At 72.9% G+C, this 57,237-nt stretch carries 50 protein-coding genes and 1 pseudogene (1 of these 51 only partly in view); 37 read left to right on the forward strand and 14 right to left on the reverse strand.

What is annotated here, in order from left to right; translation table 11 throughout:
• The 7 genes and pseudogenes from AB0F18_RS13325 to AB0F18_RS13355 all read right to left on the reverse strand — a co-directional run.
• A partial coding sequence (locus tag AB0F18_RS13325) for an Hsp70 family protein (protein WP_362058792.1) occupies positions 1-1,107 on the reverse strand: 1,107 nt, incomplete at its 3' end.
• 37 nt (positions 1,108-1,144) lie between these two features.
• Positions 1,145-1,480, reverse strand: a complete 336-nt coding sequence (locus tag AB0F18_RS13330) for an STAS domain-containing protein (protein ID WP_362058795.1) — start codon at positions 1,478-1,480, stop codon at positions 1,145-1,147.
• Between the two features lie 143 nt (positions 1,481-1,623).
• Positions 1,624-1,761: pseudogene (locus AB0F18_RS13335) on the reverse strand (Hsp20/alpha crystallin family protein); the annotation flags it as partial.
• Between the two features lie 115 nt (positions 1,762-1,876).
• Positions 1,877-2,647, reverse strand: a complete 771-nt coding sequence (locus AB0F18_RS13340; protein ID WP_362058798.1) for a class I SAM-dependent methyltransferase — start codon at positions 2,645-2,647, stop codon at positions 1,877-1,879.
• Positions 2,648-2,704: 57 nt separating this feature from the next.
• Complete coding sequence (locus AB0F18_RS13345) at positions 2,705-3,922, reverse strand: YcaO-like family protein (protein ID WP_362058800.1); 1,218 nt, start codon at positions 3,920-3,922, stop codon at positions 2,705-2,707.
• The gene (locus AB0F18_RS13350) at positions 3,919-4,950 is read right to left on the reverse strand and encodes an HEXXH motif-containing putative peptide modification protein (protein ID WP_362058803.1); all 1,032 of its coding nucleotides are present in this window, start codon (positions 4,948-4,950) and stop codon (positions 3,919-3,921) included. Before AB0F18_RS13350 ends, AB0F18_RS13345 begins: the two co-directional genes overlap by 4 nt.
• A gap of 118 nt (positions 4,951-5,068) precedes the next feature.
• Positions 5,069-5,242, reverse strand: a complete 174-nt coding sequence (locus AB0F18_RS13355) for a hypothetical protein (protein WP_362058806.1) — start codon at positions 5,240-5,242, stop codon at positions 5,069-5,071.
• A 363-nt stretch (positions 5,243-5,605) separates the two neighbouring features.
• Between AB0F18_RS13355 and AB0F18_RS13360 the strand changes: the two genes are divergently transcribed.
• The 3 genes from AB0F18_RS13360 to AB0F18_RS13370 all read left to right on the forward strand — a co-directional run bounded on the left by AB0F18_RS13360 (position 5,606) and on the right by AB0F18_RS13370 (position 12,635).
• On the forward strand, positions 5,606-7,168 hold the full coding sequence (locus AB0F18_RS13360) for a sigma-70 family RNA polymerase sigma factor (RefSeq protein ID WP_362058809.1): 1,563 nt from the start codon (positions 5,606-5,608) through the stop codon (positions 7,166-7,168).
• A gap of 421 nt (positions 7,169-7,589) precedes the next feature.
• Positions 7,590-9,965, forward strand: a complete 2,376-nt coding sequence (locus AB0F18_RS13365; protein ID WP_362058812.1) for a non-reducing end alpha-L-arabinofuranosidase family hydrolase — start codon at positions 7,590-7,592, stop codon at positions 9,963-9,965.
• 42 nt (positions 9,966-10,007) lie between these two features.
• A complete protein-coding gene (locus tag AB0F18_RS13370; protein WP_362058815.1) occupies positions 10,008-12,635 on the forward strand; it encodes an RICIN domain-containing protein in 2,628 nt (875 codons plus the stop codon).
• 180 nt (positions 12,636-12,815) lie between these two features.
• On the opposite strand, the gene AB0F18_RS13375 is transcribed toward AB0F18_RS13370, so the two are convergent.
• Positions 12,816-13,721 (reverse strand): LysR family transcriptional regulator, encoded by a 906-nt coding sequence (locus AB0F18_RS13375; RefSeq protein WP_362058818.1) that lies wholly within the window; start codon positions 13,719-13,721, stop codon positions 12,816-12,818.
• Between the two features lie 105 nt (positions 13,722-13,826).
• Here AB0F18_RS13375 and AB0F18_RS13380 point away from each other — a divergent pair, with 105 nt between their 5' ends.
• Both AB0F18_RS13380 and AB0F18_RS13385 read left to right on the forward strand, forming a co-directional pair.
• Positions 13,827-14,633 (forward strand): 3'(2'),5'-bisphosphate nucleotidase CysQ, encoded by an 807-nt coding sequence (locus AB0F18_RS13380; RefSeq protein ID WP_362058821.1) that lies wholly within the window; start codon positions 13,827-13,829, stop codon positions 14,631-14,633.
• A 41-nt stretch (positions 14,634-14,674) separates the two neighbouring features.
• The gene (locus AB0F18_RS13385) at positions 14,675-15,271 is read left to right on the forward strand and encodes an NAD(P)-binding domain-containing protein (RefSeq protein WP_362058824.1); all 597 of its coding nucleotides are present in this window, start codon (positions 14,675-14,677) and stop codon (positions 15,269-15,271) included.
• A gap of 39 nt (positions 15,272-15,310) precedes the next feature.
• On the opposite strand, the gene AB0F18_RS13390 is transcribed toward AB0F18_RS13385, so the two are convergent.
• On the reverse strand, positions 15,311-16,306 hold the full coding sequence (locus tag AB0F18_RS13390; protein WP_362058827.1) for a helix-turn-helix transcriptional regulator: 996 nt from the start codon (positions 16,304-16,306) through the stop codon (positions 15,311-15,313).
• A gap of 221 nt (positions 16,307-16,527) precedes the next feature.
• Between AB0F18_RS13390 and AB0F18_RS13395 the strand changes: the two genes are divergently transcribed.
• The 18 genes from AB0F18_RS13395 to AB0F18_RS13480 all read left to right on the forward strand — a co-directional run bounded on the left by AB0F18_RS13395 (position 16,528) and on the right by AB0F18_RS13480 (position 34,667).
• Complete coding sequence (locus AB0F18_RS13395; protein WP_362058829.1) at positions 16,528-16,833, forward strand: hypothetical protein; 306 nt, start codon at positions 16,528-16,530, stop codon at positions 16,831-16,833.
• 105 nt (positions 16,834-16,938) lie between these two features.
• Complete coding sequence (locus tag AB0F18_RS13400; protein ID WP_362058832.1) at positions 16,939-17,127, forward strand: hypothetical protein; 189 nt, start codon at positions 16,939-16,941, stop codon at positions 17,125-17,127.
• A complete protein-coding gene (locus AB0F18_RS13405) occupies positions 17,124-18,200 on the forward strand; it encodes a ParB/RepB/Spo0J family partition protein (RefSeq protein WP_362058835.1) in 1,077 nt (358 codons plus the stop codon). The genes AB0F18_RS13400 and AB0F18_RS13405 overlap by 4 nt, the downstream gene beginning before the upstream one ends.
• A 180-nt stretch (positions 18,201-18,380) precedes the next feature.
• Complete coding sequence (locus AB0F18_RS13410; RefSeq protein ID WP_362058838.1) at positions 18,381-19,385, forward strand: TauD/TfdA family dioxygenase; 1,005 nt, start codon at positions 18,381-18,383, stop codon at positions 19,383-19,385.
• Between the two features lie 127 nt (positions 19,386-19,512).
• The gene (locus AB0F18_RS13415; protein ID WP_362058841.1) at positions 19,513-20,844 is read left to right on the forward strand and encodes an aspartate aminotransferase family protein; all 1,332 of its coding nucleotides are present in this window, start codon (positions 19,513-19,515) and stop codon (positions 20,842-20,844) included.
• Entirely contained in the window at positions 20,844-22,151 is a 1,308-nt protein-coding gene (locus tag AB0F18_RS13420) for a hypothetical protein (protein WP_362058844.1), read from the forward strand. The genes AB0F18_RS13415 and AB0F18_RS13420 overlap by 1 nt, the downstream gene beginning before the upstream one ends.
• Entirely contained in the window at positions 22,148-22,891 is a 744-nt protein-coding gene (locus tag AB0F18_RS13425; RefSeq protein WP_362058846.1) for a hypothetical protein, read from the forward strand. The genes AB0F18_RS13420 and AB0F18_RS13425 overlap by 4 nt, the downstream gene beginning before the upstream one ends.
• Complete coding sequence (locus AB0F18_RS13430; RefSeq protein WP_362058849.1) at positions 22,888-23,589, forward strand: HAD family hydrolase; 702 nt, start codon at positions 22,888-22,890, stop codon at positions 23,587-23,589. Before AB0F18_RS13425 ends, AB0F18_RS13430 begins: the two co-directional genes overlap by 4 nt.
• Positions 23,590-23,685: 96 nt before the next feature.
• Complete coding sequence (locus AB0F18_RS13435) at positions 23,686-24,954, forward strand: hypothetical protein (protein ID WP_362058966.1); 1,269 nt, start codon at positions 23,686-23,688, stop codon at positions 24,952-24,954.
• On the forward strand, positions 24,951-26,207 hold the full coding sequence (locus AB0F18_RS13440) for an ATP-grasp domain-containing protein (protein ID WP_362058852.1): 1,257 nt from the start codon (positions 24,951-24,953) through the stop codon (positions 26,205-26,207). Before AB0F18_RS13435 ends, AB0F18_RS13440 begins: the two co-directional genes overlap by 4 nt.
• Before the next feature lie 81 nt (positions 26,208-26,288).
• On the forward strand, positions 26,289-27,827 hold the full coding sequence (locus AB0F18_RS13445; RefSeq protein ID WP_362058969.1) for a class I tRNA ligase family protein: 1,539 nt from the start codon (positions 26,289-26,291) through the stop codon (positions 27,825-27,827).
• A gap of 74 nt (positions 27,828-27,901) precedes the next feature.
• Positions 27,902-28,957 (forward strand): ATP-grasp domain-containing protein, encoded by a 1,056-nt coding sequence (locus AB0F18_RS13450; protein ID WP_362058855.1) that lies wholly within the window; start codon positions 27,902-27,904, stop codon positions 28,955-28,957.
• A 42-nt stretch (positions 28,958-28,999) separates the two neighbouring features.
• The gene (locus AB0F18_RS13455) at positions 29,000-30,271 is read left to right on the forward strand and encodes a hypothetical protein (RefSeq protein ID WP_362058858.1); all 1,272 of its coding nucleotides are present in this window, start codon (positions 29,000-29,002) and stop codon (positions 30,269-30,271) included.
• A 156-nt stretch (positions 30,272-30,427) separates the two neighbouring features.
• The gene (locus tag AB0F18_RS13460; RefSeq protein WP_362058972.1) at positions 30,428-31,618 is read left to right on the forward strand and encodes an MFS transporter; all 1,191 of its coding nucleotides are present in this window, start codon (positions 30,428-30,430) and stop codon (positions 31,616-31,618) included.
• A gap of 58 nt (positions 31,619-31,676) precedes the next feature.
• Positions 31,677-32,393, forward strand: coding sequence for a M15 family metallopeptidase (locus AB0F18_RS13465; protein ID WP_362058861.1), 717 nt, complete (start codon positions 31,677-31,679; stop codon positions 32,391-32,393).
• On the forward strand, positions 32,390-33,088 hold the full coding sequence (locus AB0F18_RS13470) for a C39 family peptidase (RefSeq protein ID WP_362058864.1): 699 nt from the start codon (positions 32,390-32,392) through the stop codon (positions 33,086-33,088). Before AB0F18_RS13465 ends, AB0F18_RS13470 begins: the two co-directional genes overlap by 4 nt.
• 49 nt (positions 33,089-33,137) lie before the next feature.
• The gene (locus tag AB0F18_RS13475; RefSeq protein WP_362058867.1) at positions 33,138-33,542 is read left to right on the forward strand and encodes an FKBP-type peptidyl-prolyl cis-trans isomerase; all 405 of its coding nucleotides are present in this window, start codon (positions 33,138-33,140) and stop codon (positions 33,540-33,542) included.
• A gap of 39 nt (positions 33,543-33,581) precedes the next feature.
• Complete coding sequence (locus tag AB0F18_RS13480) at positions 33,582-34,667, forward strand: DUF4246 family protein (RefSeq protein ID WP_362058870.1); 1,086 nt, start codon at positions 33,582-33,584, stop codon at positions 34,665-34,667.
• Here AB0F18_RS13480 and AB0F18_RS13485 read toward each other — a convergent pair.
• The 4 genes from AB0F18_RS13485 to AB0F18_RS13500 form a co-directional block, all read right to left on the reverse strand.
• Positions 34,634-35,413: an NAD-dependent epimerase/dehydratase family protein gene (locus AB0F18_RS13485; RefSeq protein WP_362058873.1), complete on the reverse strand. Its 780-nt coding sequence runs from the start codon at positions 35,411-35,413 to the stop codon at positions 34,634-34,636. The genes AB0F18_RS13480 and AB0F18_RS13485 overlap by 34 nt on opposite strands.
• Complete coding sequence (locus tag AB0F18_RS13490) at positions 35,410-36,624, reverse strand: macrolide family glycosyltransferase (protein ID WP_362058876.1); 1,215 nt, start codon at positions 36,622-36,624, stop codon at positions 35,410-35,412. Before AB0F18_RS13490 ends, AB0F18_RS13485 begins: the two co-directional genes overlap by 4 nt.
• The gene (locus tag AB0F18_RS13495; RefSeq protein ID WP_362058879.1) at positions 36,608-37,267 is read right to left on the reverse strand and encodes a flavoprotein; all 660 of its coding nucleotides are present in this window, start codon (positions 37,265-37,267) and stop codon (positions 36,608-36,610) included. Before AB0F18_RS13495 ends, AB0F18_RS13490 begins: the two co-directional genes overlap by 17 nt.
• A 73-nt stretch (positions 37,268-37,340) precedes the next feature.
• Positions 37,341-37,478, reverse strand: coding sequence for a hypothetical protein (locus AB0F18_RS13500; RefSeq protein WP_362058882.1), 138 nt, complete (start codon positions 37,476-37,478; stop codon positions 37,341-37,343).
• 306 nt (positions 37,479-37,784) lie between these two features.
• Between AB0F18_RS13500 and AB0F18_RS13505 the strand changes: the two genes are divergently transcribed.
• The 13 genes from AB0F18_RS13505 to AB0F18_RS13565 all read left to right on the forward strand — a co-directional run bounded on the left by AB0F18_RS13505 (position 37,785) and on the right by AB0F18_RS13565 (position 55,558).
• The gene (locus AB0F18_RS13505) at positions 37,785-39,020 is read left to right on the forward strand and encodes a macrolide family glycosyltransferase (protein ID WP_362058885.1); all 1,236 of its coding nucleotides are present in this window, start codon (positions 37,785-37,787) and stop codon (positions 39,018-39,020) included.
• Positions 39,020-40,276 (forward strand): macrolide family glycosyltransferase, encoded by a 1,257-nt coding sequence (locus tag AB0F18_RS13510; protein ID WP_362058888.1) that lies wholly within the window; start codon positions 39,020-39,022, stop codon positions 40,274-40,276. Before AB0F18_RS13505 ends, AB0F18_RS13510 begins: the two co-directional genes overlap by 1 nt.
• Complete coding sequence (locus tag AB0F18_RS13515) at positions 40,273-41,613, forward strand: cytochrome P450 (protein ID WP_362058890.1); 1,341 nt, start codon at positions 40,273-40,275, stop codon at positions 41,611-41,613. Before AB0F18_RS13510 ends, AB0F18_RS13515 begins: the two co-directional genes overlap by 4 nt.
• Positions 41,614-41,667: 54 nt before the next feature.
• Positions 41,668-42,681 (forward strand): ATP-binding cassette domain-containing protein, encoded by a 1,014-nt coding sequence (locus tag AB0F18_RS13520; protein ID WP_362058893.1) that lies wholly within the window; start codon positions 41,668-41,670, stop codon positions 42,679-42,681.
• Entirely contained in the window at positions 42,678-43,550 is an 873-nt protein-coding gene (locus AB0F18_RS13525; protein WP_362058896.1) for an ABC transporter permease, read from the forward strand. The genes AB0F18_RS13520 and AB0F18_RS13525 overlap by 4 nt, the downstream gene beginning before the upstream one ends.
• A 13-nt stretch (positions 43,551-43,563) precedes the next feature.
• Complete coding sequence (locus AB0F18_RS13530; protein ID WP_362058899.1) at positions 43,564-44,631, forward strand: glucose-1-phosphate thymidylyltransferase; 1,068 nt, start codon at positions 43,564-43,566, stop codon at positions 44,629-44,631.
• Positions 44,628-45,584, forward strand: a complete 957-nt coding sequence (gene rfbB, locus AB0F18_RS13535) for a dTDP-glucose 4,6-dehydratase (protein WP_362058902.1) — start codon at positions 44,628-44,630, stop codon at positions 45,582-45,584. Before AB0F18_RS13530 ends, rfbB begins: the two co-directional genes overlap by 4 nt.
• 89 nt (positions 45,585-45,673) lie before the next feature.
• On the forward strand, positions 45,674-46,936 hold the full coding sequence (locus AB0F18_RS13540; RefSeq protein ID WP_362058905.1) for a nucleotide disphospho-sugar-binding domain-containing protein: 1,263 nt from the start codon (positions 45,674-45,676) through the stop codon (positions 46,934-46,936).
• 170 nt (positions 46,937-47,106) lie between these two features.
• Positions 47,107-49,074, forward strand: coding sequence for a hypothetical protein (locus tag AB0F18_RS13545; protein ID WP_362058908.1), 1,968 nt, complete (start codon positions 47,107-47,109; stop codon positions 49,072-49,074).
• Complete coding sequence (locus AB0F18_RS13550) at positions 49,067-51,106, forward strand: TOMM precursor leader peptide-binding protein (RefSeq protein WP_362058910.1); 2,040 nt, start codon at positions 49,067-49,069, stop codon at positions 51,104-51,106. The genes AB0F18_RS13545 and AB0F18_RS13550 overlap by 8 nt, the downstream gene beginning before the upstream one ends.
• A gap of 11 nt (positions 51,107-51,117) precedes the next feature.
• Complete coding sequence (locus AB0F18_RS13555) at positions 51,118-52,740, forward strand: hypothetical protein (protein WP_362058913.1); 1,623 nt, start codon at positions 51,118-51,120, stop codon at positions 52,738-52,740.
• Positions 52,737-54,296: a SagB family peptide dehydrogenase gene (locus AB0F18_RS13560; protein WP_362058916.1), complete on the forward strand. Its 1,560-nt coding sequence runs from the start codon at positions 52,737-52,739 to the stop codon at positions 54,294-54,296. Before AB0F18_RS13555 ends, AB0F18_RS13560 begins: the two co-directional genes overlap by 4 nt.
• Positions 54,297-54,382: 86 nt before the next feature.
• The gene (locus AB0F18_RS13565) at positions 54,383-55,558 is read left to right on the forward strand and encodes an NAD(P)/FAD-dependent oxidoreductase (RefSeq protein ID WP_362058919.1); all 1,176 of its coding nucleotides are present in this window, start codon (positions 54,383-54,385) and stop codon (positions 55,556-55,558) included.
• A gap of 47 nt (positions 55,559-55,605) precedes the next feature.
• Here AB0F18_RS13565 and AB0F18_RS13570 read toward each other — a convergent pair whose 3' ends face one another.
• Complete coding sequence (locus AB0F18_RS13570; RefSeq protein WP_362058922.1) at positions 55,606-56,298, reverse strand: response regulator transcription factor; 693 nt, start codon at positions 56,296-56,298, stop codon at positions 55,606-55,608.
• 276 nt (positions 56,299-56,574) lie between these two features.
• On the opposite strand from AB0F18_RS13570, the gene AB0F18_RS13575 reads away from it, so the two are divergent.
• A protein-coding gene (locus tag AB0F18_RS13575; protein ID WP_362058925.1) for a cytochrome P450 crosses the window boundary here: on the forward strand, positions 56,575-57,237 show its 5' portion. 576 nt of this gene lie beyond the right edge of the window; 663 of the gene's 1,239 nt are visible here — the first part of the coding sequence; it begins with the start codon at positions 56,575-56,577; its stop codon lies off the right edge, out of view.

Below are 57,237 nucleotides of genomic sequence, written 5' to 3' on the forward strand. Positions count from 1 at the left end.
GTCGAGGAGCAGGACGTCCTTGACCTCACCCTTGAGCACACCGGCCTGGAGGGTGGCGCCGATGGCGACGACCTCGTCCGGGTTGACGCCCTTGTGCGGATCCTTCCCGGTCAGCTCCTTGACCAGCTCCGTCACGGCCGGCATGCGGGTGGAGCCGCCGACCAGGATGACGTGGTCGATGTCCGAGACCTTGATCTTCGCGTCCTTGACCGCGTTGTGGAAGGGCGCCTTGCAGCGTTCCAGGAGGTCTGTGGTCAGCTGCTCGAACTGCGAGCGGGTGAGCTTCTCGTCCAGGTGCAGGGGGCCCTGGGCGGACGCGGAGATGTAGGGCAGGTTGATCGTCGTCTCCGTCGCGGCGGAAAGTTCGATCTTCGCCTTCTCGGCGGCCTCGCGCAGACGCTGGAGCGCCATCTTGTCCTGGGACAGGTCGATGCCGTAGCCGTTCTGGAACTGCTTCACCAGATGGTCGACGATCTTCTGGTCCCAGTCGTCTCCGCCGAGGTGGGTGTCACCGTTGGTGGACTTGACCTCCACCAGCCCCTCTCCGATCTCCAGCAGCGACACGTCGAAGGTGCCGCCGCCCAGGTCGAAGACGAGGATCGTCTGGTCGTTCTCCTTGTCCAGACCGTAAGCGAGAGCGGCGGACGTCGGCTCGTTGATGATCCGGAGCACCTTCAGCCCCGCGATCTCACCGGCCTCCTTCGTCGCGGTGCGCTGCGAGTCGTTGAAGTACGCCGGAACGGTGATCACGGCGTCCGTGACCTCCTCGCCGAGATAGGCCTCCGCGTCCCGCTTCAGCTTCTGCAGGACGCGTGCCGAGATCTCCTGTGCGGTGTACCGCTTGCCCTCGACGTCACCGGATTCGGGAAATCGCCAGCCCGCCTCGCCGATGTGGCGCTTCACGGACCGCGCGGTGCGGTCGACGTTCGTCACCGCCTGCCGCTTGGCGATCTCTCCGACCAGGACCTCTCCCCCCTTGCCGAAGGCCACCACGGAAGGGGTGGTCCTGTTTCCTTCGGTGTTGGTGATGACCGTGGGCTCGCCGCCCTCCAGGACCGCAACGACGGAGTTGGTCGTGCCCAGGTCGATCCCGACTGCGCGTGCCATCATCGGCTCCTCTCGGATCTGTGAACCTTTCGGCTTGTCAATGCGCCGACGTCCCCAGCAGGGCCGCGGCTGTACCGGTCTGGTGCAGGAGACGCCGTACCAGGGGTGAGGTGACGCCCGCCAAGCGCAGAACGGTGCCCCTTTCCGAGGCCCGGCGCCGGGCTTCCAGCAGGACCCCGAGTCCGTAGCAGTCGCAGAACTCGACTCCGCTGAAGTCGACCTCCACCGTCCGCGCGCCATCGGACAACGCCTCATCCAGGGTCACCCGGAGCTGCGGCGCGCTCAGGATGTCGATCTCTCCCGACACGGCGACCTTGAGGTGCCCGTCGGCGCGCTGCCTGACCGTGGCCGCGAGAGGTGGTGTTTCGGACATGACGCGTACCTCTCTTCCTCCACCGGGCTGACGTGGCAGCCGCGGGACCGAGGAGGGAGGGCAGCCGGGGGGAAGGCCGGGCCGCCCTCCGCATTCCTGCCGCGCGTCCGTCAGGCGTTGATCTCCTTGTGTGAGCCGTCTGCGGGCAGGTCCAGCTCGACGACGAAGGCGTCACCCTCGCGGAAGGCATCCATGGGCATGGCCGCCGGCCGGGCCCCGGTTCCCAGGACCTGCTGGGTGAGCCGGTCCGGTTCACGGAAAGGACCAGTCCGCATGAGCATCGTCGTTCACTCCTCTCCCGACTCGTCACAGATGCGCATGGCGACACCATCTATATAGCGCGCTGCAATAAACTTGACAAGAGTTGACTCAAGGTGGCCGGCTCGGGCCGAGCGATCACGATGTCGGCAGCTCGTATACGGAGACGTGGTAGCTGCTGGAGTCTTTGAAGGGCACGCCAGACCATCCTCCGGTGCGGTGCCGCAGGCGTAGTCCGGCAGCCGCGGCCATCAGGTCGAGTTCGCCGGGGGAGGCATAGCGGAACGTGACGCGCACATGGCGGAGCTGGCCGTCGTCGAGGACCACGTAGTCGGAGACGTAGTGCTGTTTGGCGGGGTGGATGCTGCGGGTACACAGGACGAAGTCCTGGCCGGCGTTGTTCACGGGCCGGGTGCCGGAGGAGACCGTTGCCAGGGCCTCCGGCAGATGGGCGTCCAGGACGAAGAGGCCGCCTGGTTGCAGGCGTCGTGCGGCGCCCCTGAAACAGGCGAGTTGGTCGGCCTGTGTGGCGAGTTCGGCGAAGGTGCCGTTGGCGACGTAGACGAGGGCGTACGTGCCGGGTTCGTCTTCGGCGGGTGGAGCGGTGAAGTCGCCGATGGTCACCGGAATGTCGCGGCCGCCGGGTTTCGCGCGCAGCTGCGTGACCATCCGGGGGGAGCTGTCGATGCCGTGTACGGCCAGGCCCTGTTCGGCGAGGGGCAGAGCGATGCGGCCGGTGCCGACGCCGAGTTCGAGCAGGGGGCCGGGCGGGGCTTCCTTGGCGAGCGAGGCGAGGAAGGCGACGGTGGTGTCCGTGCCGCCGGCCGGCGCGAACCAGTCGTCGTACTGGGACGCGAAGCGTGTGTAGGCGGCTTCGGGCGGCGGGTCCTGGGGGCGTGCGGGGGGCATCGTGGCCTCCGGTGTGGGGCGAGGTCCGGGTGCGGGCGGGGTGACCGGGCGCGGTGGTCAGCCGAAGGGGTGCGGCGGAATCCCGGGGTCGGTGCGCGTGGGCAGTGGCCGGGCGCCGGGTGCGACGAGCCGCACGACGGACATGTCCTCGGTGTTGGGCGCTCCTGTGGGGCAGTCCACCGCGATCACGTCCAAACCGGTGTACTGGGTCAGCAGGTCCACCGGGTCAGGGAGGCCCACGGCGGAGCTTTCGGAGGTGTGGTGGACGGGCCCGTAACCGCCGGCGGGGTGGCCGCCCAGCCAGTGGCGCAGTGCGTCCTGGCGGTGGAAGGCCCACAGCGCGTGTTCCACCGCATCGTGCGGCCGGTCGGCGGTCTCCAGGCGCTGCAGGGCGCGGCGTGCGGCGGCGGTTCCCATGCTCCAGCGGACCATCAGCGCCTCGAACGCCGCTTTGGCCAACGCCGTTGCGCTTCCACCCGGCGGGCCGCAGCTCGCGCCGAAGCTCTGCAGGCGGCCGTCCTCGGTGTGCAGACAGACGACGACCGCGCACACCTGCCGCGGCGCGGGCGGCAGCAGCGCGGTGGCGCACAGCCGCTCGCGCACCAGCAGCGCCCTGAGATCGAGCGGCAGTCCGGTCGGACCTGCCAACGCGTCGTGCGCGGAGGGGCGATGGTGTTCCGGGGCGCACCAGCTGCGGCGGATCAGTTCACGTTCCAGGATCTCCCAGGCGGCGTGAGCGGTGGCGGCCTCCCGTCGGGGGTGCGCACCGACACCAGTCGATCCCGCCCGGACGGTGGCGGTGTAGCCGGGCGGGGGCCTGTGCTGGAGGAACGCGGCTCCGGCAGGCACCCACGCCTCGCCGTCCGAGCTCAAGGCCCGTCCCCGCACCCAGAGCTGGCGAGCGGCCCTGGACTCCGCGGCACCCCAGAGGGCCGGGTCGACGGCCGGAATCCCGCGATGCCGCAGCTCGGAATAGGTCGCGGTCCGCGTCGCCGGGAGCGCGCCGGACTCGGCCGCCCGGCCGGTCAGGACGTTGCCCATCCTCTCCATGAGTTCACCGCGGGCACGCACTGCGACATCGTCGGCGGTCGCGCCGGCTGCACTGCCCACCAGGACGGGTCTACCGCCGCCGGCGCTGTTGGATCCGAACGCTGCGGAGCGGGCTGCCACACGGGCGAAGACGACCGCCGCGCTGTCCGCGAACGGGCGGAAGACCTCGGGCACCCACTGTGGTGTGGCGGAAGACCCGTGGACCGTGGGCGAGGGGGCGGTCATAGGCTGCGCCCCGATGCTGTAGGGGCCTCAGGGGGCGGTACGACTTCGGCCGGGTGGCGGGCCTCCTCGTCGAGCAGGACGCGCGCCTCGGTCAGCACGGCGCGCCCGTCCGGTGTCAACGCCTTGGCGTGCCGGCCGAGAGTGCCGATGCCCTGACGGGCACCGGCCATCAGCGTGCCGTGCCGGCGGCTGAGCGCCTGGCCGAGCTCGCCGTCACCGCCTTCGTGGTCCCGCAGGCTCTCCAGGAGCCTGCGGTACAGCATCAGCTGGCGTACCAGCACGACGGTCTGCTGGAAGAGTCCGGTGAGCGGCCGTGGGTCGGAACGCAAGGGCGTGCTCACCGGCGCCACCGCGTGGGCGGCAGGGGCGAGGAACTCGGTCACCAGGGCCGCCGCGTTGCACCGCGTGTGCGTCCCCTCGTGGACGAGGGCATCTGCGAGTCGTACCCAGCCGGGCAGGCCGCCGCGCGGGACGAGCCGTGCGGCATTGACGAACACGGCACCGTGGACGGTGAAGTCGGTGAACCCGTTGATGCCCGGGCCGCGCAGCAACGCGATCTGCGTGACGCCCACCCGCAGTTCGGCGAGCATGTCCGGCCACGCCGCGTCCAGCCGCTCGATGGCCTCGATGAAGACCTCCCTGTGGTCAGCTCCCCAGCCGCACACAGTGGAGCCCGCCCCATGTGCGGACGGCGGGGCCTGGGCAGCCTGGCCAGGCGGCAGGGACGACCATGCGCGGGCGACGGCGTCCCTCAGATGGGCGTCCGGCTCGGCCAGGTCCACCTCCCACAGTGAACCCGCGGTATGGCGGGGGCGTGACGAGGCACGGTGCAGCCGCTCCGCCAGCCCGGGCGGCGCGTACTCCGCCGTGCCGGTGCTCCGGCGCGACTGCTGCGCCTGGTGGGCCACCGCCTTGACCGCAGGATGCGCGGGAACGGCGCAGGCGAGCCGTGCAGTGCGCAGGGCGGCCCGGGTGGCCTCCCATACCGCGGCTTCGGCGCGGCGGGCAGCCACTGCATCAGGTGTCACACGCAAGGTTCCGTCTCCGCCTCTGCATCGATCGACAGCGGGCGGGTGCGCGCCGGACCTCTCGCAAGCGGTCCGCCACGCACCCTTGTTTCGTCCGGGCGCGGGAGTCCCGGCCCGGTCAGTCGCCGTCGTCGATGTCGATCATCAGGGCGAGCTCGGGAAGCTCCTCGGTGACCTGCTCGATCTCGTGCTCCATGCCAGACCTCTTTCTGGGGCCGTGTGGCCCTGTAACGGAGTATTCGGCGTGTGGCCGTCGGACAGCCCACGAGCTACCCGTGCGGCGGTCGGTCATGTGGGCTGCCGCGTGGCGCGGTCGGCATCCGGTCACCGATGATCCGGCCGGCAATGGTGTGGTGCATCAAGGGGTGGACGTGCGAGTGACGCGAGGCTGGTGACAACGGCCGAGTCCATCGCCGAGGCGGCGTGCCGGGTGTGCCCATCCAGCAGGGCGGGGCGTCACCGAATGCGCCATGGCCCCACGCCGCGCGGACCGGATGAATGTCCGGTCCACTGCGGCATGCGCGCGGACCATGCGCCCGGTGCGCCCCGTGTGCTCTCGGCGCTCGGTCATCGGCCCAGCCCCGGCCCGAGGCGGGCTTTGGTCGCACGCCTCTGCGGGCGTTAGGGTCTGACGCCTTGATGAGGAAGGTTGGGAATGGGGCTCATGGATGCGGACCACGCGGAGCTGGTCGTCGCGGCGCAGGCCGGGGACGGCCGGGCGCGCGAAGAGCTGATCGCCGCATACCTGCCCTTGATCTACAACATCGTCCGACGGGCGGTGAGCGGACATGACGACGTCGACGACGTCGTCCAGGAAACGCTGCTGCGGGTCGTGCGCGATCTGCCCGCCCTGCGCGCCCCCGACAGCTTCCGCTCCTGGCTGGTGTCGATCACCCTCCGCCAGATACAAACCCATTGGCAGCGGTACCGCGACTTCGCCGGCCGGACGGCGGACATCGACGAGGCGGTCCACATACCGGATGCCGGCCCCGAACCCGAGGACGCGACGATCCTGCGTCTCCATGTGTCGGACGAACGCCGTCAGATCGCCGAAGCCGGCCGGTGGCTCGACCCGGACCACCGGGTGATGCTCTCACTGTGGTGGCAGGAACGCGCCGGACTGCTCAGCCGTGAGGACATGGCCGCCGCGACGGACCTCACCGTCGCCCACGTGGGAGTGCGCCTGCAACGCATGCGCGAGCAGCTGGACCTGAGCCGGACGATCGTCGCCGCGCTGGAGACCCACCCGCGCTGTCCGCAGCTGGGCGAGACCGTCGCCGGCTGGGACGGTCTGCCTACATCGGTGTGGCGGAAGCGGATCGCGCGGCACACCCGTGACTGCCCGGTCTGCACGGCGACGGCGGCGAAGCGGGTACCTGCTGAGCTACTGCTCCTCAGTCTCGCGCCCCTGGCCGTCCCTGCCGGACTCATCGCCTCGCTGACCGCCAAGGGCCTGCTGTCGGGTTCGGCCGCGAGCGCCGCCGGGCTGGCTGCAGCACCCGTCGGCACGGCGACGGCGACGGCGACGGCGACGGCGGGAGGCGGTCTGCACGGCGCGCTGGCCGGCAAATTCCACGTGGTGACCGCTCATCCGCTGGCGAGCCTCGCCGTCGGCGCGGCGCTCGTCACCGGTGCCGCCACCTACGCGACCTGGCCGGAACCGGCCCACCGGCCGCCCGACGTCATCGCCGCTCCCACGGTCGGCGATCCCACGCCGATCCCGTCGAGCACCCCCACGTCGGCCGGACCGCCGTCCGCGAGTCCGTCCGCGGTCGCAGGCACGGTTCCGCTGGGCGCACAATCACTGGAGTCCGTGGACGAACCCGACCTCTACCTGACGTATTCCGGCGACTTCGCGACGCTGGGCCGGGTCTCCGCGTCCAGCAGTGCGCAGACACGGCAGCGCGTGACGTTCACGGTGGTCCCGGGGCTGGCCGACGCACGGTGCGTCACCCTCCGTGCGGCCGACGGCCGTTATCTGCGCCACCACTATCTGCGGCTGCGGCTGAGCGCCGACGACGGCAGCGAACTGTTCCGGAAGGACGCCACCTTCTGTCCGCGCCCCGGGGCGGTCGCGGGGTCGGTGGTCCTGCACTCCTCCAACTACCCCGGCTCGGTCCTCCGCCACCGCGACGGCGGCATCTGGCTCGACGGCTCCGACGGCACCAAGGCCTTCGCCGGCCAGGCCTCCTTCGTCGTCCGCAAGGCCGGGTCCTGAGCACCGCTCCCCGAACTTTCCGGGCCGAGCCGTGCAGTGACAGCCGGCGAGCCGGCACCGGGCTCCGGCATGCGCGGTTCACACACACGGCAACCGCCCACCGCTGACCAGGGACGACCGGACCGAGGGGCCCGGCGTAACACTTTTCGTCTGCGAGATGCATCACGGGGCGATCTTCGGGGCGGCGCCGCTTTTCTGTTACGCGGCCTGGCGTTCGCAAGCCTCCACTTCGTGGGGTTCTTCCTGCCGCTCACCATGCGAGCCGGCGAGGGCGGTCCCCACCTCCCCGTAGGCACGCACGCGAAAGAAAGCCCCCCATGACGCGACATACCCGTGAGCCCCGCGAGAGCCGTACGCAGCATCGGCGCCTCGTCCCGCACCGCACCCACCCCGAGGCGACCCGAGACCACGGAGGAGCGGCATGAAGGGCCTGCACCGGCGCGGCCGGGGTCGCCGGACACTGACGATCGGCCTGTCGGCCGCGGCGCTGCTGGCGGGTGCCTTGACGCTCCTGCCCGGCTCCGCCGGAGCCACGACACCCCTGGGCACGCATGCGGCGCCCTCGGGCAGGTACTTCGGCACCGCTGTGGCCGCCGGCAGGCTCGGCGACGCGAGGTACGCCGACATCCTGGACCGGGAGTTCAACATGATCACCCCGGAGAACGAGATGAAGTGGGACGCGATCGAACCGTCCCGCGGCAACTTCAACTTCGGCCCCGCCGACCAGATCGTCAACCGCGCCATGGCACACGGCCAGCGCGTGCGCGGCCACACCACGGTCTGGCACTCACAGCTCCCGTCCTGGGTCAGCTCCATCGGCGACGCGAACACGCTGCGCAGCGTGATGAACAACCACATCACCACCGAAATGACCCACTTCAAGGGCAAGATCTACGCCTGGGACGTGGTCAACGAGGCCTTCGCCGACGGAGGCAGCGGCCGGCACCGCAGCTCGGTGTTCCAGAACGTGCTGGGCAACGGCTTCATCGAGGAGGCGTTCCGCACCGCACGGGCGGCCGACCCCTCCGCCAAGCTCTGCTACAACGACTACAACATCGAGAACTGGTCCGACGCCAAGACCCAGGGCGTCTACAACATGGTCAGGGACTTCACGTCACGTGGCGTGCCGATCGACTGCGTCGGATTCCAGAGCCACTTCGGCACCGGCGGCCCCCCGGCCGGCTTCCAGACCACCCTGTCCCACTTCGCCGCCCTGGGCGTCGACGTCCAGATCACCGAACTGGACATCGCCCAGGCGTCGCCCACCCACTACGCCGACACGGTCAAGGCCTGCCTGTCCGTGGCCCGGTGTACCGGGATCTCGGTGTGGGGCATCCGCGACAGCGACTCCTGGCGCAAGGGCGAGAACCCTCTGCTGTTCGACGGCAACGGCAACCCCAAGGCCGCCTACACCGCCGTCGTGAACGCCTTCAAGACAGCCCCCGGTACCGCCCCCGGGAGCGGCACGATCAAGGGCGTCGCCTCCGGTCGCTGCATCGACATCGACGGTTCCACCACGGCCAACGGAACCCAGGCGCAGCTGTGGGACTGCCACGGACGAACCAACCAGCGCTGGACCTACACCTCCGGCAAGCAGCTGATGATCTACGGCAACAAGTGCCTGGACGCCAGGGGCAAGGGCACCGCCAACGGCACCGCGGTGGTCATCGAGGACTGCGACGGCAGCGTCAGCCAGCAGTGGGACATCAACGCCAACGGCACGATCGCCGGGTCCCGGTCCGGGCTGTGCCTCGACGCCGTCGGCGCGGCCACCGCCAACCGCACCAAGATCCAGCTGCACTCCTGCTGGTCCGGCGGCAACCAGAAGTGGACCGGCCTGCCCGGGACGCCGACCCCGACGAAGCCCGCGCCGACGGGCGGCACGTGTGCCCTTCCGTCGACGTACCGGTGGACGTCCACGGGTGCACTGGCGCAGCCGGCGAACGGGTGGGCCTCGCTGAAGGACTTCACCACCGTGACGTACAACGGCAAGCACCTGGTCTACGGCTCGGACTTCTCGGGATCCTCGTACGGCTCCATGATGTTCGCGCCCTTCACGAACTGGCCGGACATGGCGTCGGCCCGCCAGACCGGGATGAGCCAGCCCGCGGTGGCTCCCACACTGTTCTACTTCGCGCCCAAGAAGATCTGGGTGCTGGCCTACCAGTGGGGGCCGTGGCCCTTCATCTACCGCACGTCGAGCGACCCGGCCAACCCCGACGGCTGGTCCGCGCCGCAGCCGCTGTTCACCGGAAGCATCCCCCGCACCGATTCCCCCACCGGCCCGATCGACCAGACCCTGATCGCCGACGACCAGAACATGTACCTGTTCTTCGCCGGGGACAACGGCAAGATCTACCGGGCGAGCATGCCGATCGGAAACTTCCCGGGGAACTTCGGCTCCTCGTACACGACGGTCTTGAGCGACACGCCCGACAACCTCTTCGAAGCGCCGCAGGTGTACAGGGTTCAGGGCCAGAACCAGTACCTCATGATCGTCGAGGCCAAGGGCGTGAACCAGACGCGCTACTTCCGCTCGCTCACGGCCCCCAGCCTGAACGGCCCGTGGACCCCCCAGGCCGGCAGCGAAAGCAGCCCCTTCGCGGGCAAGGCGAACAGCGGCGCCACCTGGACCAACGACATCAGCCACGGTGACCTGGTCCGCGACAACCCCGACCAGACCATGACCGTCGACCCCTGCAACCTGCGGTTCCTCTACCAGGGCAAGTCCCCCACTGCGGGCGGCACCTACGACCGGCTGCCCTACCGGCCGGGTCTCCTCACCCTGCAGCGCTGACCTGCCCCGATCCACAGCACTACGCAAGGAGCACGATTCCCCATGAAGAACCCCACGAACGGCGGCCGCCGCGGACGTCACCGCCGTCGCTGGACCGGTGCCGGACTGCTGCTCGGTGTGCCGGCCGTCCTCGTGCCGTACCTCCTGTACGTGCAGGACGACTCGCAGGCCGCGACGGTCGACGGCGATTCCTACTACCGGCTGGTTTCCGTACGCAGCGGCAAGGTGCTGGACGTCAACGCCTTCTCCACCGCCGACGGCACCCGCATCCAGCAGTGGACCGACCAGAACACGGCCAACCAGCAGTGGAAGCTGCGACCCACCGGGGACGGCTACTACGAGCTGGTGAACCGCAACAGCGGCAAAGTGCTGGGCATAGCAGGCGGTTCGACAGCCCATGCGGCCGCCGTCGAGCAGCAGACCGACAGCTCCTCCGCCTCCCAGGAGTGGCGGATCGACGAGGTGAGCGGTTCCGACGCCGTCGTCCTCACCTCCCGCAGGAGCGGCCAGGTCCTGGACGTCTCCGGAGGCTCCACGGCCGACGGCGCGGCAGTCGTCCAGTACCCCGGCCATGGCGGTACCAACCAGCAGTGGAAGCTGGTGCGGACGGCCGGGAGCAATGCGCCCGGATCCGGACCGTACACGTGGCGCAACGCCCAGGTGGTGGGCGGCGGTTACGTCACCGGCCTGGTGTTCAACCCGCGGGAGAAGGGCCTGCTGTACGCGCGTACCGACATGGGCGGCGCCTACCGCTGGGACACCGGGGCCGAGCAGTGGGTCCCGCTGACCGACTGGATCGGCGAGAAGGACTGGAACCTGCTGGGCGTCGACGCGCTGGCCACCGACCCGGTCGACGCCAACCGGCTCTACCTCGCCACCGGCACCTACACCAACAACTGGGCGGGCAACGGAGCGATCCTGCGCTCCACGGACCGCGGCCGCACCTTCCAGCGCACCGACCTGCCCTTCAAGCTCGGCGGCAACGAGGACGGCCGCGGGGCGGGCGAGCGGCTGGCGGTCAATCCCGCGGACAACGGCACCCTGCTGCTGGGCACGCGCAAGAACGGCCTGTGGCGCAGCACCGACCACGGCGCGACATGGAGCCAGGTCCCCTCGTTCCCCGTCAAGGACGGGGCGAGCAGCGGCGCGGGCATCTCGTTCGTGACGTACGGGCCGGCCGGCAGCAAGACGGTCTACGTCGGCGTCGCCGACCGGTCCACCTCCCTGTACCGCTCCACCGACGGCGGCAGCACCTGGCAGGCCGTCCCCGGGCAGCCGACCGGCCAGATGCCGCAGCACGCCGTGGTCTCCGGTGACGGCTCGCTGTACCTGACGTACACCAACGCCCTCGGCCCCAACGGCGTGACGGGCGGCTCGGTGTGGAAGCACACCCCGGCCGGCGGGGCGTGGAAGAACGTCTCCCCCTCCCAGGGCAACTACGGGTTCTCCGGTCTGGCCGTCGACCCGCGCAAGCCCTCCACGGTGATGGTCACGACCCTCGGCCGCTGGTGGCCGCAGGACGAGATCTACCGGACCACCGACGGCGGCACGACGTGGAAGGCACTGGCCGACAAGTCGGTGCGGGACGCCTCCGCCGCTCCGTACGTGGGTACCGGGACCGGGCACTGGATGACCGCCCTGGCCATCGATCCCTTCGACTCCGGGCACGTGCTGTACGGCACCGGCAGCGGCATCCTGCGCAGCAAGGACGCCAACGCCTCCGACAGCGGCGGCACCAGCCACTGGAGCGTGGGGGCCCGCGGGCTGGAGGAGACCGCACTGCTGGACGCGATCGCTCCGCCCGGCAGCGTCCACGTCATCACGGCCATGGGCGACCTGGGCGGATTCCGCCACGACTCCCTGACCGCGGTGCCCGACGGGCGACTGAAGAACCCGATGATGACCAACAGCACCTCCATCGACTTCGCGCAGTCCAACCCCTCGATGATGGTCCGCGTCGGCCGTGGCGGTGCGCAGGACGGCGCCTACTCCACCGATGGCGGCCGCAGCTGGAACGGCTTCGCGTCCGAACCGGTGGCCGGCGCCGACAGCGGCCGGGTGGCGCTCTCCGCCGACGGCTCGGCCATCGTCTGGACGCAGGCCGGCCAGGCCCCGTACCGCTCGACCGACAAGGGAGCGAGCTGGTCGAAGGTCAGCGGCCTGAGCGCCGACGCCGTCGTCGTCGCCGACCGGTCCTCGGCCGGGACGTTCTACGCACTGGCCGGCGGCACCCTCTACGCCAGCACCGACGGCGGGGCGACCTTCGGTGCCCGGGCCGCCAACCTGCCCGCCGACGGCCGGCTCAAGGCCGTCCCCGGAGTCGCGGGCGACCTGTGGATCGCCGGCGGCGGCCAGGGGCTCCTGCACTCCAGCGACGGCGGCCGCACCTTCACCAAGGTCGCCCCGGTGAAGGCGGCCTCCGCCATCGGCTTCGGCAAGGCCGCACCGGGCGCCTCCTACCAGGCCCTGTACCTGATCGGCACCGTCAAGGACGTCACCGGCGTCTTCCGCTCCACCGACAAGGGCGCCACCTGGGTCCGCGTCAACGACGACGCCCACCAGTGGGGCGGCATCGGCAGCACCGGCGTCATCACCGGCGACCCCGACGCCTTCGGCCGCGTGTACGTCGGCACCAACGGACGCGGCCTCCAGTACGGCGACCCGTCCTGACCCCGACGCCCCGGGCGGGGCCGCAGGCACAACCGTGCCGGAGCGGCTCCGCCTGTGGGCGGGTGGCGGCGGACCGGCTGACGGAGGCGTCAACCAGACGGACGGTCGAGTCTCGTCGTCAGGGCCGAGTGCTGCTGCGGCCTGGTGCCGGGCGCGGCGGTCGCCTTCCCAGGCCGGACCTCATGGCGGTCCCACCGAAGCCAGCGCGTTGCGTGCGAGTTCGCGCAGCCAGGCGTGAGCGTTGTCGGTGTCATAGCGCTGATGCCACGACAGGTACACCGGCGCCGCCGGCAGTTCGAGCGGCAGGGGGAGTACGACCAGGCCGAGGTCGGTGACCGCGGAGCGCGTGGTGGCTTCGGGGACGCTGAGCACCAGGTCGCAGTCGCGCGCGAACGCGAACGCGGCCGCTTCCGTGGGCGCGGTCGCCACCACGCGCCGGCTCAGGTCCAGCCGGGCGAGGGCTTCGTCGAGGGCGTTGCTGAGGTTTCCACGTCGCGAGACGGTGACGTGCTCGGCTGCGGCGTAGCGCTGCGCGGTGAGGGTCCTGGCGCGGGTGAGGGGGTGCCCCCGCCTCACGACGGCGACCAGGCGGGTCTCGCCCGCGGTCTCGGTACGGATGTCCGGCGCGGTCGGGCGGTTGGCGTTCGCTTCCAGGTCGACCTCCCCGCGCCGCAACTCGTGCGTGTCGACGCTTGATTCCCCGATGAAGCGCAAGCGCACGCCAGGTGCCTGTGCGCGTACGGACGTGAGGAGCGCGGGTCCGCTCAGGGCGACCAGGGACTCGTGCCAGCGAAGTGTGAACGTGCGCTCCAGCGTTGCCAGATCGAGTTCGCGGCTCGGTGCCAGTACCCCCTGGACCTGGTGCAGCAGCTCGTGCACCTGTGCCCGGACGGCGATCGCGTACGGCGTCGGGGTCATCGTGCGGCCCGTGCGCACCAGGATCTGGTCCCCGGTCGTGCGCCGGATACGGCCCAGGCTCCGGCTCATCGCGGGGGCGGTGACATGCAGGCGCGCGGCCGCCCCGGCCACGCTCCCCTCCTCCAGCAGCGCGTCGAGCGCGGTGAGCAGGTTCAAATCCAATTGCATGGGAGTCATCCTAGGCATGCTTTACATGCAGTTGAAGTTAACTCCTGGGCTTCATACCGTTGAGGCACAAGCCCGTCCCACCCCTCCTCCGTCAGGAGCACCGCCATGTCCGAAACCCTGCAGACCGCCGCCGACGCCGACCTGCTGGCCCAGACCGCGAGCGCCGTGCGTACGGCGGGTTCGGCGCTGCGCGAGCGCTTCGGCGAGGTGGTCCGCTACGAGACCCGCGAGGAGCTGATGCGCGCGCTCGCCGTCAACGACGACATGGCCCTCGGCATCCTGCGCCCCCGCCTCACACGGCTGCGTCCGAACGCCGGCTGGGTGGAGGACGAACTCGACGGCGGAGCGCTGCCGCCCGGCGAATGGTGGGTCGTGGACCCGGCCGAAGGCAACGTCAACCACCTTCACGCCCTGCCGGAATGGGCGGTCACCGCCACCCTCGTGCGGGAGAACCAGCCGGTGCTCACCGTGGTCCACCTGCCGTTGACGGGCGAGACCTACACCGCGCTCGCGGGAGCGGGTGCCCACCTCGACGGCCGGCCCCTGCACGTCTCGCAGACCGCGGACCTCGGCCTGAGCATCGTCGCCACCAGCCAGGCCCGGCCGGACGAGGACGAGGAGGTCGTACGCCGCGTCGGCGCTTCGATCACCGCGATGCTCCTCGGCGCACTCGTCGTCCGAACCGCCGTGCCCGCGACCCTGCACCTGGCGAACGTGGCCGCCGGCAGGACCGACGTCTTCTGGCAGTTCGCCGGAGCCCGCGCGGACCTGCTCCCCGGGGCACTGCTCGTCCGGGAGGCAGGCGGACGGATCTCCGACGCCGAGGGCCGCCCCTGGACCCCGCAGAGCAACAGCTTCCTGGCCGCCGCACCCGGCGTCCACGCCCAGGCCGCATCTGCACTCTCCCGCTGACCTGACGAAGAGCAGAAAGAATCAGAAGGAGCCGCATCGCTATGAACGAGATCGCAGTACTCGGGAACGGCCGCGTCGGCGGCAGCCTGGCCGCCGCCCTGACCCGGGCGGGGCACCGGGTCACCGTGGCGGACCGCACGCAGGGCGCCGCCGCCGAGGCCGCCCGCACCGCCCGGATCGTCATCAACGCCACACCGGGCGCCGGCTCACTGGAACGTCTCGCCGCGCTGCGCGAGGAACTGCGGGGCAAGATCCTCGTCGACGTCTCCAACGCCACCACCGACGGCCCCGACGGCCTGCCCGCAGACCTGATCCACCCCGGCTCCAGCCTCGCCGAGCGGCTTCAGGAAGCACTCCCCGAAACCCGCGTCGTCAAGACGCTCAACACCATGCTCTACCCGGTGATGACCGCGCCGGCCACCCTCGCCCAGCCGCCCACCGCGTTCCTCTCCGGCGAGGACCCGCAGGCCAAGCAGACCGTCCACGACCTGCTCACCGACCTCGGCTGGAGGAAGGAGTGGATCACCGACCTCGGCGGGATCCAGACCGCCCGCGCCACGGAGGCCGCGATCCTGTTCGTCCCGCACGTGATCCGCTCCAGCGGATTCACGCCCTTCGCGCTCTCCATCGCCCGCTGACCCCGCCAACCCGGCAGGCGGGCTCCCTTGCGCCGTCCGTCAGAGGTGGGACGGCAGGTACCCCAGTTGCACCGCCCGGACGCCGGCCTGGAAGCGGCTGCGGGCGCCGAGGTGGGTGAGCAGGCCGGTGGTCAGGCGGCGGGCGGTGCGGGTGGAGATGCCCATGCTGTTGGCGATCGACTCGTCGGTGCGGCCCTCCGCCATCAGGCGCACGACCTCGGTCTGCTGGCGGGTCAGTTCGCCGGAGGAGCGCTGGGGCGCGGCGCCGAAGGGTTCGGCGGAGTCCCATACGAGGTCGAACAGGCGGCACATCAGGGAGATCACGCCGGGGTCCGTGATGGCCAGGGCGCCGTCGGCCGTGCTGTCGGAATCGGAGGCGATCAGGGCCGAGCGCCGGTCGATGATGATCATGCGGTTGGGCAGGGTCGGCACCGTGCGGATGTGCGCTCCCTGCTCGGTGAGCCAGGTCGCGTGGCCTGCGGTGGGGGCGTCGCGGCGGATGCTGTCCAGGTAGACGGTGCGCATCGTGATGCCGCGGGAGAGGAGGCGGCGGTTGAGCGGGCGCGAGGCCTCCATGTTGGCGGGCGTCTGGGGTCCGCCGGGGGCGAAGGTGAGGAACTCCTCCTTGACGTTGTCGTTGAGGGCTTCCAGGTGGTCGCGGATGGCGTCGATCCCGCGGAGGTAGCGGATGCCGGCGCCCATCGACATCGTGTCGTGCTGTGCGTACTGGGCGATCAGCTCGGCTGTCGCCGCGCGGCTCTGCTCGACGTGCTGCTGCTGCTCGGCCAGCTCGGCCTGGCGGCGCGCGAGGAGTTTCATGAGCCCGAGGTCGGGGCTGATGGCGCGCATCGAAGACTCGTCCGCCGACGAGGTGCGGATCAGGGCCAGCTCGAAGAGCTGGTCGAGGGCGTCGCGCACGGCGTCCTCGGACAGCTGCAGCTGTCCGGAGAGCTCGGCCACTCCGGACAGCGGGTGGGCCAGCATCTCCCGGTAGACCGCTTCGGCTGCGGCGCTGAGGCCGAGTGGACCAAGCATGAACGTTCCCTTGTGGTGCGAGTGGTGCCAGTGGTGCGAGCGGGTCATCCGCGCCGAGATCCAGCGCTGACGTACTCCGGCTTCCGACGATCCTGTCCCGGTCAGCGGACGCTCGACGCCGCATTCTATTGCTCCAGGTCAGCCCGTCCCGGGCGGGACGCCCGGCAGTGGCCAACTGCAACCCCTGGCACTGGGGCCCCGAAACCCGCATGGTCTCAACCATGTTCCTGATCTGCGCATCCCTGACCCCGCGCCCCGGCGGCAGCGGGTCCTTCCCCGCCGACACCGCGGCCGCCGTCGCGTCCGCCTCCGCCGCGGCCGGGGTGCGGGGCATCGAACACGTCGTCCAGCGCGCCGAACCGGGCACACGCCCCGTCCTCGGCATGTACGTCGTCGCCGCCACGCGGCAGGCCGCTGCTTCCGCTTCCGAGCGGGCGTGGCACGCCGCGGTAGCCGCCCGCCCCGAGTTGGGAGGGTGGACGGCGGTCTGGGTGGACGTTCCGCTTCCCGAACCGCCCGTGGCCTAGGGCGGACATGGCCATTTTGACCCTCCTGATCTCCCTTCTCCCGGCTCTTGCGCCGGGGCAGACTCGTGGTCGTCCAGGAAAACAACCGAGGAACGGAGCACGAACATGAAGAAGACCAAGGCCCTGGCCATGTCACTGATCGCCGCCACCGCCGTGCTGTTCGGCGCCGGGACCGCGAGCGCCGGCACCCTCCCGATATCCACTCTGCAGCCCGGCTCGACCTGCTCCTCCCCCGGCTTCGGCTGCCCGCACGACTCCGGCTGGCAGGGGATCACGCCGCCCGTCGCCCAGTGACGGAGCCCGGGTCCGGCAGTCGCGCCCCGTCCCCGCACCGGGGCGCCGGGGCCCGCCGGCTCACGGTGTTCCTCGACCGGCTGTCCCCCACCTCGACCGTGGAGCCCGTCCCGCTGCAGGACCTGCACACGGCGCACGCGCCGCGCAGCGCCGAGGAGGACGAGCAGTACGCAAGGACCCTCGCCGCCTCCGGGGAGGACCTCGCGCCGGTCCTCGTGCACCGCTCGACGATGCTCGTCATCGACGGCGTGTGCCGGGCCCGCGCCGCCGTGCTCCGCGGCCACACCCACATCCCGGCCCGGCTCTTCGACGGCACGGAGGAAGACGGCGAACTGCTGTCGGTGCTGGTCGACATCGCGCACGGCATGGTTCCGCCCGTGGCGGTACGTACCGCCGCGGCCCGGCACGCGCTCCGCGTGCAGCCCGACTGGTCCGACCGGGCGCTGGCCGCTCTCACCGGACTGCCGGGAAAGCGCATCGCAGCGCTCCGGCGGGAGAGCGGAGCCGCCACCGCACCGCACGAACGACGGCTCGGCCTCGACGGCCGGGCCCGGCCCCTCGACTCCGCCGCCCGCCGGCAGCTCGCCGACGGGCTGCTCAACGACGACCCGCACGCCTCCCTGAGGCAGGTCGCCCGCGCGGCCGGACTGTCACCGGCCACCGTGGCCGACGTACGCGCACGCAGGCGCCGCGGCGAGGATCCCGTACCCCGCCGGGGCGCCGGGCCCCGGCCCGCGCGGCCCGGCCTGGTCCCGACGCCCCGGAGGCCCGTACCGCCGACGGCCGTCACCGCACTGCGCCCCGTACTGGCCTCTCTGACCCAGGACCCCTCCCTGCGGCACACCGAGAGCGGCCGCGCGCTGCTGCGCGCCCTGGACGTCTCCTGTGTGCTCGCGGACGGGATCGAGGGCATCGCCGCGCACGTTCCGCCGCACCGGCTGGACGCCGTCGCCCGGCTCGCGGAGTCGCACGCCCGGCTCTGGGAGACGCTCGCCTCCCATCTCGGGCAGCGGCACACCGGCCGCGACGACCGCACCCCGCTGCCCGCGGGCACCGGCGGCGCGGCCGGCTGACGGCGCTTCCCGCTCCTGCCACCCCTGCGTCCGGTGGCCGGGGCGGACGAGCACGTCCACTCCGACGGCACGACGCCGTTCGGCGCCCCCCCATGCCCGCAGCACCAGCAAAGCCCATCCCCTTCCGTCGGCAGACCCCTTCCCCGCCCGCCGGAACCCCCCGCAATCCAAGGAGCAGGAGTGGCACTCGCCGTAGCAGAACGACACGTGGCAGGGTCCGTCGTCCACCTCACCCCGGCCGAGAGCGAGGGGTTGTGGAACCTGTCGGAAACGGTGGTCTCGCTGCTGGAACGCTCCCCGTCGTTCGACCTCTCGGAACTCCTCCCGGAGGTCCCCCACGCGCTGCGCACCGCGCTGACGGACTTCCGCGAAGGAGCGTCGGACAGCGGATACCTGCTGGTGAAGGGGGTGTCCACGGGTGAACTCCCGAGCACGCCCCTGGAATACGGGTCACGGGCACTGGTCGGACACGCCACCGACGGAACGCTCGCGCTGACGGCCGACCTCCTCGGCAGCCTCATCGGGTACGCCGACGAGAAGAAGGGCGACCTCTTCCACGACGTGCACCCGGTGCGGGGCGAGGAGCACCGGATGGAGAACAGCGGCTCGGTGGCCTTCGACTTCCACACCGAGAACGTCCACCATCCGCTGCGGCCCGACTACCTCGGCCTGCTGAGCCTGCGTCAGGGACACGAGCGGACCACGGCCACCCGAGTGGCCTCCGTCCGGCAGGCCCTGGCCCGCCTGACGCAGGCCGAGGCCGCCACCCTGCGGGAACTGCGGTTCGAGAGCCTGTTCCCGACCTCGTTCACGCGGGGCACCTCCGGCGAACGGCCCACCACGGGCCGGCACCGGGTCCTCTTCGGCGCCCCGGGCAACGAGTCCTTCCGTTACGACTCGTTCAACACCAGGGCGGCGGACCCCGAAGCCGCACGGGCCCTGCAGGCCCTGGCCGGAGCACTCGAAGCAGTCTGCGCCGAAGTCGTCCTGGAACCCGGCGACCTGCTCCTCGTCGACAACCACATCGCCGCCCACGGCCGCTCCGCCTTCACTCCCCGCTACGACGGACGAGACCGCTGGCTGCGCCGCTTCTACTCGCACAGCGCCGTACCGGGCTGGGCGCGGCGCATGATGGCCGGCGAACGCGTCCTGCCGACCACCACCGACATCCAGGGCATCTTCTGAGGCCACATCCCGGCCTCCCCTCCGCCCCTCCCCCTCCACGTGCCGGACTCCGTGAGTTCCGCACGCCCTCATCGCCAGCGCACATCAAGCGCATACCGCCAGAAAACCTCCCAAGAAGGGCACACGCATGTCCATCCTCGCTTCCCCCGGTGACCTCGCGCCCGGTGAGATCCCCGACGCCGCCATGGCAGCCGTCGTCTCCGGCGAGACCTCGCCCGAGGCCGTCTATTACCCCGTCAGCGACCAGCGCATGGTCACCGGCGAAGGGGTCTACCTGTACGACTCCGAGGGCCGCGGATACATCGACTGCGCCTCCGCGACGTTCAACCTCAGCCTCGGCTACCGCCACCCGGCCGTCATCAAGGCGATCAAGGACCAGGCCGACGAGCTGATCCACGTCACGTCGAGCTTCCAGACGGAGCCCATCAACCGGCTCTCCAAGCGCCTGGCCGACCTCGCCCCCAAGCGCCTCACCAAGACCCACCTCAAGGTGTCCGGCGGATCGGTGGCCAACGAGGGCGCGATCAAGATGGCGCAGCGGGCCACGGGCAAGCGCGACGTCGTGACGCTGTTCCGCAGCCACGTCGGCCAGACCATGATGATGGCCAGCCTCTCCGGGAACGCCTTCCGCCGGGCGCCGTTCGCCCAGCTGTACCCGGGCGGCATGCAGGTGCCGGACCCGTACTGCCACCGCTGCTTCTACGGCCAGCAGGCCGGCAGCTGCCGCATGATGTGCGTGGACCGCATCAACGACTTCCTGGAGTTCGCGAGCAGCGGCAGCGTCGCCGCCGTCCTCGTGGAGCCCATCTCCGGCAACGGCGGCAACATCGTCCCGCCGGACGGGTACTTCACCAGGCTGCGCGAGTTGTGCGACGCCCACGGCATCAAGCTGATCTTCGACGAGATCCAGACCGGCATCGGCCGGACCGGGCGCATGTTCGCCGCCGAGCACTTCGGCGTCGAGCCGGACGCGATGACGGTCGCCAAGGGCCTCGGCGGTTCCGGCGCGCAGGTGGCGGCGATCATCGCGAGCGACGAGATGGCGGGCCTGCCCACCAACGACCACTCCTTCACCTACGGCTCCAACCTGCTGGCCGCGTCCGCCGCCCTCGCGACGCTCGACGTCATCGACGACCCGCTGTTCCTGGCGAACGTCCGCGCCACCGGCGACCTGATCATGGGCCGGCTGGAGGAGATGAAGAAGCGCCACCGCGTGATCTCCGACGTCCGCGGCGTGGGCCTGATGATCGGCATCGAGATCGTCAACCCGGACGGCGCCCCCGACACCGCCCTGACCAACCACCTTGCGGACAAGGCGATGGAGCACGGCCTGATCCTGCGCACCTCGCGCTACGGCAACGGCAACGTGCTCAAGATCCGGCCGCCGCTCACGCTGACCCTGGCCGAGGCCGAGCTGATCTGCGACCGCTTCGACGCGCTGCTGACGGAGCACGCGTGATGGAACCCGGCCTCGTCCTGGTGGGCGGCGGGTTCCGCGCCACCACCTTCCTCGCCTCCGCCCCCGGGCTCCTCGCCCACCGGGTCACCGTGTTCGAGCGCGGCACGGTCTTCGGTCCCGGCGGCTTCGCGGACTACGCGATCACCAGCACCTCGATCGGCTCCCGCTTCCTCAAGGAGCTCTCCGCCACCGGTCCCTTCGCCGCGCTGAGGGACGATCCGCTGGTCGCCCGGGTCGCGGACGCCGAGGCGCCGGTTCCCATGGAGCACCTGGCCACGGCGCTGGGCCGGGTCGGTACGGCGGTGGCCGCGGCCCTGGGGCCCGACCGGCTCGTCCTGGGCACGGAGGTGACCGCTCTCGACGTCGTCGAGGAGGGCTCGGCCGTACTGGTCCACCTCGCGGACGGGCGGACCGTACGGAGCGGGAACGCGGTCATCGCCACGGGGCGGACCGAGCGGCCGCACGCCGAACTCGCCCCCTGGCGGGCGAAGGTGCGCCGGTCCGCGCAGATCATCAGCCGGAGCGGGCGGGACGGGCTGCGCCGGGAGCTGGCCGCACTCGGACGCCACGGCGAGGACGGCCGCCGGATCGTCATCGCCGGCGCCTCGCACAGTGCCATGTCCGTGCTCCGCGTCCTGCTGGAGCTGTTCGACGAGATCCGCGCGACCGACCCCGGCTACCGGGCCCCCGCCGTCGACGTGCTCCAGCGCAGTGCGGCGCGGCTGGTCCACCCCGGCCTCGCCGAGGCGCGGCGGGATTACGTCGAGGGCCGCGAACGGGCCGCCGACCCGGCCACCGACGTGTGCCCGGCGACGGGCATCGTCTTCCGCGACTCGGGGCTGCGGCACGAATCGCGGGACCTGTACTGCGCGCTGTGGGACGGCCGGATCCCGGGTGCCCGGCTGGTCCGTACGGGCCGGCTCGCGGAGGCCGCGGACCTGCTCGACGACGCCGCTGTGGTGGTCCAGGCCCTCGGCTACCACGGCCACGCGCCCGACGTGCTGATCGACGGCCGGCTCGCCCGCCCCAGCCGCTCGCCGGAGCGGTTCGCGCACACGGACGACGGCACGGCGCTGATCGCCGGGCGGCCCGTTCCGGCGCTGTCGGTCCTCCGGGTCGAGCCGACGCCGTACGCCCTGCGCGACCACGCGGTCTACGGCAGCGGGCTCTACGGCAGGCTCGCCGGCCGGCTCCTCGCCCGGCTCGAAGCAGACGCCGGCTCCCCCGCCGCGGCCGCTTCTCCGCCCGTTGCCGCTTCCCAGCCCTCTTCCCTGCCCCCATACGTTCCCCAGGAGAGCGCCGTATGACCACCGAGACGACGGCCGCGGCCGCCGTACCCCGCGTCCGCGACCAGCAGCAGCTCGTCGAGGAGCTGGCCGATCTGCTCCAGGACCGCAAGCAGCCGGGCCGGCCGCTGGTGGCCGGGCTGACCGGCATGGACACCTCCGGCAAGTCGCAGCTGGCCGCCGCGCTGGCCGCCGAGTTCCGGCGCCGGGGAGCGGACCACCAGCTCGTCCGGATCGACGACTTCCACCGGCCGCGCGCCGTCCGCTACCGCTCCGACCTGCCGGACGCGGAGGCGTACTACCACCACAGCATCGACTTCGGCCGGGCCGCCGAGCAGCTGCTGCGGCCCGTACGGGAGGACGGCCGGCTGTCGGCGGAGCTGACCCTGCTGGACCTGCCCAGCGACACGTACACGCTGACCCGGGCGTACGAGGTCGGGCCGGAGACGATCGTGCTGGTCGAGGGGGTGTTCCTGTTCCGCGCCGAAATCCGGGACCTGATCGACCTGTTCGTGTACCTCGACGTCGCCGAGGACGTCGTACTGGCCCGCGGCCGGGTGCGGGACGTTCCCTCCCAGGGCGAGGAGGTCATGGGCAAGTACCACACGAAGTACCTGCCGGCGCAGCGGGCGTACCTGGCCGAGCACCCGCCGGCCGAGCACGCGGAGGTGATCGTCGACAACTCGGACTGGGCGGCTCCGGTCGTACGGGTGTGGCCGGCGGGTGCGGTTCCGTCCCGCGCAGGGGACGGCGGCCGATGAGCGCCGCGGCCCCCGTCCGGGGTCCCGTGCGCGCGGTGGTCTTCGACCTGTGGAAGACCCTCGTCCCACTGCCCGATGACGTGAAGCGGCAGGCCTTCACCGAGACCGCGCGGGCCCTGGGCATGCGGCCGGAGGAACTCGCCGGGCCCTGGGCGCAGACCCGGGTGCGGCGCGAGACCGGCCCCCTGGACGTCTACCTCGACGGCCTGCGCGCGGACCTCGACGCTCCGTGGGACGACGCGCAGCAGGCCGAGGCCATGCGGGTGCGCCGGGCCGTCCACGGCCGGGGCTTCGCCCGTCCCGCCGAGGGCGCCGTCGAGACGCTGACCCGGCTGAAGGCCCTGGGCGTCCCGGTCGGCCTGGTGTCGAACTGCAGCTCCGACGTCCGGGACATGCTCGACGCCTCGGCCCTGGGGCCGCTGATCGACGTGTCCGTGCTCTCGGCGGAAGCCGGGCTGATGAAGCCGGATCCGGAGATCTTCCTGCTCGCCGCCCGCCGGCTGGGCGTGGACAGCGGTGCATGCCTCTACGTCGGAGACGGCCACGACGACGAGCTGGACGGCGCGTCGATGGCCGGGATGACCGCGGTGCTGCTCGACCTCGGCGAGGACCACCCGTGGGCCGGCCCCCGGATCGGCGGGCTGCCGGAGGTCCTGGAGCTCGCGGGGTACGGCGGGCGGGCACCGGATGCCGTCTGAGTGACCGCGCCCGAACCGTTCCGAAGCCCCGTTCCGACAGGCCCGTACCGGGCGACCGACCCCCTTTCCCCGTTCCGACAGGAGCTCGTGAACTTCATGAAGCACGTCATCGTCACCAACACCGGCAACACCAGGCAGGCCCGGCAGCTCGCCGAACGCGGCGACCTGCGCGTCCTGTTCGTCACCGAGCCGCGGTTCGTCGACCAGTACCCGGAGGGCACCGAACTCGCCCTGGTGGACGACCTCAACGTCCCCGAAGCCGCCACCGCCGCCGTCACCGCGGCGCGGCAGCTCGGGGAGTTCACCCATGTGCTGGCGCTCTCGGAGCGCGCCTCCCAGGCGGCCGGACACCTGCGCAGCCATCTCGGCCTGCCGGGGCCGTCGTTCGACACGGTGGTCAACTGCACCGACAAGCAGGCCATGAAGCAGCGGTTCCTGGAGGCCGGGCTGCCCACCGCGCGGCACGCCGTCGCGGCCGACGCGGCCGGGCTCGCCGCCGCGCTCCGGGAGACCGGCTACCCGGCCATCGTCAAGCCGGTCATCGGTGCCGGGGCGGACGCGACCGAGGTGATCCGCTCCGCCGCCGAACTCGCGACGCCCGCCGTGCAGGCGTACCTCGACCGGCTGACCCACCCGGCCACCACCTCCGAGAAGGCCTTCCCGGTCGTGGTCGAGCAGTACCTGGACGTCCTGAACGAGTACCACTGCGACGGGCTCGTCGCCGACGGCCGGGTGACCTTCGTACGGGTCTCGCGCTACCTCAAGCCGGTCCTCGGCTACGGGGAGGGCGGCGTCTTCGGCTCCCACCTGCTGGACCAGGACTCCGCGGAGGCGGCCGCGGTCCGCGAGCTGCACGAGCGGGCCGTCCGCGCGGTGGGCCTGCGCGACGGGGTGACCCACTTCGAGGCGCTGGAGACCGCCGACGGCTTCCACGCGGGTGAGATCGCGTGCCGTCCGGGCGGCGGCGGCATCCGCCGCATGCTCCAGCTCGACAGCGGCTTCGACACCTGGGGCGCGTACATCGCGAGCAGCTTCGGGGAGGCGTACGAGGTCCCGGCCGCCGCGGGTGCCTCGGACTCCGGTGCCACGGACCCGGGCCTGCTCGTCGAAATGCTGTTCCCGGCGGTGCGCGGCACCGTGACGGCGATCAGCGCGGCGGAGGACTTCACCGCGATCCCCGGCGTCATCGAGGTCGACATGCGGCTCACGCCGGGCGACACGGTCGGCGGGCTCATGGACTCCTCCACGGTCAGCGGCCTGGTCTTCGCCCGGACTTCGGCCGGCCGCGACGTGGCCGCTGTCGTACGGGACGTCGAGGCGGCGTTCCACATGGAGACCGCGGCCCCCGAGGAGACGGCCGCATGAAGATCCTCGTCCTGAACCGCTCCAACCTCGCCACCACCCCCTACGCCCAGTGGCTCGGCCCCGCGCACGAGGTCGTCCTCGTCACCTCCACCGGCGCGATCAGCACCGACCCCGACCGGGCGCACGCGGAGCTGTCCGGCTACCGGGAGGTCGTCACCTTCGACCGCTTCCACGCGAACGCGGCCGTCGAGACCACCGCACTCGACCTGCACCGGCGCCACGGATTCGACGCGGTCATCGCCATGAACGAGTACGACCTGCTGCGGGCGGCCCGCCTGCGGGAGGCGATGGGCATCGACGGCCAGGGCGTGGCCGAGGCGGAGGCGTTCCGCGACAAGCTCCGCATGAAGGAGGTCCTCACCGCGGCCGGCGTCCGCACGGCGCCGTTCGCGCCCGTCGCGCACGTCACCGACCTGTACGCGTTCGCCGCCGAGCACGGCTACCCGTTCGTGGTGAAGCCGCGGCGCGGCGCCGGTTCGACGGGCGTGGAAGTGCTGCGCGACGCGGGCGAGCTGGCGGCCTACGCCGCGGCCCACAGCGCGCTCGGGGACGACGACGGAGCCGCGCTGCTGGCGGAGGCGTACGTCGAGCACGAGCTGTTCCACATCGACGGGCTGATCGTGGCGGGCACCACGGTCCTGGTGTGGCCGTCCGCCTGCACCTCCGCCCTCACCTACCGCGAGGGCACCGTGTTCACCAGCACGACGCTCGATGCGCACGACCCGCTGACCGAGCCGCTGCGCGACCTGACGCTCCGCGCCGTGCGCGCCCTGTCGGCCTGGCCCACGCTCACGTTCCACGCGGAGGTCTTCCGCACCGCGGACGGCACGCTCCTGCTCAACGAGATCGCCTCCCGGGTCGGCGGCGGCAAGATCTACGAGGCGACCCGGCTGGCGACGGGCGTGGACCTGGTCCGCGAATACGTCCAGGCCGTCGGCGACAGCAGCGTCCACCGCCCGCCGGTGGACCGGCCCGAACGGACCGCCGGCTTCGCCCTGTTCCCCGGCAGCCCGGGAACCCTTACGGCGGCTCCCGCCGAGGGCACCTGTGACGTGGCCGGGGTGGACCAGTACCGCCTCAACGTGCCGGTGGGCACGTCCCTCGGCATCGCCGAGCACAGCAGCGCGCGGATCGCATCGGTGGTCGTCGCCGGCGACGACCGCGCGGCGGCGGAGGCGGTCCTCGCCAAGGCCGTCGACTGGTTCCGGGCGGCCACCGAGATCACGCCGCCGGTGCCGGACCCGGCCCCCTGACGCGCCTCCCCTCCGCCCGCTTCCCCTCCGTACGACGAAAGGCCCCCCGTGCACGTCAGTCAGACCGTCCTCATCGTGCCGATGCAACCCACCCCCAACGGACGCATGCACATCGGCCACGGCGCCGGAACGTATCTGCGCGCCGACGTCCTCGCCCGTGCGCTGCGCAGCCGCGGCCACGACGTGTCCGTCATCAGCGGCAGCGACGGGTTCGAGGACTGGGTCACCGCCGCGGCCCGGGCGGAGGGGCACACCCCCGAGGAGACCGTCGCCCGCTTCCACACCGGCATCAAGCAGGACCTGGACAGCCTGTCCATCGGCCTCGACGCGTGGATCGACCCGACCTCGGCCGAGCACCACGACGGCTATCGGGCCGTCCACGAGGACACCCTCGAACTGCTCCGCTCCACCGGCGCGGCGCGCGCCGAGAGCGAGCGGATCCCGTTCTCCGAGCAGACCGGGCGGGCCGTCGTCGGCACCTGGATCGCCGGCGACTGCCCGCACTGCGGCAAGCCGTGCGGCGGCGCGACCTGCACCTTCTGCGGGCAGTTCTTCCAGCCCGAGGAGGTCGTCAACCCGCGCTCGCGGCTCGACGACTCCACGCTGGTGTGGCGGGACGAGGAGAACTGGTTCACGTACCCGACCGATCCGGACGCCATCACCGAGCACCACGTACGGGCCGGGGTGCGCCCGCAGTTCCTCGACACCGTGCGCCGCTACCTCGACGCCAGTGCGGGCCGGGTCAACCTCACCGGCCAGGGCACCTGGGGCATCAAGAGCCGTACGCTCCCGCCGGGCAAGGTCATCGCGAACAGCTACTACCTGTACAGCGTGTACTGCGGCGAGGTGCACCGCCGGCTGACGGACGCCGGCGCCAACCCGTTCGCCGCCGGCAGCGGCGTCACCACCATCGGTGTGTTCGGCAGCGACAACTCCCGTCCGGGCTTCGTGTCCCCGCACGTCATCGCCCAGGGGTCGGGCGGCGCCCTCAAGCCGTTCGACGCGGCCGTCGTCACCGGCATGCTGCACTTCGAGGGTCAGAAGTGCTCCACCAGCAAGGGCCACGGCATCTGGCTCGGCGAGCTGCTCGGCAGTGCCTGCGTCACGGCGGACGAGCTGCGCTTCCACCTGCTCCACGCCCCGCTGGACCACGGCACCGCCGACGTCACCCTGGACGGCCTGGTCGACGACGTGGTGCGGCTGCGCGACTGGCAGCGGAACGTGCTGCTGCCCGCGGTCGACCAGGTGCGGTCGGCGGGCGCCTCCGTGGCGTGCACCCCCGCCGTGCTCGACGCCGTCGAGGCCCAGCACACCGGGCTCAGCCCGTACCACACGGACCTCACCGCGGCGGTCACCGCGCTCGCCGACTGGATGCACCGGGGCCCCGGCTCCGCGCCGGAGGACCGCGGACCGTGGCTGCTCGGCCTCGCCCTGCTCGGCGCCCCCCTGGTGCCCCGCCTCGCCGGTGAGATCTGGGCCCAGCTGGGCTTCGAGGGCGCGCCGGACCTGGCACGGGCCCGTGCCGGCAGCCCGGCGCCGAGCCCGGAGCCGCGGCTGACGCCGCCGCCCGCGGAGCCGCTGACGGCCGAGGCCCTCCTGCCGTTCGTCCACCGGGCCTGAGGCGCGCGGCCGCCGCCCCGGCCCCGCCTCCCCCACCCGCTTCCTCCCTCATCGACCCGACACCGGAGTACCCCATGCACATCACCAGCTGGCTCGACCACGAACCCCACCGGCTGCGCGAGCTGGTCCGCAGCGCCGTGGCCCGTACCGCCCCCTGGCGGGTGGCCGTGCTCTACGGCGGGACCTCCGCCGAGGACCGGCTCTACATGGAGAGCAAGCCCGCCGCCGACTGGTCGGTGCACGACGTCCTCGACGGGCTGCGGCAGCTGGGGACCGATGCCGACTGGATCGACCCGACTTCCCCCTCCTTCCCGTCCGAGATCACCGCCTACGACGCCGCGTTCCTCAACGTGCACGGCGACTTCGGCGAGGACGGCCACCTCCAGGGCACGCTCGCCTACCTCGGCGTCCCCTACACCGGCAGCTCGGTCGCGACGGGCGTCATCGGCGCCGACAAGCGCCTGACGAAACTGGTCCTGGCCTCCTCCGGCGTCACCATCCCCGCCCACCGCCGGCTCAGCCCGGCCGAGACGCCCGAGGCCGGCCTGCACTGCCCGGTCATGCTGAAGGCCGTCAACGGCGGCAGCAGCGTGGGCATGGTCCTCGTCACCGAGCCGGAGGACGTCGTCCCCGCCCTGCGCGGCCTCGGGAAGGCCGGCTTCACCGACGTCATCGCCGAACCCTTCGTCGACGGCACCACCGTGACGGTGTCGGCGCTGCGCATCGACGGGGACGTGGTCCTGCTGCCGCCGGTCACCTGCGGCACCGAGCGGGAGTACTACGACGAGTACAGCAAGCTGCACGGCGAGCAGGCGGGCACGGTGACCTACCGGGCCCTGACCGACGCCGAGGACCCGCGCCTGCACGCCCTGCACCGCGCCACCCGGGAGGTCCTGAAGGTCATCGACTTCGAGGGGGCGATCCGGGTGGACTTCATCCTCACGCCGGACGGTGACCCGGCGCTCCTGGAACTCAACACCATCCCCGGCGTCCAGCACGGCAGCAACCTCGTGCTCGCCGCCGCCGCGGCCGGCATCACGTACCCCGAGCTGCTGGGCGTCGTCCTGGCCAGCGCCGCCAACACCGCGAAGCTCGCGCCCTGGCGGCGGGAGCGGGCCGACCTGGCCTGATCTCACCCTCATCGCCCACCGCACGGAACGGACACCCACCCCATGCTCCATGACGGCTACAACACCACCGCGGTAGCCGTGGTCGACGCCCTCGGCACCGGTCACCTCCTCGGCCCCGCCCTCCGCTCCCGAGGCGTCCCCGTCGTCCACGTACGCAACCACACCGCGGAGTTCGAACGGCAGCTCCACACCTTCCACGCGCCTGACTTCACCGCCGCGCTCGACTTCACCGGTGACCCGGCGGCCACCGCACGGCAGCTGCGCGACCTGGGCGTCCGGCACGTCCTGGCCGGCACCGAGAGCGGCAGCGACACCGCCGACCTCCTCGCCACCGAGCTGGACCTGCCCACGGCGAACGCCCCCGGTTTCGCCGCGGCCCGCCGGGACAAGCGCACGATGCACCGGATCCTGCACGAGGCCGGGGTCCCCGTACCGGCCCAGCAGCACCTGGACGGCGACGGCCGCGTCCACTGGCAGACCGGCCCGCTCGACCCGGCGCAGCCCACCGTGGTCAAGCCGCCCGCCAGCGCCGGGACGGACGGCGTGCACATCTGCCCCACCGCGGCGGACCGCGACGCCGCCGTCCGCGGCCTGCTGGGCGCCCCCAACCTGTTCGGCCAGCCCAACGACGGCGTCGTGGTCCAGGAACTCCTCACCGGCCCGGAGTACATGGTCAACACCGTGTCCGTGGACGGCTCCCACATGGCCGTCGAGATCTGGCGCTCCGACAAGAAGCTGGTCGACGACGCGCCCGTCTACGACCGGCAGGAGCTGCAGAGCCCCGACGCGCCCGGCATGCCCGCCCTCCTCGGCTACGTCCGCGAGGTCCTCACCGCGCTGGGCGTGCGCTGGGGCGCCACCCACACCGAGGTCATCCTCACCGACCGGGGACCCCTGCTGCTGGAGACGGGCACCCGGCTGCCCGGCGGCCACGACCCCTCGCTCAGCCTCAAGGCCCTGGGCACCAGCCACCTCGACGAGGTCGTCGACTCCTACCTCGCGCCCGACGCGGTCGCCGACCGCGGTCCGGTACGCCCGCTGCGCCGCCACGCCCTGGGCGTCAGCCTGATCTCCCCGGCCGCCGGCGTCCTCCTGCGGCCGCTCGACCTGGACCCGGTCACCTCGCTCCCGTCGTTCCACGGGATCCGGCTGACCGTCCGCCCCGGATGCGAACTCCCCCGTACGACCGGCCTGCACAGCAAGCCCGGCGGCCTCTACCTCTGCCACGAGGACCCCGCGCAGCTCGAACGCGACTACCTGGCGGTACGGGCCTGGGAGCGGGACGAGTTCACGAACGCCGTGGCCGGCCGCTGACGGACACTGCCGGGCGCCTCCGCCTGCCCCCCCTGCCGACTGCCCTGCCGACGGCCCTGCCCGTGCCGCCCTGCCCTTGAGGATGCCGCCATCAACGCCCAAGCGAACACCACCACGCCCCCGCCGGAACCCGGCACCGCGCTCACTCCCCGCCGGCTGCTCCGCCGCAGACCGCTGCGGCTGCTCTTCCTGGCCCGCGGCACCTCGGTGCTGGGCGACATGGTCACCCCCGTCGCCCTGGTCTTCGCCGTCCTCGCCCTGGGCGGCGGCGCGTCCGGCATCGGCATCGTGCTGGCGGCCCGGGCGCTGCCGAGCGTGGCGCTCGTCCTGATCGGCGGGGTCATCGGCGACCGCTACCCGCGCCGGTCCGTCATGGTGTGGTCGAACCTCGCGGGTTTCGCGGGCCAGACCCTCACCGGCGTCCTCATCCTCCTCCAGCACGCCCCGCTGTGGTGCATCGCCCTGCTGGCCGCCACCCGCGGGGCGACGGGCGCGTTCTTCAACCCGGCCTCCACCGGCGCCATCGCGGAGGTCGCCCCGGCAGGGAACCTCCGGCAGACCTACAGCCTCTTCTCCCTCGTGGGCAATGCCGCGGAAGTCGCCGGACCGGTCCTCGCCGCCGCACTCCTGGCCTGGGTCGACCCCGGCTGGCTGCTGGTGGCGGACGGAGCCACCTTCCTGATCAGCGCACTCCTCGTCGCCGCCGTCGGCCCGCTCGGCCACCCGGCCGCCGGCGCCCGCCGCTCGATGGCCGGGGACATCCGCGAGGGCCTGCGCTGCGTGACCGAACGCCGCTGGCTGACCGCCCTCATCGCCAGCGCCGCCGTCTTCCAGCTGTGCCTCCTGTCCGCCCTGAACGTCCTCGGCCCCGTCGTCGCCAACGACCACCTCGGCGGCGCCTCCGCCTGGGCCCTCATCGTCGGCGCGCTGGGCGCCGGCGGGCTGTGCGGCACTGCCCTGTCCCTCAAACTGCGCCTGCGGCGGCCCCTGTTGACCGGGTACGTCGCCATGCTCGCGGGCGCCGGCCCGACCCTGCTGCTGCTCGCCCTGCCCGCGCCCGTGTACGTCCTCGCCGTCTCCGAGTTCGTCTCCGGCATGGCCATCGCGGTCTTCACCGCCGTGGAGTCGGCGGCCATCGCCAAGGAGGTACCCCGCGACCTCCTCTCGCGCGTGGACGCCGTCAACCGCTTCGGGTCGATGGGTCTGCGACCCGTCGGCACGGCCCTGATCGGCCCGGTCGCCGCCGCCTGCGGAGTGCCCCTCACCCTCGTCTGCGCCGCCGTGCTCTCCCTGCTCGCCATGGTCGTCCCGCTGCTCGTCAAAGACGTGCGCCGGCTGACCGAGTGAGCGGGACGACACCCGGAGCCCGGACACACGCCCCCGCACGACCACCGAGGAGACCCGTATGACGGACCGCACGCCCGCCCCCATCCTGATGGCCGACCCCCGCGTCGCGGCGATCCCGGTCACCGGCTCCGACGAGCCGCTCGTCGACCTGCGCACCCGCTCCGGTCTGCGCATGGACACCCGCAAGGCCGACCCCGCCGGACACTACGCCCACGTACGGCAGGGGGTGGCCGACCGCCTCGCGCAAGCCGCCGGCCTGCTGCCCGCCGGGATCACCTTCCTCTTCGTCGAGGGCTACCGGCCGCCCGACCTCCAGCAGCGCTACTTCACCGCGTACCGCGAGCGGCTGCGCGACCTGCGGCCCGACCTGGACGAAGCCGGCCGGCACCTCGCCGCCAGCCGGTACGTGTCACCGCCGGAGATCGCACCCCACTCGGCCGGATCCGCCATCGACCTGACCCTGTGTACCGAGGACGGCCGCGAACTGCCCATGGGTACGAGCGTCAACGCCTCCCCCGAGGACAGCGCCCTGCGCTGCTACACGGCGGCCCCGGACATCGACCCGGAGAGCCGCGCCAACCGGGACCTGCTCGGCAGCGTCCTCACCGCGGCCGGCTTCGTCAACTACCCCACCGAGTGGTGGCACTGGTCGTACGGGGACCGCTACTGGGCCCTGGGCACGGGCCGCCCCGCGGCCCTGTACGGGCCGGTCCACCGCACCGCGGAACCGCCGGTCCAGGGGAGCGCGGGCGCCGCCGACGGGACCGCCCGGTGATCCCCGAGCCGTCCCCCCTCGCCCCGCCGCACCCCCTTCCGGCCCTCTCCGCGTACCGGCCCGTCCGCCACGAGGTGCCGTACTTCGCGCAGTGGGAGTCGCCCGAGCTGGTCTCGGAGATCGTCACGGGCCGCCTGGACGCCGCCGACGACCCCCGCTGGCGGGCCTCCGGCGCCGACTCCCCCGAGGAGTACGCCTTCTGGTCCTGGCGGGTGTGCGGCATGGCCTGCCTGCGGATGGCGCTGACCCACTGGGGCCTCGACGCGCCCCCGAGCGTCACCCTCGGCAAGGAGTACCTCGAAGCGGGCGCGTACGTACCGAAGGAGGGCGGCCTGCACGGGCTGATCTACGAGCCCTTCGCCCGCCACACCCGGGACCGCTTCGGCCTCCACGCCGAATCCCGCCCCTGGCTCCCGCTGCGCGAGGTCGCGCACCAGCTGCACGCCGGCCGCCTCGTCATGCTGTCCGTCCACCCGGGCGTCCGCAGCGGGGACACCGAGCCGCCCCACCGCGGCGGGCACCTCGTCCTGGCCGTGGGCGCGGACCGGAACGCGGTCACGATCCACAACCCGTCGGGCTGGCACGGCGTCTCGCAGGAGTTCGTCGACGTCCCCTGGCCGGTGATGCGCCGCTACTACGCACGCCGCGGCGTCCTGCTCGGCCGCCCGGCCGGCCCATCGGAAACGGTAGTGTGACGATCCGGTGTACGCCGGTTCCCTGTGTCCGGAGAGTGATGGGGCTGCGATGAGCGAACGGACGAAGCCCGAGGTCCACGTTCCGACGGGCGACGCTCCCACCGAGCTGACCGTCCGGGACCTGGTCGTCGGGGACGGGCCCGAGGTCAAGCCGGGCATGGTGGTCAGGGTCCACTACGTCGGGGTGACCTTCGCGTCCGGGAAGGAGTTCGACGCCTCCTGGGACCGGGACCAGCCGTTCAAGTTCGCCCTGGGCGGTGGCAGGGTCATCAAGGGCTGGGACCGGGGAGTGAGGGGGATGAGGGTCGGCGGCCGGCGCGAGATCATCGTCCCCCCGCGCCTCGGCTACGGGAACCAGTCGCCGTCGCCGCTGATCCCGCCGGGCTCGACCCTGGTCTTCGTCGTGGACCTGCTCGACGTGTATTCCGCCGCCGCCGGGTGGAGCAACTCCTAGGCCCCGGTCGCGCCGAGGAAGCCGGGGTGGTTCGACAAGATGAACGACGCCGAGATCGTCGCCCGGTGGACGCGAGAGGCGGTCGACCAGGGCCTCACCGAAGCGCAGGTTCGTTATGTGCTTGCCGAACTCGTGCATTACGCCACGCTGCGGGACGGGCGAACCGGCGTCGAGGTGTCCGCCGTCGACGGGGTGTGGCAGTCGGACGCACTGATCGACGAAGAGCTCAGGGCACGGCTGCGTGACGCGGTCCGGGTTCTGGAAGAGGTCCCCGAGGCGGAGCGGGACTGGCATCCCGGATCCGACGGCCAGGTACTGGATCTGGTGCATCCCTCGCTGTTCTGTCTGGTGAGGGAGGCGAGTGGCGGACCCGAGCGGGCTTGGCGGAACCCGACGGACCGCCATTCGACGTACGAATTCTCGGAGAAGTTCCAGTGGCTGCCCACGGACGTCGACGTCAGCGACGACGGCGAGGTCACCTTCCGTTCGTACGTCAACAACGTCCACCCCGAGCTGCACCGCGAACTGCTCTCCGTCCTGCCGGACCTGTTCGCGCGCCTGCGCCCGCTGCTGGAGGACGTGCTCACCGATCTGCGCCATCCGCGTCCCCTGCGGATCGAGGCCGACCCCTACGGGTGGTACGACTCGGAGCCGGAGCCCCCGAACCGGTCCTCCTACCCCGACGACGAGACCTACGCGGAAGCCCGTCGTGCGTGGGCGGAGGCCCAGGACGACTGGTGGGAGAACCGCCGTCCCGTCATCCCGGACGCCCCCGCCTTCACCATGCCCGAGCCGCCCGACGCGTCCGCCCGGGTCGACCTGCGCGGCCGCCGTCTCCAGGTCATCGTCAAGCTCGCCACCATCCACCTCACCCCGGAGAAGCCCGAGTACCCGGGCGGTTCCTGGCACGTCGAGGGGATCCTCGCGTTCTTCCTGGTCGACCCGTCGGAGACCATCGTCTCGACGTCCGATGTGCCGCCGCAACAGCCGTGGTCCGATACCTCGACCATGACGCTCGCACAGGCACGGGACTACCGCGAACAGCTCATGCGGGAACGCAAGTTCTTCGTCGACGAACACAACGAGCAGCTCTACGAGCGGGAATTCTCCCTCTGCGAGCACTGAAGCTCATCCGCGCTCACGTAGCGCCGGACCAGGTCGTGCAGGTAGTCGGGGCCGAAGCCGAAGGCGGCCGTCTCGGGGACGAGGGTGCGCATGTGGCGGTTGGAGACGGACAGGGTCTCCGTGGGCACGTCGTGGAAGGTCCAGTGGGCCGAGCGGCCCAGGGCCGCCTCCAGGGCCGAGACGATCCGGGCGGCGGGAACGCTGGTCCCCGACGCCACGTTGACCGTCCGGTCGTCCACCCCCAGGGCGAGCAGCCGGTCGAGCACCGTGGTGACGTGCCGGACGTCGATGAGGTCGCGGCACGCCCCGCGGTGCACCGTGACACTGCCCGCCCGGATCTGGCCGACCAGGGAGGGCAGCAGCTGCGCCGGGTTCTGGCCGGGGCCGACGACATGGCTGAGCCGGAGCGTCAGCCGCCGCGCACCGGATTCGGCCACCAGCCGCTCCATCGCCAGCTTGTGCCGGCCGTACGGGGAGACCGGCTCCGCCCGGGTGTCCTCGCTGCCCTCGCCCGTCCTGCCGTAGAGCCCGGTGGACGCGGAGGACAGGAACACCAGGAGGCGGCCCCGTTCCCGGCAGCGCCGGGCCGTCTCGGACACCAGTGCCGCCTCGCGGCGGAACCGCTCCGGCGAACGCTCCGAGGTGTCCGAGACCCCGGCGGCCAGGACGGTGGCGGGCACGCCGTGGGTGAGGCCGTGCCGGAGGTAGTGCGCGAGGAAGCCCCCGCCTACGATCTCCGTGGTCATGCCCGGAGCAGCCGTCGCTCCACCGCGTCGGCCGCGGCCCCCGCGTGGCCCGCCCGTACGATCTCGTCGCGTACGGCGCGCACCCGGCTGCGTACCCCTTCGTGGGCGTGCAGGCCGGTCACGGCCCTGCGCAGGACATCGGCCGTCACGGATCGCAGCGGCAGTGCCACGCCCAGCCCGAGCTCCCGCAGCCGGCGGGCGTTGGCGGCCTGTTCGGGGAGCCGGGGGACGACGAGGGACGGCACCCCGTGGTGCAGGCTCTCCATCGTCGTGGCCATGCCCCCGTGGTGGACGACCAGCGAGGCACGGGCCAGGACGGCCCGCTGCGGCACCCAGCGGTGCGCCTCGACGTTCGGGGGCAGCGGGCCGAGCAGGGCGGGGTCGGTGCGCTCGCCGACCGCCATCACCAGGTGCCAGTCCAGCCCGGCGAACGCCTCGGCCGCCATCGCGTGGAACTCGGGGTGGGCGTGGTCGATGGACCCCAGGGTGACCAGTGCGACCGGGACGTCCCCCGGGGGCGGGGTCCATCCGCCGGGCTCGGGTTCCGGGGGGAGCGCCGGGCCGGCGAAGGTGTACGCGTCCCCGTAGCTCTGCGCGTCCGGCTGGAAGGAGCGGGGCACCAGGACGAGGCCGCCGGAGAACGCGGCGTCGAGGTGTTCGCGCACGTCGGTGGGTACGCCTTCGTCGCGCAGGAACCCGGCCAGCCCGGTGAGGAACTCCCCCGCGAACGGGTTGGCGCCCGGGACGTGCGGGTCGGTGCGGGACCAGTGCCGGGGGGTGGCCAGGTACGTCCACACCTGCATCGACGGGACGCCCCGCTTGGCGGCGAGCACGGCCCCCGCGCCCGCCGGGTCCTCGGTGACGACGAGATCGGGCGGGCGGCCGGCGAAGCGGTCCTCCAGTTCGGGCAGGGTGGCCCGTGCGTCGGCGAGGTACAGCAGGGGCAGTCGGCGCGTGTCCGTCGGCCAGTCCGCCGGGTCCGCGGGCAGGGAGGAGCGGAATGTCACGGCCTCGGCTCCCGCCGCCTCGACCATGGGCGCGAACCGCTCGGTGGTGGCGTAGCTGACCCGGACGCCGCGGCGCACCAGTTCGGCGACCGTGCCGAGCAGGGGCGTGATGTGGCTGTGGGCGGCGGCCGTGAAGAACGCCACGTGCGGGCGGCCGCCCCCGTGGCCCGGGGCGGCGGCGCCGTCGTCAGGCGGCACCGGCATCGCTCACCGCTCCGGGGGCGCCCGTCGGCGTGGGGGGCGTGCCGGCGCGTCGGGCGCGGAGTTCCTCCAGGCTCTGCAGGAGCGCCGGGAAGGGCTGCGGCTGGTTGCCGTCGTTACGGCCGGTGGTCATGCTGAGGCCCTTGACGGGCGGCCCGAGCACGACGTTCTCGCGGCCGGCGAGGCGGGCCCGGTGGTCGCGCATCGCGGCGCTCTCCCATCCGCCGGGCGGCAGCGCGGCGGCCAGTGCGATGGGGGCGTCCGTGCACTGGAGGGCCATGGTCGCCGGGGTGTCCGCGAGCCCCTGGGCCAGGCGGGCGATGAAATGCATTCCGGCCGGATACACGGCTATCGCGTCCGGCCAGCCGGCCAGCTCGACATGGAGCTTCCGGACCTGCGGTTCGTCCGACCAGGAATCCTCGAATACCGGCCGATTGGTGAGGACCGCGAGTCCTTCGCGCGTCACGAAGCGCTGCGCGGAGCGGGTCAGGACGATCCGCAATTCCACGTCCGGATAACTCACCTGGAACCAGTTGACCCACAGGGGCAGGAACGCCGCATTGGACGATCCGGTACCGATGAGGAGAAGCCGTTTGATGCCGACGGGGGACACCTTCATCGCGGGCATTCCCCAGTTCTGTTCCATTGCCATATCGAACTCCGATCTCTTGGGGCCTCCCGGGAGGCCCGGGCCTCCCGGGAACCCGTCAGACCGACAATCAGCAGCCGCACCAGGAGCAGCAGCAGGCACACAGGATGGCCTGAGCCTCCTTGTCGTCGGCCTCGACCAGGAGCTCGTCCTCGGTCAGCGCGTCCAGCTCCAGCAGGTCGTCGGCGAGCAGCTCAGCCACGGGCATGGTTGTCTCCTTGAATGTTGAGTCATTTGCGCGGAAGCGAAATGAATCGGCATCGGCTGTCGGGGAACCGAACAGCCGACGCCATCGTGTCCGAGCGGCACCCGGGATTCTTCAGCTGGCCAACTGGTTTCTCGGCCGCCCTCCCGGTATGAGTCGAGTACGCCGTCTCACACCCGGGTGCGAGACGGGACCTCATCTTGGTGCGCATCTGCCGATTTCGTCCGGTCTCCCGTACCGCTCGTGTCGGGATGTTTGTTACGGTGCGCTCCCGATTGCAGTTCCGCGGCTGGAAAAACAGGTGATCCGATGTCCCATATCGCGTTCTTCAACATTCCCGGCACCGGCCATGTGAATCCGACGGCGGGAATCGTGGCGGAGCTCGTGGCGCGTGGCCATCGGGTCAGCTACGCGGTGACGGCGAAGCAGGGCGCCGAGGTCGAGAAGGCCGGCGCGACGCTGGTCCCTTACGAGACGGTGATGGGGAAGTACCGGTCGACGATGACCGACCTGGAGGACAACGACCGTTTCACCACGGGTGACTTCGTCCAGGTCCTGCGCGGGCTGGTGCGGGAGACCGAAGCGGTCTACCCGCAGGTGCGGAAGGCGTTCGAGGGCGACCGCCCGGACGTGCTGGTCTACGACGGACTGTCCGGCTGGACCGGGCGGCTCCTCGCGGAGGAGTGGGGCATACCCGCCGTCCGCAGCATCCCGACACTGGCGGCCAACGAACACTGGTCGCTGGGCACGGACGGGGAGTACGCGGAGTTCGACTCGGGGCACGAGGGCCTGAACGGCGTGTTCGGGGAGATCGCCACCATGCTGCGGCGGCTCGGGGCCAAGTGCTCCGCCCAGGAGTTCTTCGGCGGCAGCGAGTCAGGGCCGGCGCTCGTGTACATCCCGCGCGCGTTCCAGTTCAAGGGCGAGACGTTCGGCGAGGACGTCCACTTCGTCGGACCGTGCTGGTCGGAGCGGACCTTCGACGGCGAGTGGACGCGTCCGGGCGGCGACGGCACCGGCGAACGGCCGCTCGTCCTGGTCTCCCTCGGCACCATCCACAACGACAACACCGCCTTCTTCCAGACCTGCGTCGACGCCTTCACCGACACCCCCTGGGACATCGTCATGGCCGTCGGCGACCAGATCACCCCCACCGACCTCACCCACGTCCCCGACCACATCGACATCCGCCCCCACGTCCCCCAACTCCAGATCCTGCGCCAAGCCGACCTCTTCATCACCCACGCCGGCATGGGCAGCGTCATGGAAGCCCTCTCCTTCGCCGTCCCCATGATCGCCATCCCCCAGATGAGCGAACAACGCGCCAACGCCGACCGCCTCACCCAACTCGGCCTCGGCCGCCTCCTCCACCGCGACCACCTCACCCCCCAAACCCTCCGCGACACCGCCCACCACGTCCTCAACGACCCCACCTACCGCCACCACACCCACACCATGCGCGACCACATCCACCACGCCGGCGGCGCACCCGCAGCAGCGGACGTCGTGGAGGCCCTGCTCGCGCCGGCCCGGGCGGAGGCGTGATGACCGGGGAGCGGGCCCACATCGCCTTCTTCGCCCTCCCGGGACACGGGCACGTCAATCCGGCCCTCGGCGTCGTGGAGGAACTCACCGCACGTGGACACCGGGTGACCTTCGCGACCACCGACCGTTTCGCGGCGGCCGTCACCGAAGCCGGGGCGACACCCCTGCGGTACGAGTCCACCATGGACGGGCTGCCGACCCGGGACTCGGCGGCGGACCGTGCCGACCGCTTCGGCAGCGACGACCTCGCCGCGGTCCTGCACGACCTGCTGCGCGAGACGCTCGCGCTACTCGCCCCGCTGGACCGGGCGTTCGCCGCGGACCGCCCCGACCTGGTGGTCTACGACGACCCGTCGGGCTGGGCGGCCCGGCTGATCGCGGCGCGCCGCGGCATCCCCGCCGTGCCCTACCGGACCACGTTCGCCGCGAACGCGGACTGGTCGCTCGCCGGCCACAGCACGGACGTCGACCCGTTCAGTCCCGCGGTCGTCCGCGTGTTCCACGGCATCGCGAAGCTGCTGGACCGGCTGAAGGTTCCCATCGGGCCGAAGGAGCTGATGACCGGGAGCGAGTCGGGTCCGGCGCTCGTCTTCGTGCCGCGTGCCTTCCAGTTCAACGGCGAGACGTTCGGCGAGGACGTCCACTTCGCCGGCCCGTGCCTCGCCCGCCGTGCCTCCGACGGCGAGTGGACGCGTCCGGGCGGCGACGGCGCCGGCGAACGGCCGCTCGTCCTGGTCTCGCTCGGCACCATCCACAACGACAACACCGCCTTCTTCCAGACCTGCGTCGACGCCTTCACCGACACCCCCTGGGACATCGTCATGGCCGTCGGCGACCAGATCACCCCCACCGACCTCACCCACGTCCCCGACCACATCGACATCCGCCCCCACGTCCCCCAACTCCAGATCCTGCGCCAAGCCGACCTCTTCATCACCCACGCCGGCATGGGCAGCGTCATGGAAGCCCTCTCCTTCGCCGTCCCCATGATCGCCATCCCCCAGATGAGCGAACAACGCGCCAACGCCGACCGCCTCACCCAACTCGGCCTCGGCCGCCTCCTCCACCGCGACCACCTCACCCCCCAAACCCTCCGCGACACCGCCCACCACGTCCTCAACGACCCCACCTACCGCCACCACACCCACACCATGCGCGACCACATCCACCACGCCGGCGGCGCACCCGCAGCAGCGGAATTCCTCGAAGGGCTGCTGGCCCGGCCGGCCGCGCCGCGGACCGGGGCGGTCCGGTGACGGCGGACGCGGGCGCTCCGGCCGAGATCGACACCCCGGCCTTCTTCGCGGACCAGCACGCCCACTACGCCCGGCTGCGTCAGACGCCCGGCGCCCGGCGGGTCCGCAACCCGCAGGGGCTCGAGTACTGGCTGGTCACCCGGCACGACGAGGCCAAGGCCGTCCTGCTGGACCCCCGGTTCTCCAAGGACCCGCACCGTGCGGCGGACGCGCTCCGCGCGGCCGGGTACGGCGTGGCCGGCGCGGGCAGTTTCTTCCTGCCGCTGGTGAACAGCGACCCGCCGGACCACACCCGGCTGCGCAGGCTCGTCTCCGGGGCGTTCACCCCGGCTCGTGTCGCGGCGCTCAGGCCGGCGGTGGTACGTCTCACGGACGAGCTGCTGGACTCCGCGGCGGCCGAAGCCGCGTCAGGAGCCGCCTCCGGAGCCGGAAGCGGAGCCGGAAGCGGGGCCGGGAGCGGCGCCGGGGCGGTCGTCGACCTGATGGCCGCCGTCGCCTTCCCCCTCCCGGTGCTGGTGATCAGCGAGCTCATCGGCATCCCCCACGCCAACCGGGCCGCTCTGCTGAGGTGGGCGACGTCCATGCTCACGGTCTCCGGACCGGGAACCACACCCGCCTCCGGTCCCGCGGAGCGCACCCGCAGACTGCACCGGTGGTTCGCCTCCCTGGTGGCCGCCAGGCGTGCCCGGGTCCGGCCCGGCCTCGCCCCGGAGGAACACTCCGACCTGCTCGGCGCCCTCATGGCCGCCGGCGAGCAGGACGGGCGCCTCGACGACGGGGAACTCGTCGGCCTGCTCGTGCTCCTGCTGGTCGCGGGACACGAGACGACGACCGGGATGATCGGCAACGCGGTCGACGCCCTGCTCCGCCGGCCCGACCAGCTCGCGCTGCTGCGCCGCCGCCCGGAACTGCTGCCGTCGGCGGTCGACGAACTGCTGCGGTTCGAGCCCTCGTTGGCCCGTACGACCCTGCGGGTGGCGACCGAGGACATCGAGATCGGCGGGACCGTCGTCCCGGCCGGCGCCATCGTCGGCGTCGCGCTGGCCGCCGCCAACCGGGACCCGGCGGTCTTCCCCGCGCCCGACGACCTCGACGTCGGCCGGGAACGCGGCCCCCATCTGGCCTTCGGGCACGGCATCCACTACTGCCTGGGGGCGCCGCTGGCCAGGCTGCAGACCGAGACCGTCCTCGCCTCCCTGCTCGACCGGTACCCGGGCCTGGCCGCGGCCGACCCGGACGGCCCGCAGTCCTGGCGTCCCGTCGGCGACATGCGCGGGCTGATGACGCTCCCGGTGCGGCTCGGACCCACGCGGTCCGGGCCGGCCCCCTCCGGCTGACCCCCCGCGCCCCTCCGTCCCCGTCCGCCCTCGTCCCTCCACCAAGGGGAACCCGTGCTCGAACCCCCGACCAGCTCCCGACCGGCCGCGGCCGCCGTCGAAGTCCGCGGCCTGCGCAAACGGTTCCGGACGGCCACGGCCCTGGACGGCGTGGACCTCACCGTCGCCCCCGGCACCGTCTGCGGGCTGCTCGGACCGAACGGCGCCGGCAAGACGACGCTCATCAGGATCCTGGCCACCCTGTCGCTCCCGGACGGCGGCCACGCCCGCGTCGCCGGGTACGACGTCGTGACCGCGGCCGCCCGGGTCCGCGGCCGCATCGCGCTGACCGGGCAGTACGCCTCGGTGGACGAGCTGCTCAGCGGCCGCGAGAACCTGGAGATGTTCGCCCGGCTGCACCGTGTCCGCGGAGCCGCCGTGCGCAGGCGTGCCGATGAACTGCTGGAGAGGTTCGGCCTCCAGGACGCCGGCCGGCGCCCCGTCCGCACGTACTCCGGAGGCATGCGCCGCAGGCTCGACCTGGCGGCCGGCCTGGTCGTCCCCCCCGAGGTGGTCTTCCTCGACGAGCCGACTACGGGCCTCGACCCGCAGAGCCGCTACGGGCTGTGGGACAGCGTCCGCGAGCTGGTCCGGGCCGGTACCACCGTGCTGCTCACCACCCAGTACCTGGACGAGACCGACCACCTCGCCGACCGCATCACCGTCCTCGGCAACCCCGAGGGCACCGGCGGCCGGGTGGTCGCGGAGGGCACCCCCTCGGCCCTCAAGTCCTCGCTGGGCCGGGAGTACCTCGACGTCACCGTCCGCCACCACGACCAGCTGGGCCCGGCGGGCGAGGCCCTGGCCCGTACCGGCGCCGGAACCGTCGAGGTCCGCGCCGGGCTGCGCCGGGTCACGCTCGCCACCGGCCCCGGCTCCGGGCCCGGAACCCGGGTGCTGACCGACGCGCTCCGCGAACTGGGGTCCGCCGGCGTGGAGGTGGAGGACCTCGCGCTGCGCCGCCCCACGCTGGACGAGGTGTTCATCGGCCTGACGGCCGCCCCCGCCCCGGTACGGGAGGCCGCGTGACCACCGTCCGGCCCGGCGCCGGGACCCGGCGGCCGGGCGGCGCGGCCGCCGGACCGTCCCGGGAGCCCCTGTACGTCCGGCTGCGCTGGGCCGCCGGCGACGCCGCGACGATCACCCGCCGCTACCTGATCCACCTGCGCAGCGCCCCCGAGCGCGCCGTCATGGCGCTGGCCCTGCCCCTGGTGTTCACCCTGCTGTTCGTCTACGTCCTGGGCAGCAACATGGCCGTACCGGACGGCGGTTCGTACGTCGACTTCCTGATCCCCGGGATGCTCGCCCAGATAACGGTCTTCGGGGTGGCCGCCAGCGCCTCCGCCGTCGCCGACGACAAGGACAAGGGGATCACCGACCGGTTCCACTCCCTGCCCATGAGCAGGATCGGGGTGCCCTTGGGGCAGTCCCTGGCCGAGATCCTCGGCGGCCTGCTCACCCTGCTGGTCATGGCGGGCTGCGGACTGCTGGTGGGCTGGCGGCCCGAGGCGTCCGGGCCACGTCTGGCGGCGGCGTTCGCGCTGCTGGTGTTCGCCCGGTACGCGTTCGGCTGGCTCGGGATGTGGCTCGGCCTCGTCCTGCCCTCGCGCTCCGCCACCGACCTCATCGGCATGCTGACCTTCCCGCTCACGATGGTCTCCAACGTCTTCGTACCGACCGACGGGCTGCCGGCGGGTGTGCGCCCGGTCGCCGAGTGGAACCCGGTGAGCGCCGTGGTCTCGGCGGTACGGGAGCTCTTCGGCCACCCGGTCCCGGTGGCGGACGGGGCCGGATGGCCGCTGGCCCACCCGGTGGCCGCCGCGCTGGGCTGGTCCCTGCTGCTGCTCGCCGTCTTCGGCCCCCTCGCGGTGTCGGCATTCCGCACACCGAAGCACTGACCCCTGGAGAGTCATGAAAGCCCTGGTACTGGCGGGCGGCTCGGGCACGCGGCTGCGTCCCCTCACCCACACCTCCGCCAAGCAGCTCGTCCCGATCGCCAACAAGCCGGTGCTGTTCTACGGCCTGGAGGCGATCGCCGACGCCGGCATCGAGGACGTGGGCATCGTGGTCGGCGAAACGGCCGCCGAAATCCGGGCGGCGGTCGGGGACGGCTCCGCCTTCGGTCTGGACGTGACCTACATCGAGCAGCCGGAACCCCTCGGGCTCGCCCATGCGGTGCTGATCGCCCGGGACTTCCTCGGTGACGAGGACTTCCTGATGTACCTGGGCGACAACTTCATCGTCGGCGGCATCGCCCCGCTCGTCGACGAGTTCCGGGTCCACGGCCCCGACGTGCAGCTGATGCTGACCCGGGTGAAGAACCCCGGCGACTACGGGGTCGCCACCCTGTCGGCCGACGGCCGGGTCGTCGCGCTGGCGGAGAAGCCGGAGCGGCCCGAGAGCGACCTCGCCGTGGTCGGCGCGTACCTGTTCACGCCCGTGGTCCACGAGGCCGTCCGCGCCATCGCCCCCTCGGACCGCGGTGAGCTGGAGATCACCGACGCCCTGCAGTGGCTGCTCGACCAGGGCAGGAACGTGCGGCCGACCGTGGTCACCGGCTACTGGAAGGACACCGGCAACGTCGCGGACATGCTGGAGGCCAACCGGTGCGTGCTGGAGGTCCTGGAGCCGGCGGTCGAGGGGACCGTCAGCGCGGACAGCGAACTCATCGGCCGGGTCAGGGTGTGCGCCGGGGCGGAGGTCCGCGGGTCCCGGATCGTGGGTCCGGCCCTGATCGGCGCGGGCTCGGTGGTGGCCGACTCGTACGTGGGTCCCTCGACCTCGATCGCCGAGCACTGCCGGATCACCGACAGCGAGATCGAGTTCTCCATCGTCCTCGGGCACTCCTCGATCACCGGGGTCCGCCGTGTCGACGCCTCGCTGATCGGCTGCCACGTGGAGGTCGCTCCGGCCCCCCGCGTTCCCTCGTCGCACCGGTTTGTGCTGGGCGACCACAGCAAGATCCGGATCTCGTCATGACGCCCACCCGTTATCTCGTCACCGGCGCCGCCGGTTTCATCGGCTCGCACTTCGTCGGGGACCTGCTGGGCCCCGGATCCTCGCCGGACGTCCGGGTCACCGTCCTCGACGCGCTCACCTACGCCGGGGACACCGCGAACCTCGCCCCGCTCGCCGGGGACCCGCGCCTGCGCTTCGTGCACGGCGACATCACCGACGGGCCGCTCGTGCGCTCGCTGACGGAACCCGGCTGCGTGGTGGTCAACTTCGCGGCCGAGAGCCACGTGGACCGTTCCATCGCCGACGCGGGCGCCTTCGTCCGCACCAACGTCACGGGAACCCACGTCCTGCTGGACGCGGCGCTCGCCGCGGGGGCCCGCTGCTTCCTCCAGGTGTCCACGGACGAGGTGTACGGGTCCATCGACCACGGCGCGTGGACCGAGGAGGCGCCCCTGTCCCCGAACTCCCCCTACGCCGCGTCCAAGGCCGCCGCCGATCTGCTGGCGCTCTCCTACGCCCGCACCCACGGACTCGACGTGCGGATCACGCGCTGCAGCAACAACTACGGCCCCCGCCAGCACCCCGAGAAGCTCATCCCCCGCTTCGTGACCGCCCTGCTGGCGGGAGGCACCGTGCCGCTGTACGGCGACGGCGGGAACGTACGCGACTGGCTGCACGTCGCCGACCACTGCCGCGCCCTGCGCCTGGTGCTGGAACGCGGACGGGCGGGCGAGGTGTACAACGTCGGCGGCGGCACCCAGCTGAGCAACCGGGAGATGACCGCCCTGCTGCTCGACGCCTGCGGGGCCGACTGGAGCTCGGTACGCCACGTCGAGGACCGCAAGGGACACGACCGGCGCTACTGCGTGGACGACGGGAAGCTGCGCGGTCTCGGCTACCGGCCCCGTGCCCGCTTCGAGGAGGGCCTCGCGCAGACCGTCCGCTGGTACGCGGACGCCGCGCTCGTGCGGTGACGGCGACGCCCGGACACCCGCCCCTCCCCGCCCCTGACACCCGAGCCGGGCCGCACCCGCCCGGCCCGCAGCCCCCGAAGGAACCCCGCGTGCGCGTCCTGTTCGCCGTCTTCCCCACCCCCGCCCACACCCGGCACGTCGTCCCCCTCGCCTGGGCGCTCCAGAACGCGGGGCACGAGGTGCGCGTCGCCACCCACCCTGACCTGGCAGGACACGTGACGGGGGCGGGGCTGGCGGCCGTACCCGTCGGCAGCGCGGTGGAGGCCGCCGAGCTGACGGACTTCGAGCGCAATCCGGGCCTGCGGGGCCATCCCGGGGGCGGCCTGGCCGTCGCCTCCGCGGACTGCCCCGACTGGGGGCCGAAGTGGTTCCGGACGACCCGCGTGTTCGCGGGCCTGCGCCCCCTGCTGGAGGACCTCACGGGTGTGGTCGTCCGCTGGCGCCCCGACCTGGTGCTGTGGGACCCGTTCTGCCTGCCGGCCGCGGTGGCGGCGCGGCTGGGCGGAGCCGCGCACGCCCGGCTGCTGTGGGGCCGCGACAACATCGCCTGGCTGCGCGCCCGGTCCCGGCGGTACCAGCGGCAGGCGGGGGACGGCCGCTGGCACGACCCGCTGGAGGAGGTCATGCAGCAGCTCCTGGAACCGTACGGGCTGCCCTACGAGGAGGAACTGCTCCTCGGCCAGTGGACGGTCGATCCGCTGCCGCCGGGACTGCGGCTGCCCGCACCGCACGTGCGGTACGAGAGCATGCGCTGGACCCCGTACGGCGGGGGCGGGACCGTACCCGGCTGGCTCCACTCGCGGGCCACGCGCCCGCGCGTCTGCCTCGTCCGGGAAGCCGCCCCGTGGGGTGCGCCGGCCGGCCCGGACGGCGGGGAGGCGCTCACGGAGCTCTCGGACGGGCTCGCGGCCCTCTCCGGGCTGGACGTCGAGGTGGTCGCCGCCGGCTTCGGCCCCGCGGCCCGCGCACTCGACCTGCCCGGACGGCCCCGGCTGGTGGACGGCCTGCCGTTGGACCAGCTGCTGCCGGGATGCGCCGCGGTCGTCCACCGGGGCGGCGCCGCGGCCTTCGCCGCGGCCGCCGCGCGGGGAACGCCCCAGCTGGTCGTCCCGGGCGCGTTCTGGGACGAGGAGGCGACGGCGGGCTATCTGGTGCGCCGCGGCGCGGGCCTCGTCCTCGACGGCGGCCGGCCCGGGCCCGAGGCCCTGCGGGCGTCGCTGTCGGAGCTGCTGGGCGACGGCGGGTACCGGGCCCGGGCCGGATACCTGCGCGAGGAGATCGAGTCGCTGCCCGGGCCCGCCGAGCTCGTGCCGGTGCTGGAGCGGCTGACCGGTCTGCACCAGCGGATCTGAGATTCCGGCCCCCACTCCAGTCGGAGCCGGGACCCTGCCGCGTGTCCGCGACGGAGACGGCAAAGCAGTCCCGGGACGGACGACCCGACGGGGGCTTCACTGACACGATCGACCCGACGATTCGACGCGGGCACACCTTTCACGACCAGCCGAACGCGGAGCCCTTCACCATGCACAGCACCATCGCGGACCTCTATCCGAGGATGAGAACCGGGATCTTCTTCACGCCGACCGCGGAAGGCGACGGCGTCCTGCTGGCCAACGGCAGCGAGATCGTGACCTTCCACGGCGCGTCCACGTACGCCTGGCTGGAGAAGCTCTCCCCGCACCTCGACGGCCGCCACAGCGTCGCGGACCTGACGGCCAGTCTGCCGCCCGCGCCACGCCGCATGGTGGAGAAGCTGGTGGGCGCCCTGTACGAGGCCGGCCTGGTCCGTGACGTGAGCCGGGACGAGCCGCACTCGCTGACGCCGGACGAACTGGAGCGGTACGCCTCCGAGATCGCGTTCATCGAGGCGTTCCGGTCCTCGCCGGGTCTGCGCTTCCAGCGGTACCGGCAGACCCCGGCCGTGCTCATCGGCTCCGGCGCGGTCTTCACCGCGGCCGTGGAGGCGGCCCGGCTGACCGGGACGGCCCGGCTCTCCGTCCGGCCCACGCCGGCTCCGGGCGCCGACGCGGACGGCGGCGCCGCGGCGGCGGCGGAGGACGTGGACACCGTGCCGCTGGACCCGTCCGACGCGCCGGCCCTGCGGGAGGCGGTCGAGGACGCCGGGCTGGTCCTGTACGCGGCCGACCGAACCGACCCCGTTCTCCTGCGTTCGCTCGACCGGCTCTGCGCCGAACTCGGCCGGACCTTCGTCCCGGTGACGGTGGACGGCGACGAGGCCTGGATCGGCCCGGTGTGCGCCGCGGACCGGCCCGCGGCCCGCTGGGAGAGCCTGTGGCTCCGTCTCGGCACCGGCGCGGGGGCCGCGTCCGGCGGGACCGGCTTCCTGACCGGGCCGGTGCCCGGCATCCTCGCCAACCACCTGGTCTTCCGGGCCTTCGAGCACCTGACCGGGGTGGCCGGGGATGCGGGGCTCCCGCCGGGCGGGAACGCCGTGCGGCTCGACCTGGAGACGCTCCAGACCTCCGTGCACACGCTCGCACCGCATCCGTCGGCCGGCGGGGCCGCGGAGACCGGTGCCGGGCGGTCCACCGCGCAGGCGGCGCCGGTCGGGGCCGAGGAACTCGCCGAGCGCGTCGTCCCGCTGACGGACGACCGGCTCGGCGTGCTCGGCACGGTGTCGGAGGGGCACTACGAGCAGTTCCCGCTGCGGGTGGTCCGGGTCACGGCGGACGACCCCCGGCGCCCGGGCGCGCCGATGCCCGTATGGGGCGCCGGACCCGACTTCCCGCACGCCCGGGACGCCGCGCTGCGCCTCGGGCTCGCCGCCCACGCCGTACGCGGCTCCGGCTCCGGCTCCGGCTCCGGCTCCGAGGCCGTAGCCGGGGTGTCGCTGGCCGACGGCCGCGAGGTACGGGTCCCGGTGGACGAGGTGTTCGTGCGCTCCGGCGACCCAGCCGACGCCCTCCCCGTCGGCACGGCCGGCGCGACCACCTGGACCGAGGCCGTCGAGCAGGGTCTGCTCGCCCACGTCCTGCGGCTCACCCCCGCCGAGCCGCCCCTCGGCGCGGCGCCGCCGCGGCCGTGCGAGGAGCTCGAACTGGCCCCGGCCGCACGGCGGTTCCTGGACCTGCTGCTCGCCTCGGGCGAGGGCGTCACCGCGCGGGCCGTGCCGGCCCCCGCGGGCGTCCACGTCCTCGCCTTCCGGCTGGGCGCCGGCGATGCCGGTCCCGTCGAACGGGGTGCCGGATTCACCGAGGCCGAGGCGGTCGAGGCGGGGCTGGGCCGGCTGCTCCTGGCCTGGCAGTCCCGAACGTCGGGGCAGGCCGAGTGCGCGCCCTCCCCGACGGTCTCCCTGCGGACCTCGTTCGGGGCCGGCCCGGCAGCGGACGAAGACCCCGTACGTCACCGCACCCTCGTGGCCGCCCTGCACGCCCTGGGGCACGAGGCGGTCGCGGTCCCCCTCGACCGGGACCCGGCCGTCCACGCCGTGCTCCCCCACCTCGTCCGGGTGGTGCTGCGCGATGTCTGATCCGATGCGCGGCGTCCCGGCCGCCGGACCCGTCGTGGCCGTGGTCGGCGACGGCGGCCTGCTGGACCGGGCCGTCACAGCGGTCGCGGCACGCTCCTTCCGCGTGGTGCGGCCGGAGGCCGGCGCCCTCGCCGAGGGCCTCGGTCCGTGTGCCGCCGTCCTCGTGACGGGCGACACGCCCGGCACCGGGCACCACGAGGAGGTGCGCAAGGGCGCGGAGGCCGCCGGCATCCCCTGGATCCCGGTCGTCACGGACCCGGACGCCATCCACGTGGGTCCGGCGGCCCGGAGCACCGCGGACGCCTGCCCGTCCTGCGCGGACTGGCGGCGCCGGCTCGCCCGGGACCAGGCCCAGCACCACGAGACGCTGCGGGCCCGCCACGGCGCCGCCCTGACCGGGACGCCGTCCCGGCTGCGCACCCGCGCCGCCGCGGCCGTGGCCGCCGAACTGGCCGTCTCCCTCGTGGAGTCCGCCCTGTCGGCCGGGCCCGCCGCGCCCGGCGCCCGGACCGCCGGCGGCGACGGGATCCGGCGCCCGGGGGACGTGTTCCTCCGCGTCGGCCTGGCCTCGCTCGCCGTCAGCACCCACCGCTATCTGCCGTACTCCCCGTGCGAGGTCTGCGGCGGCCTGCCGGAGGACGCCCCCGGACCCGCCCGGCTGGTCCCGGTCTCCCGTCCCAAGCCGGCCCCCGACGTCTTCCGCGTGCAGAACGTGGTGGCGCGCGAGCGGGAGCTGTACGACCTGTACGTCGACGGGGCCGCCGGCGTGGTCCCGTCGATCGACGACGAGCGCGGCGGACCGCTGCCCCGTGCCGTCGCACCGCTGAGCTCGCTGCGCGGCAACAGCTCCCAGCACGGCTGGGGCCGTACGACCGACTACCGGACGTCCAGGATCACGGCGGTGCTGGAGGCCCTGGAGCGGTTCGGCGGCGAACAGCCGCGGGGCCGCCGCACGGTGGTCACCGCGAGCCGCCGGGAGCTGGGCGACCGCGCCGTCGACCCACGGACCTTCGGGCTGTACCCGGACGACCGCTACGACCTGCCCGGCTTCCCCTACGTCCGGTACGACGAGGACCTGGTGATGCCCTGGGTGTGGGGGCACTCCTTCGGCCGCGGCGAGCCGGTGCTGGTGCCGGAGCGGTACGCCTACTACGCCGCGCACAGCCACGGGGAGCCCCGGTTCGTGTACGAGATCTCCAACGGCTGCGCCATGGGCGGCTGTCTGGAGGAGGCCGTCCTGTGCGGGCTGCTGGAGGTGGCCGAGCGGGACGCCTTCCTGATGACGTGGTACGGGCGGATGCCGATCCCGCGGATCGACCCGGCCAGTGCCCGGGACCGCACCGTCCCGATGATGATCGAGCACCTGCGCCACCGGACGGGGTACGACGTCCGGCTGTACTCGGCCACCCTGGAACAGGGGGTGCCGTGCTTCTGGGCGGTGGGCATCGACACCGCAGGCGACCCCGGCAGGCCCCGGGTGCTGTGCGCGGGCGGCTCGGCGCTGCTGCCGGAGAAGGCCGTCGTCAACGTCCTGCACGAGATGGGTCACCTGCTGGAGCACGCGAAGCTCTACGACGCGGCGGAGCGGGAGCGCGCGGCCCGCATGGTGGCCGACCCGTCCCTGGTGAAGGTGATGGGGGACCACTCGGTGCTCTACAGCCACCAGGACGCCTTCGAGCGGTTCGACTTCCTGCTGTCGGACCGCCCGGCGCGGCCCTTCTCGGACTTCGAGGAGCAGTGGCGGTGGCCGGTCCACACGGACCTGCGTTCCGACCTGGACGAGATGCTGGGCCGCTACCTGGACCGGGGCATGGACGTGGTGGTCGTGGACCAGACGACGCCCGAGCACCGGGCGGGCGGCTTCGCCTGCGTCAAGGTGATGGTGCCGGGGACCTTGCCGATGACGTTCGGGCACCGCAACCGGCGCGTGGACGGCCTGCCCCGGCTGCTGACCGTGCCGTACGAGCTGGGGTACCGCGACCGGGTGCTGACGCCCGGGGACGTCAACCCCCACCCCCACCCCTTCCCCTGAGGACGGCACGCATGACCGCCATCGCACCCCCGGAGGGAGCCGGTACGCCGTCGCCCGGCGCCCGGTACTGGCACCGGTCCCTCCACGAGTACGCCGCCATGACCGCCCTCGCGCCGGGCGGACGGGAGGGCACGTCCGCCGAGCCGGCCAGGTTCACCCGGTTCGGCGGGCTGCCGCGGCACCCGCTGCCCCCTCCCGCCCGCACGCTCGGGGCCCTGGCCTCGGCGTTCGAGCCGGAGCAGCTCCGGCCCGCCGCTGCGGGTCCCGCGCCGGCGGGCCGGGCGGACCGGGCGTTCGTCTCCACCCTGCTCCACTACGCGTGCGGGGTGCTGCGGACCGAGTTCGGGCCGACGGCCCGCTGGCCGTACCACCGGCCCACCCCGTCCGCGCGGTGCTTCGCCCCCGTCGAGGCGTACTACTGGACCCCCGGGCACGACGGCCTGCCCGCGGGCGTCCACGCGTACGACCCGGCGCACCACGCGCTGGTGCCGCTCGGCCCGGGGGACCACCGTGCCCTGCTGGGTGCGGCGCTCGGCGCGGACCTCGACGGTGCGGTGGGGGCGCTGATCCTGTCCACGGTGTTCTGGCGCACCGCCTTCCGGTACGGCAGTTACGCGTACCGGCTGTGTGCCCAGGAGACCGGGCTGGTGGCCGGGAACGCCATGATGGTGGCGGGCACGCTCGGGGTGCGGGCGCACCTGCACCACCAGTTCCTCGACGGGGTGCTGGAGCGGCTCGTCGGTGCTCCGCGCCCGCAGGAGAGCGTCGCCGCGGTCCTGCCGCTGTACCCCGCGGGGGACGGATCGCCGCGGCCGCTGCGGCGGCTCGGCGCCGCGCACACCGAGCGGGCGCTGTCGGCGCGCGTTCCCCCGCCGGCGCCCCGGCCCGCCCCGGCGGCCGACGCCCTCGGCTCGTTGGAGGAGCTGACCGGGATGGACGGGGCCGCCCGGCTCTCCGACACCGGGTCCTTCTCCCGGCTGCCGGGCGGCCGGGCCGCCGGGCCGTGGCGGACGTTCCCGGACCGCGGCGCCGAACTCGGCGACTGCCTGCGGCGGCGCAGCTCGGGCAGTCCCGCGTTCAACCCGGTGTCCCGCCCGGTCCCCCTGGACTCCGTGCTCCGCGTGCTGGGACCCGTACTCGGCCCGTGGGTCTCCGACGCCGTCCCGGACGCGGCCGCGCCGCCCGTCGCCCTGCACTTCTGGGCGGTCAACGTGGACGGCCTCGACGGCGGGGTGTACCGGTGGGGGCCCGGGGGGCTCGACCGGGTCGGTCCCGGCGGCGCCGCGCTGCTGGGGACGGAGGCGGCGAACGTGAACTACCGGGCGGTGGGGGGCGTGGTGTTCCTGTCGGGGCCGCGCGAGGCCGCGCAGGAGGTCTTCGGCGACCGGGGCTTCCGGGTCCTGCACCAGGAGGCCGGGGTGGTCGCCCAGCGCGTCTGCGTGCTGGCCGCCGCCGAGGGTCTCGCCGCTCGGATCCACAACGGTTACGCGGCGGGGACGCTGTCGCGGGCCCTGCGGCTGCCTCCGGGCCACGAGCCGCTGTTCCAGATCGCGCTCGGGGTGCCCGGGCCCGACGAACGCTATCTGATGCCGGTGCCCGCGCCGGCCGCACCGTTCCGCGTGGAGGCGGCATGACCGTGTACGACCCGTCCCCCGGTACGGCGGCCCTGGCCTACCTGGGCTCCGGGCACAGGCCTCCGGACGCCCTGCCCGCCGCCGATCCGGCGGGGCTCCCGCCGGTCCACAAGCGGTACCCGTCGGCCGGCCGGCTGTTCCTGCCCGGCGGCCGAGCCCCGGGCGACACCCCACGGGACCGGCTGTCGCGGCTGCTGCGGCTCACCAACGGGATCACCCGCATGCGGTGGATGAGCGGCCTCATGCCGCTCGGCCTGGGCGGTGCGGGCGCGGCGGGGGACCGGCGGGTGCTGCTCTCCCCCGGCCGTACGGCGGCGGCGTCAGGCTCCCGTTATCCGGTGGAGGTCTACGTCGCCCAGGCCGGGGCGGAGGGTCTTCCCTCCGGGCTGTTCCACTACGACCCGGTGCACCACGTGCTGGAGCGCCTGCGGGACGGAGACGGGCGGGCCCGGGTGCTGGCGGCGTTGCGGACGCCCCCGGCCCGGGAGCCCGAGGCGCTGCTGCTGCTGAGCAGCGTGCTGTGGCGGAACGCGGCCAAGTACGGGACGTTCGGCTACCGGCTGCAGAGCCTGGACGTCGGCGCGGTGGTGGCGCAGGCCGTGGCGGCCGCCGGGGTGGCCGGGCTGGCGGCGGAGGTGCACCTGCACTTCGACGACGCGGCCCTGGACGGGCTCCTCGGGCTCGACTCCTACGCCGAGGGCGTGTTCGCCGTGGTGGCCCTGCACCGCCAGGACGGTCCGCCCCTCACGGCGGTGGCGGCGCCCGCCTCGGAGGCGCCCGTCTCGTGGACCGGTCCCGTCCCCGCGGCCGAGCCCGGGCTGCCCGCGGTCTCCGGGATCCCCTCGATGGCGGAGGCGGCCGCGCTGCACGCGGCCGTGCGTGCGTGCGGGCCGGGGCACGGGGGGCCGCCGCTCGCGGGCTGGGTGCCCCCGTCCGGCGCGCCGCGGCATGCCCTTCCGCAGGCCGCGCTGAGCGTCGCCGACGGCTTCGCCGGCCGTCGGACCGTCTACGGCTACCGGCCCCGGAGCGTGCCGGAGGATTCGCTGGCGGCCCTGCTGGCCGCCGCGGCCGCCCCGCTGCCCGGCGGCGCGGGCGGCGACGGCGACGTGCCCCCGGTGGTCCTGGCCGGGGTGGTTCAGCGGGTTCCCGGGGTGGAGACCGGCGCCCACGTGTACGACCCGGCCGGGCACGCGCTGGTCCGTACCCGGGGAGCCGACGCCGTCCCGGCGGTGATCGGCGCGGCCAAGAGCCCCATGCTGGCGGACGAATGCCGCTCCGCGACGGCGACCCTGGCGGCCTGCGGGCCGCTGCGGGCGGGCATCGAGCGGTTCGGCGACCGCTGGTACCGCACCCAGAACATCGCGGCCGGGGCGCTGGCCCAGCGGATCGCCCTGGCCGCGGCCGCCGCAGGGTTGGAGAGCCATGTGCACTGCGACTTCGACCCTGACCTGGTCGGCGCCGCCCTGGGGCTCGGCCCCGGCGGGCCGGAGCCACTGGTGGTGGTGACCGTGGGCCCCGGCGCGCCGGAGCGTACGGATCCCCAGCAGGCGGTCTGAGCCCGTCCCCGAGTCCCGTCCCCGAATTCCGTCCCCCGCCCCGGACATCCCACGTACGCCCCCCGACCGGAGGAAGCACAAAACCGATGGATCTCTACGACGTCGTGGTCGTCGGCGCCCGCAGCGCGGGTGCCTCGACCGCCATGCTCTTCGCCCGGGCCGGGTACCGGGTCCTGCTGCTGGACCGGGCGCGGTTCCCCAGCGACACGCTGTCCACGCAGCACATCCACCGGCCCGGGCTGCGGCTGCTGAACCGCTGGGGGCTGCTGGGCAGGCTCGCGGACACCGGTTGTCCGCCGGTGCGCCGGATCTCCTACACCCTGGGAGACCTCCGGCTGGAGGGCGCCGTACCGGTCGAGGAGGGGATCGACGCCGTCTACGCGCCGCGGCGTTTCGTCCTCGACAGCCTGGTGATCGACGCGGCGGTCGAGGCCGGGGCCGAGTTCCGCGAGGGGTGCACGGTGACCGGCGTCCTGACCGAGGACGGCCGGGTGGCCGGGGTGCGGTGGCGGACGGGTGCGGGCGCCACGGGCCAGGTGCGGGCCCGGCTCGTGGTCGGAGCGGACGGCATGCGCTCGTCCGTGGCCGGGTACGTCGGTGCCGGGGTGGAGCGCGAGGACGCGCCCAAGACCTGTGTGTACTACGGGTACTGGGAGGGTCTGCCCGCCCAGTTCGAGGTGTACGAGCGGACGGGCCGGCTGATCGGGGTCGTCGGTACGCACGAGGAACTCACCCTGGTGGCCGCGTACTTCCCTCAGGCGGAGTTCCCCGACGTCCGCCGGGATCCCGAAAGGGCCTATCTGGAGGCGCTGCGGACCACGGCGCCGGAGCTGGCCGGACGGGCCGCCTCCGCGCGCCGGGTGGAGCGGCTGCGCGGTACGGGCAGTCAGCTCAACTTCTTCCGCAAGGCCTCCGGCCCGGGGTGGGTCCTGGTCGGAGACGCCGCCTGCCACAAGGACTCGATCACGGGCACCGGCATCAGCGACGCCTTCGAGCAGGCCGCGCTGCTGGTCGAGTCGGTCGGGGAGACCCTGCACGACGACCGGGCGACGCAGGCCGCGCTCGACCGGTTCGCGGCCGGGCACCGCCGGCTGATGGAGCCGCGGTACCGGACGGCGCTGGACACGGCGCGGCTGGAAGTGACCCGGGAGCGCGAGGAGTTCACTCGGTGGATCGCCGGTGACCCAGCGTCGGCCGAGGCCTTCCTGTCGGTGGCGGTGAGCCACATCGACCCGGCACTCCTGGTCCCGGCCGCGGGCTGAGGAGGGGGTGGTTCCCGATGGCGGACCGGGAACCACCCCCTCGCGGTTCAGGCCGCGGAGGGCCTGACGAGTCCGGTTTCGTAGGCCAGGATCACCGCCTGCGTGCGGTCGCGCAGGTTGAGCTTCTGGCACAGGTGGTAGAGGTGCGATTTCACCGTCGCCTCGCTGAGCGACAGCATCTTGGCGATCACCAGGTTCGAGTGGCCGTTCGCGACGAGCACGAGGACGTCCCGCTCGCGGCTGGTGAGCAGGGAGAGCTGCGAGGAGCCCGGAGGCGCCATCGCGGGCGACCGGTGGAGCAGCAGTCTGATCAGTTGTACCGCCGACGGGGACTTCAGCACCATGGCGCCGGCGGCGATGTCGCGGATGGCGCCGGGGAGCGACCGGGGATCGCAGTTGCCGGGCAGCAGTCCGCGGATTCCGCCACGCATGGCGCTGAGCAGTTCCTCGTCGTCGGTGCCGGAGGTGAGCATGAGAACGCCCGGCGCGTTGTTCCAGCCGGTTCTTCTCAGCCCTCTCGCGACGGCTATGCCGTCCATGGTGTCGGGATCGTGGCTGACCAGGGCGACGTGCGGGCGCAGGCTCCGCACCGCCCCTTCCACGTCCCCGGTGTGCAGCGCTTCCCCCACCACGGCGATGTCAGGCTCCCGCTCCAGGACGCTGGCGAGGCCCGCCCGCGTCAGATGGTGCGGATCGCAGAGGAGGACGCGGATACAGTCGGCCTCGTTTTCGTTCGTCACGATGTGCCTTACCCCCATGAATGCATGCGTCCCGTGCAGTTCACACAGGAAACGGTGGTCCGAACTGGTCTGGACCACTGCAGAAGAGTACCGATCGAACCACTCAAGATCCACTGGTCCGACGATTGACTCCCGCCTGAAACGTGGAGTATGGAGGTGCACTCCGCTCCCCCCGCTCAACCCACAGTCGGGGAACCAGGACTGGCCTGAGGACGGACGACACCCCTCGGCCGCCGGTGCGAAGGTGTTGCCCTCGGCCAGAACAGGGGGGTACACGTGCAAGCCTCGCCGGAGCTCGCTCCGCTGCTCGACTTCAGCCCCTACCGGCTGCTCACCGAACCCGACTCCGTCCACCGGCGGATGCGTACCGAACCACCGGTGCGTTTCGTCCGGGAGGAGACCGGGTTCTCGTACTGGCTGGTCTCCCGGTACGCGGAGGCCCGCGAGGCCCTCGCCGCACCCGGGCTCTCCAACGACCCGCGACGGCTGGGCCACCCCGCCGCCCACGACGCGTACTCCCCGATGGCGAACAACGACCCGCCGGACCACACCCGGTTGCGCCGCCTCGTCTCGCACGGATTCACCCGGCGCCGGGTGGCCGCGCTCGCGCCCTCGGCGGAGCGGGTCGTCGGCGAACTCCTCGACGCCGTGGCCCCGGCCGGCCGCGCCGACGTCATCGCGGACCTCGCGTTCCCCCTGCCGGTGCTCGTCATCTGCGAGCTGCTCGGTGTGCCCACCGGGGACCGGGCGGCCTTCCGCGCCTGGGCCGACCACACCCTGTCCACGACCGCGGGCCCGCGCACCCGCGAGGAGCGCTCCCGGCGGCTGCACCGGTACTTCACCCGGCTGATCGCCGCGAAGCGCGCCGCCCTGCGGGCCTCGTCGTCCCCCGACGAACAACCCGATCTGCTCAGCGCCCTCCTCGTCGCACAGGAGCAG

Source organism: Streptomyces sp. NPDC029216 (assembly GCF_040648015.1).
Taxonomy (GTDB): Bacteria; Actinomycetota; Actinomycetes; order Streptomycetales; family Streptomycetaceae; genus Streptomyces.

Bases quoted from the DNA above. Each gene is read 5' to 3' on its own strand.
- AB0F18_RS13330 (WP_362058795.1), bottom strand. From the start codon at position 1,480: ATGTCCGAAACACCACCTCTCGCGGCCACGGTCAGGCAGCGCGCCGAC.
- AB0F18_RS13340 (WP_362058798.1), bottom strand. From the start codon at position 2,647: ATGCCCCCCGCACGCCCCCAGGACCCGCCGCCCGAAGCCGCCTACACA.
- AB0F18_RS13345 (WP_362058800.1), bottom strand. From the start codon at position 3,922: ATGACCGCCCCCTCGCCCACGGTCCACGGGTCTTCCGCCACACCACAG.
- AB0F18_RS13355 (WP_362058806.1), bottom strand. From the start codon at position 5,242: ATGACCGACCGCCGCACGGGTAGCTCGTGGGCTGTCCGACGGCCACAC.
- AB0F18_RS13360 (WP_362058809.1), top strand. From the start codon at position 5,606: ATGGGGCTCATGGATGCGGACCACGCGGAGCTGGTCGTCGCGGCGCAG.
- AB0F18_RS13365 (WP_362058812.1), top strand. From the start codon at position 7,590: ATGAAGGGCCTGCACCGGCGCGGCCGGGGTCGCCGGACACTGACGATC.
- AB0F18_RS13370 (WP_362058815.1), top strand. From the start codon at position 10,008: ATGAAGAACCCCACGAACGGCGGCCGCCGCGGACGTCACCGCCGTCGC.
- AB0F18_RS13375 (WP_362058818.1), bottom strand. From the start codon at position 13,721: ATGCAATTGGATTTGAACCTGCTCACCGCGCTCGACGCGCTGCTGGAG.
- AB0F18_RS13380 (WP_362058821.1), top strand. From the start codon at position 13,827: ATGTCCGAAACCCTGCAGACCGCCGCCGACGCCGACCTGCTGGCCCAG.
- AB0F18_RS13385 (WP_362058824.1), top strand. From the start codon at position 14,675: ATGAACGAGATCGCAGTACTCGGGAACGGCCGCGTCGGCGGCAGCCTG.
- AB0F18_RS13390 (WP_362058827.1), bottom strand. From the start codon at position 16,306: ATGCTTGGTCCACTCGGCCTCAGCGCCGCAGCCGAAGCGGTCTACCGG.
- AB0F18_RS13395 (WP_362058829.1), top strand. From the start codon at position 16,528: ATGTTCCTGATCTGCGCATCCCTGACCCCGCGCCCCGGCGGCAGCGGG.
- AB0F18_RS13400 (WP_362058832.1), top strand. From the start codon at position 16,939: ATGAAGAAGACCAAGGCCCTGGCCATGTCACTGATCGCCGCCACCGCC.
- AB0F18_RS13415 (WP_362058841.1), top strand. From the start codon at position 19,513: ATGTCCATCCTCGCTTCCCCCGGTGACCTCGCGCCCGGTGAGATCCCC.
- AB0F18_RS13420 (WP_362058844.1), top strand. From the start codon at position 20,844: ATGGAACCCGGCCTCGTCCTGGTGGGCGGCGGGTTCCGCGCCACCACC.
- AB0F18_RS13425 (WP_362058846.1), top strand. From the start codon at position 22,148: ATGACCACCGAGACGACGGCCGCGGCCGCCGTACCCCGCGTCCGCGAC.
- AB0F18_RS13430 (WP_362058849.1), top strand. From the start codon at position 22,888: ATGAGCGCCGCGGCCCCCGTCCGGGGTCCCGTGCGCGCGGTGGTCTTC.
- AB0F18_RS13435 (WP_362058966.1), top strand. From the start codon at position 23,686: ATGAAGCACGTCATCGTCACCAACACCGGCAACACCAGGCAGGCCCGG.
- AB0F18_RS13440 (WP_362058852.1), top strand. From the start codon at position 24,951: ATGAAGATCCTCGTCCTGAACCGCTCCAACCTCGCCACCACCCCCTAC.
- AB0F18_RS13445 (WP_362058969.1), top strand. From the start codon at position 26,289: ATGCAACCCACCCCCAACGGACGCATGCACATCGGCCACGGCGCCGGA.
- AB0F18_RS13450 (WP_362058855.1), top strand. From the start codon at position 27,902: ATGCACATCACCAGCTGGCTCGACCACGAACCCCACCGGCTGCGCGAG.
- AB0F18_RS13455 (WP_362058858.1), top strand. From the start codon at position 29,000: ATGCTCCATGACGGCTACAACACCACCGCGGTAGCCGTGGTCGACGCC.
- AB0F18_RS13465 (WP_362058861.1), top strand. From the start codon at position 31,677: ATGACGGACCGCACGCCCGCCCCCATCCTGATGGCCGACCCCCGCGTC.
- AB0F18_RS13475 (WP_362058867.1), top strand. From the start codon at position 33,138: ATGAGCGAACGGACGAAGCCCGAGGTCCACGTTCCGACGGGCGACGCT.
- AB0F18_RS13480 (WP_362058870.1), top strand. From the start codon at position 33,582: ATGAACGACGCCGAGATCGTCGCCCGGTGGACGCGAGAGGCGGTCGAC.
- AB0F18_RS13485 (WP_362058873.1), bottom strand. From the start codon at position 35,413: ATGACCACGGAGATCGTAGGCGGGGGCTTCCTCGCGCACTACCTCCGG.
- AB0F18_RS13490 (WP_362058876.1), bottom strand. From the start codon at position 36,624: ATGCCGGTGCCGCCTGACGACGGCGCCGCCGCCCCGGGCCACGGGGGC.
- AB0F18_RS13495 (WP_362058879.1), bottom strand. From the start codon at position 37,267: ATGGAACAGAACTGGGGAATGCCCGCGATGAAGGTGTCCCCCGTCGGC.
- AB0F18_RS13500 (WP_362058882.1), bottom strand. From the start codon at position 37,478: ATGCCCGTGGCTGAGCTGCTCGCCGACGACCTGCTGGAGCTGGACGCG.
- AB0F18_RS13505 (WP_362058885.1), top strand. From the start codon at position 37,785: ATGTCCCATATCGCGTTCTTCAACATTCCCGGCACCGGCCATGTGAAT.
- AB0F18_RS13510 (WP_362058888.1), top strand. From the start codon at position 39,020: ATGACCGGGGAGCGGGCCCACATCGCCTTCTTCGCCCTCCCGGGACAC.
- AB0F18_RS13530 (WP_362058899.1), top strand. From the start codon at position 43,564: ATGAAAGCCCTGGTACTGGCGGGCGGCTCGGGCACGCGGCTGCGTCCC.
- rfbB (WP_362058902.1), top strand. From the start codon at position 44,628: ATGACGCCCACCCGTTATCTCGTCACCGGCGCCGCCGGTTTCATCGGC.
- AB0F18_RS13545 (WP_362058908.1), top strand. From the start codon at position 47,107: ATGCACAGCACCATCGCGGACCTCTATCCGAGGATGAGAACCGGGATC.
- AB0F18_RS13550 (WP_362058910.1), top strand. From the start codon at position 49,067: ATGTCTGATCCGATGCGCGGCGTCCCGGCCGCCGGACCCGTCGTGGCC.
- AB0F18_RS13555 (WP_362058913.1), top strand. From the start codon at position 51,118: ATGACCGCCATCGCACCCCCGGAGGGAGCCGGTACGCCGTCGCCCGGC.
- AB0F18_RS13560 (WP_362058916.1), top strand. From the start codon at position 52,737: ATGACCGTGTACGACCCGTCCCCCGGTACGGCGGCCCTGGCCTACCTG.
- AB0F18_RS13565 (WP_362058919.1), top strand. From the start codon at position 54,383: ATGGATCTCTACGACGTCGTGGTCGTCGGCGCCCGCAGCGCGGGTGCC.